The sequence below is a fragment of the Mitsuaria sp. GD03876 genome (assembly GCF_029840635.1).
In the GTDB taxonomy this organism is placed as follows: Bacteria; Pseudomonadota; Gammaproteobacteria; order Burkholderiales; family Burkholderiaceae_C; genus Roseateles.
The window spans coordinates 1-50,138 of sequence record NZ_JAOCCU010000046.1 but is presented as its reverse complement, the minus strand read 5'-3'; the positions used below and the strand labels follow the sequence as shown (position 1 = coordinate 50,138).

General features: G+C 70.0%; 42 protein-coding genes. 26 read left to right on the top strand and 16 right to left on the bottom strand.

All coding sequences use genetic code 11. From position 1 onward, the window contains the following. The 3 genes from N5D62_RS23030 to N5D62_RS23020 all read right to left on the bottom strand — a co-directional run. Nucleotides 1–1,348: sialidase family protein (locus N5D62_RS23030; protein ID WP_279760278.1), on the bottom strand; the 1,348-nt coding region annotated here is incomplete at its 3' end. A 14-nt stretch (nucleotides 1,349–1,362) separates the two neighbouring features. Continuing rightward, a complete protein-coding gene (locus N5D62_RS23025) occupies nucleotides 1,363–2,523 on the bottom strand; it encodes a glycoside hydrolase family 43 protein (RefSeq protein WP_279760277.1) in 1,161 nt (386 codons plus the stop codon). A gap of 165 nt (nucleotides 2,524–2,688) precedes the next feature. After that, nucleotides 2,689–3,696, bottom strand: coding sequence for a helix-turn-helix domain-containing protein (locus tag N5D62_RS23020; protein WP_279760276.1), 1,008 nt, complete (start codon nucleotides 3,694–3,696; stop codon nucleotides 2,689–2,691). Between the two features lie 116 nt (nucleotides 3,697–3,812). On the opposite strand from N5D62_RS23020, the gene N5D62_RS23015 reads away from it, so the two are divergent. The 20 genes from N5D62_RS23015 to N5D62_RS22920 all read left to right on the top strand — a co-directional run bounded on the left by N5D62_RS23015 (nucleotide 3,813) and on the right by N5D62_RS22920 (nucleotide 30,849). After that, the gene (locus N5D62_RS23015; protein WP_279760274.1) at nucleotides 3,813–4,943 is read left to right on the top strand and encodes a UDP-glucose--hexose-1-phosphate uridylyltransferase; all 1,131 of its coding nucleotides are present in this window, start codon (nucleotides 3,813–3,815) and stop codon (nucleotides 4,941–4,943) included. Beyond that, nucleotides 4,940–6,136, top strand: a complete 1,197-nt coding sequence (gene galK, locus N5D62_RS23010; RefSeq protein WP_279760273.1) for a galactokinase — start codon at nucleotides 4,940–4,942, stop codon at nucleotides 6,134–6,136. Before N5D62_RS23015 ends, galK begins: the two co-directional genes overlap by 4 nt. After that, nucleotides 6,133–7,266 carry a galactose mutarotase gene (locus N5D62_RS23005; protein WP_279760272.1) on the top strand — a complete coding sequence of 378 codons (1,134 nt, stop codon included), beginning with the start codon at nucleotides 6,133–6,135 and terminating at the stop codon, nucleotides 7,264–7,266. The genes galK and N5D62_RS23005 overlap by 4 nt, the downstream gene beginning before the upstream one ends. 16 nt (nucleotides 7,267–7,282) lie before the next feature. Next, nucleotides 7,283–8,368 (top strand): hypothetical protein, encoded by a 1,086-nt coding sequence (locus N5D62_RS23000; RefSeq protein WP_279760271.1) that lies wholly within the window; start codon nucleotides 7,283–7,285, stop codon nucleotides 8,366–8,368. Nucleotides 8,369–8,437: 69 nt separating this feature from the next. Next, the gene (gene ugpC / locus N5D62_RS22995; protein ID WP_279760270.1) at nucleotides 8,438–9,571 is read left to right on the top strand and encodes a sn-glycerol-3-phosphate ABC transporter ATP-binding protein UgpC; all 1,134 of its coding nucleotides are present in this window, start codon (nucleotides 8,438–8,440) and stop codon (nucleotides 9,569–9,571) included. After that, nucleotides 9,568–10,467 (top strand): sugar ABC transporter permease, encoded by a 900-nt coding sequence (locus N5D62_RS22990; protein WP_279760269.1) that lies wholly within the window; start codon nucleotides 9,568–9,570, stop codon nucleotides 10,465–10,467. Before ugpC ends, N5D62_RS22990 begins: the two co-directional genes overlap by 4 nt. Next, nucleotides 10,464–11,303, top strand: coding sequence for a carbohydrate ABC transporter permease (locus N5D62_RS22985; protein WP_279760268.1), 840 nt, complete (start codon nucleotides 10,464–10,466; stop codon nucleotides 11,301–11,303). Before N5D62_RS22990 ends, N5D62_RS22985 begins: the two co-directional genes overlap by 4 nt. Further along, on the top strand, nucleotides 11,300–12,829 hold the full coding sequence (locus tag N5D62_RS22980; protein WP_279760266.1) for an extracellular solute-binding protein: 1,530 nt from the start codon (nucleotides 11,300–11,302) through the stop codon (nucleotides 12,827–12,829). Before N5D62_RS22985 ends, N5D62_RS22980 begins: the two co-directional genes overlap by 4 nt. 293 nt (nucleotides 12,830–13,122) lie before the next feature. Then, complete coding sequence (locus N5D62_RS22975; RefSeq protein ID WP_279760265.1) at nucleotides 13,123–15,897, top strand: TonB-dependent receptor; 2,775 nt, start codon at nucleotides 13,123–13,125, stop codon at nucleotides 15,895–15,897. A 160-nt stretch (nucleotides 15,898–16,057) separates the two neighbouring features. Continuing rightward, the gene (locus tag N5D62_RS22970; RefSeq protein ID WP_279760263.1) at nucleotides 16,058–17,059 is read left to right on the top strand and encodes an ABC transporter substrate-binding protein; all 1,002 of its coding nucleotides are present in this window, start codon (nucleotides 16,058–16,060) and stop codon (nucleotides 17,057–17,059) included. Then, a complete protein-coding gene (locus N5D62_RS22965) occupies nucleotides 17,059–18,798 on the top strand; it encodes a sugar ABC transporter ATP-binding protein (RefSeq protein ID WP_279760262.1) in 1,740 nt (579 codons plus the stop codon). Before N5D62_RS22970 ends, N5D62_RS22965 begins: the two co-directional genes overlap by 1 nt. Beyond that, nucleotides 18,795–19,913 carry an ABC transporter permease gene (locus N5D62_RS22960; protein ID WP_279760261.1) on the top strand — a complete coding sequence of 373 codons (1,119 nt, stop codon included), beginning with the start codon at nucleotides 18,795–18,797 and terminating at the stop codon, nucleotides 19,911–19,913. Before N5D62_RS22965 ends, N5D62_RS22960 begins: the two co-directional genes overlap by 4 nt. Beyond that, nucleotides 19,910–20,920, top strand: a complete 1,011-nt coding sequence (yjfF, locus tag N5D62_RS22955; protein ID WP_279760260.1) for a galactofuranose ABC transporter, permease protein YjfF — start codon at nucleotides 19,910–19,912, stop codon at nucleotides 20,918–20,920. Before N5D62_RS22960 ends, yjfF begins: the two co-directional genes overlap by 4 nt. A 77-nt stretch (nucleotides 20,921–20,997) precedes the next feature. Next, the gene (locus N5D62_RS22950) at nucleotides 20,998–22,929 is read left to right on the top strand and encodes a sugar-binding domain-containing protein (protein ID WP_279760258.1); all 1,932 of its coding nucleotides are present in this window, start codon (nucleotides 20,998–21,000) and stop codon (nucleotides 22,927–22,929) included. Between the two features lie 121 nt (nucleotides 22,930–23,050). Then, nucleotides 23,051–25,039 carry an RICIN domain-containing protein gene (locus tag N5D62_RS22945; RefSeq protein ID WP_279760256.1) on the top strand — a complete coding sequence of 663 codons (1,989 nt, stop codon included), beginning with the start codon at nucleotides 23,051–23,053 and terminating at the stop codon, nucleotides 25,037–25,039. Nucleotides 25,040–25,092: 53 nt separating this feature from the next. Continuing rightward, nucleotides 25,093–26,157 (top strand): hypothetical protein, encoded by a 1,065-nt coding sequence (locus N5D62_RS22940; RefSeq protein WP_279760255.1) that lies wholly within the window; start codon nucleotides 25,093–25,095, stop codon nucleotides 26,155–26,157. A 120-nt stretch (nucleotides 26,158–26,277) separates the two neighbouring features. After that, nucleotides 26,278–27,681 (top strand): glycoside hydrolase family 30 protein, encoded by a 1,404-nt coding sequence (locus tag N5D62_RS22935; RefSeq protein ID WP_279760253.1) that lies wholly within the window; start codon nucleotides 26,278–26,280, stop codon nucleotides 27,679–27,681. 17 nt (nucleotides 27,682–27,698) lie between these two features. Next, the gene (locus N5D62_RS22930) at nucleotides 27,699–28,685 is read left to right on the top strand and encodes an MOSC N-terminal beta barrel domain-containing protein (protein WP_279760252.1); all 987 of its coding nucleotides are present in this window, start codon (nucleotides 27,699–27,701) and stop codon (nucleotides 28,683–28,685) included. After that, the gene (locus N5D62_RS22925) at nucleotides 28,682–29,965 is read left to right on the top strand and encodes an extracellular solute-binding protein (RefSeq protein ID WP_279760251.1); all 1,284 of its coding nucleotides are present in this window, start codon (nucleotides 28,682–28,684) and stop codon (nucleotides 29,963–29,965) included. Before N5D62_RS22930 ends, N5D62_RS22925 begins: the two co-directional genes overlap by 4 nt. Before the next feature lie 20 nt (nucleotides 29,966–29,985). Further along, nucleotides 29,986–30,849 (top strand): glycoside hydrolase family 16 protein, encoded by an 864-nt coding sequence (locus N5D62_RS22920; RefSeq protein ID WP_279760250.1) that lies wholly within the window; start codon nucleotides 29,986–29,988, stop codon nucleotides 30,847–30,849. 44 nt (nucleotides 30,850–30,893) lie between these two features. Here N5D62_RS22920 and N5D62_RS22915 read toward each other — a convergent pair whose 3' ends face one another. Further along, nucleotides 30,894–31,286: a hypothetical protein gene (locus tag N5D62_RS22915; RefSeq protein WP_279760248.1), complete on the bottom strand. Its 393-nt coding sequence runs from the start codon at nucleotides 31,284–31,286 to the stop codon at nucleotides 30,894–30,896. 171 nt (nucleotides 31,287–31,457) lie between these two features. Beyond that, the gene (locus tag N5D62_RS22910) at nucleotides 31,458–32,273 is read right to left on the bottom strand and encodes an SDR family oxidoreductase (protein ID WP_279760246.1); all 816 of its coding nucleotides are present in this window, start codon (nucleotides 32,271–32,273) and stop codon (nucleotides 31,458–31,460) included. Between the two features lie 96 nt (nucleotides 32,274–32,369). On the opposite strand from N5D62_RS22910, the gene N5D62_RS22905 reads away from it, so the two are divergent. Continuing rightward, nucleotides 32,370–33,299, top strand: coding sequence for an AraC family transcriptional regulator (locus N5D62_RS22905; protein ID WP_279760244.1), 930 nt, complete (start codon nucleotides 32,370–32,372; stop codon nucleotides 33,297–33,299). Beyond that, nucleotides 33,286–34,173, top strand: coding sequence for an aromatic amino acid DMT transporter YddG (yddG, locus tag N5D62_RS22900; RefSeq protein WP_279760243.1), 888 nt, complete (start codon nucleotides 33,286–33,288; stop codon nucleotides 34,171–34,173). The genes N5D62_RS22905 and yddG overlap by 14 nt, the downstream gene beginning before the upstream one ends. A 72-nt stretch (nucleotides 34,174–34,245) precedes the next feature. Here yddG and N5D62_RS22895 read toward each other — a convergent pair whose 3' ends face one another. Continuing rightward, complete coding sequence (locus tag N5D62_RS22895) at nucleotides 34,246–34,548, bottom strand: putative quinol monooxygenase (protein ID WP_279760242.1); 303 nt, start codon at nucleotides 34,546–34,548, stop codon at nucleotides 34,246–34,248. After that, nucleotides 34,545–35,225, bottom strand: coding sequence for a type 1 glutamine amidotransferase domain-containing protein (locus N5D62_RS22890; RefSeq protein ID WP_279760240.1), 681 nt, complete (start codon nucleotides 35,223–35,225; stop codon nucleotides 34,545–34,547). Before N5D62_RS22890 ends, N5D62_RS22895 begins: the two co-directional genes overlap by 4 nt. A 272-nt stretch (nucleotides 35,226–35,497) precedes the next feature. On the opposite strand from N5D62_RS22890, the gene N5D62_RS22885 reads away from it, so the two are divergent. Then, entirely contained in the window at nucleotides 35,498–35,920 is a 423-nt protein-coding gene (locus N5D62_RS22885) for a VOC family protein (protein ID WP_279760239.1), read from the top strand. 51 nt (nucleotides 35,921–35,971) lie between these two features. Next, nucleotides 35,972–36,712, top strand: coding sequence for an AAA family ATPase (locus N5D62_RS22880; RefSeq protein WP_279760238.1), 741 nt, complete (start codon nucleotides 35,972–35,974; stop codon nucleotides 36,710–36,712). 35 nt (nucleotides 36,713–36,747) lie between these two features. Here N5D62_RS22880 and N5D62_RS22875 read toward each other — a convergent pair whose 3' ends face one another. From N5D62_RS22875 to N5D62_RS22860, 4 genes are all read right to left on the bottom strand, one after another. After that, nucleotides 36,748–37,122 (bottom strand): hypothetical protein, encoded by a 375-nt coding sequence (locus N5D62_RS22875; RefSeq protein WP_279760237.1) that lies wholly within the window; start codon nucleotides 37,120–37,122, stop codon nucleotides 36,748–36,750. Nucleotides 37,123–37,393: 271 nt separating this feature from the next. Next, nucleotides 37,394–37,984, bottom strand: a complete 591-nt coding sequence (locus N5D62_RS22870) for a cohesin domain-containing protein (RefSeq protein WP_279760236.1) — start codon at nucleotides 37,982–37,984, stop codon at nucleotides 37,394–37,396. Nucleotides 37,985–37,992: 8 nt separating this feature from the next. Continuing rightward, the gene (locus N5D62_RS22865) at nucleotides 37,993–40,617 is read right to left on the bottom strand and encodes a phospholipase C, phosphocholine-specific (protein WP_279760235.1); all 2,625 of its coding nucleotides are present in this window, start codon (nucleotides 40,615–40,617) and stop codon (nucleotides 37,993–37,995) included. A gap of 303 nt (nucleotides 40,618–40,920) precedes the next feature. Then, on the bottom strand, nucleotides 40,921–41,145 hold the full coding sequence (locus N5D62_RS22860) for a hypothetical protein (protein ID WP_279760233.1): 225 nt from the start codon (nucleotides 41,143–41,145) through the stop codon (nucleotides 40,921–40,923). 449 nt (nucleotides 41,146–41,594) lie between these two features. Here N5D62_RS22860 and N5D62_RS22855 point away from each other — a divergent pair, with 449 nt between their 5' ends. Continuing rightward, the gene (locus N5D62_RS22855) at nucleotides 41,595–41,855 is read left to right on the top strand and encodes a hypothetical protein (RefSeq protein ID WP_279760232.1); all 261 of its coding nucleotides are present in this window, start codon (nucleotides 41,595–41,597) and stop codon (nucleotides 41,853–41,855) included. Between the two features lie 108 nt (nucleotides 41,856–41,963). Here the strand turns inward: N5D62_RS22855 and N5D62_RS22850 are convergent, their stop codons facing one another. Beyond that, nucleotides 41,964–42,665, bottom strand: coding sequence for a DUF2007 domain-containing protein (locus tag N5D62_RS22850; RefSeq protein WP_279760230.1), 702 nt, complete (start codon nucleotides 42,663–42,665; stop codon nucleotides 41,964–41,966). 114 nt (nucleotides 42,666–42,779) lie between these two features. After that, entirely contained in the window at nucleotides 42,780–43,295 is a 516-nt protein-coding gene (locus tag N5D62_RS22845) for a DUF417 family protein (protein ID WP_279760228.1), read from the bottom strand. Between the two features lie 108 nt (nucleotides 43,296–43,403). Between N5D62_RS22845 and N5D62_RS22840 the strand changes: the two genes are divergently transcribed. Beyond that, entirely contained in the window at nucleotides 43,404–44,237 is an 834-nt protein-coding gene (locus N5D62_RS22840) for an AraC family transcriptional regulator (protein WP_279760227.1), read from the top strand. Nucleotides 44,238–44,313: 76 nt separating this feature from the next. On the opposite strand, the gene N5D62_RS22835 is transcribed toward N5D62_RS22840, so the two are convergent. The 3 genes from N5D62_RS22835 to N5D62_RS22825 are packed head-to-tail and all read right to left on the bottom strand — an operon-like array spanning nucleotide 44,314 to nucleotide 49,964. After that, entirely contained in the window at nucleotides 44,314–45,846 is a 1,533-nt protein-coding gene (locus tag N5D62_RS22835; protein ID WP_279760225.1) for a tryptophan 7-halogenase, read from the bottom strand. A 31-nt stretch (nucleotides 45,847–45,877) separates the two neighbouring features. Next, on the bottom strand, nucleotides 45,878–46,918 hold the full coding sequence (locus tag N5D62_RS22830) for a cupin-like domain-containing protein (protein ID WP_279760223.1): 1,041 nt from the start codon (nucleotides 46,916–46,918) through the stop codon (nucleotides 45,878–45,880). Between the two features lie 22 nt (nucleotides 46,919–46,940). Next, the gene (locus N5D62_RS22825) at nucleotides 46,941–49,964 is read right to left on the bottom strand and encodes a TonB-dependent receptor (RefSeq protein ID WP_279760222.1); all 3,024 of its coding nucleotides are present in this window, start codon (nucleotides 49,962–49,964) and stop codon (nucleotides 46,941–46,943) included. Nucleotides 49,965–50,138: the final 174 nt, after the last annotated feature.

The following is a 50,138-nucleotide window of genomic DNA, read 5'->3' as shown; positions in this document are numbered from 1 at the left end:
CCACGCTCCCGAACCGCGTGCGGCACACCTGTTGCCCGCTCGCGTTGGTCTCGAAGTCGCTGGCCAGCATGATCAGCCGCTTCTCATCGGCGCTCGGCTGCAGCGGCGACGAATAGTTCTGGCACCAGTTCGACTGCGCCGGCGCGTTCGTCTTCACCGGCGCCTCCAGCGTCGTCCAGGTCCCGCTGCCATCGGCCGTGCTGCTCAGGAACACCGTCTTCCCGTTCCCCGCCACGTCGATCTGCCCGGCCCCGTTGAACAGCAGCTGCCCCACCAGCGCGATCCGCTGCCGCGTGGCCAGCTGCACATGCGTCGGCGTGTGCCGGAAGAAGCGCCCATCGGACGTCTTCGGCTCCGCCCCGCGCACCGCCGGATCGCCCCAGTCCAGGCCGTCCGCCGAGTACTTGATCGCCACCCGGCAATCCAGCCCCGCGGTGCTGCAGTGCTCGTAGGTCAGCAGGTAGCGCCCGTCGGCCAGCCGGCTCGTCACCGCCATGCCGGGCCGGTCGCTCGGCTTCACCGCGTCGACGATCACCTTGGGCGCCGTCCAGGTCGTCCCGTCGGCGGTGCTCATCAGCTTGAGCGTCTGCGACGCGCCCGCCGCGGTGCCATCGGTCTCGTCCGAGTACAGGCAGGCCAGCCGCCCGTCGCGCGCGACCAGGAACTCCGGTTCCCAGATTCCCGTGCCCTCGCCACCGCGCGGCTTGTTGCCGACACCGCATCGCGCCAGGAAATTCCAGGTCTTGCCGCCGTCGTTGCTGCGGTAGATCGGGTGCTCCATCGCCTTGCCCGGCGTGTCCTGGCCGACCGAGGCCGACCACAACAGCGTCCCGGCGGGCAGCACGCCGACCGCCGACGGCAGCTCGAAGACCGAGCCGCAGCACAGCCCCTTGGCCCAGGCCGTGTCGCTCACCGTGCCCTGGAGCTGGAAGCTGGTGCCGTCGTCCTTGCTGACGAAGAGCCGGCCCTGGCCTTTGTCGCCCTCGAAGCTGATCGTGCTGGCGAGCAGCGCGCCGTTCAGCGACGCGTCCGACTGGTGCTTCAGCCGGATCAGCCGCGGGTAGAAGGTCGGCGCGTTGGCGTCGAGCAGCGCGGTGGCGCCCGCGCCCGGGGTGCCCGGCGCGGCCGGCGTCGCGGGCGATCCGGCGGAGCCGCCGCCACCGCCGCAGCCGGCGCAGGCGGCCAGCATCGCGCCGAGCAGCAGCGCGCCGAGCGCCGTCGTGACCGATCGGCAGCCGGCGAGGAGGGCGGAGCGCCAGGCCCGCGCGCCGCCGGGCGCCGACGACTCGTCCATCGAGGACGGGATGTTCATCGCGTGCGTCGTGTCCATCGCATTCATCGTGTTCATCGCGATCTCCCGGTTCAGGCTTCGCCGGAGGGCTTGCGTTGCGCCACGCCGGACGGGATCGCGCGGCCGAAGTCGGGCCGGCCGTCCGCGGTCCAGCCGAAGCGCTGGATCCGCATCGTGCGGCCGTGCGCGTCGTTGCCGTCGCTGTCCTTGGCGTGATAGACCAGCCAGTCCTCGGTGCCGTCCGGCGAGGTGGTGAAGCTGTTGTGCCCCGGCGCGAAGACGCCGGGCGCGCCGCCCGCAGGCTCGGTCGGACCGAAGACCGGCTTCGGATGCTTGGTCCAGCTCCGGGGATCCATCGGGTCCTGGCCGGTCAGCTCCAGCAGGCCGAGGTAGTACACCGCCGCCGTGTGCCCGGCCGAGTACGCGACGAAGGTCCGGCCGCCGCGGTACAGCGGCTGCGGCGCCTCGATCCAGTAGTCGTTGGCCTGCGGCTGCCAGCGGCCGTCGACCTTGTGCCAGCCGCGCTCCCAGTCGTGCTCGCCCTGGACGATGCGCACGCCGGGACCGACGGCCTTGGCCGGGCTGGCCATCGGCGCGATCCACAGGCCCGAGTCGGCATACATCCAGAACAGCCGGCCGTCCGCCAGCTTCAGCACCGAGCCGTCGATCGAGTACCGCTCATGCGCCAGGTGCACGCGGCCCAGGTCGCGGTAGGGCCCCATCGGATGGTCGGCCTCCAGCACGTAGTGCCGGTGGTTGGCGTCGACCTGGTCCGACGCGGTGAAGTACAGGTACCACTTGCCGTTCAGGTGGTGCAGCTCCGGCGCCCAGACCATCGCGCTGCGCGGGCCGCTGGAATCGGTGTTCCAGATCTTCTGGCGCTCGGCCTGGCGCCAGTCGCTCAGCCGCTCGGAGCGGTAGACCCACACGCCGCCGTTCGGATCGAAGGTGGCGGTCAGGTAGTACGCGCCCTCGTGGAAGACGACGAACGGATCGCCGGCCTCGCGGCCCGGCAGCACGGGATTGGTGAAGGTGCCCGACATGGCGGTCCCGGGGTTGGAGGCCGGCTTGGCGGCGGAAGCAGCGGTGGAAGCAGCGGTGGGAGTGGCGGCGGAAGCGGCTGGGGCGCGCGTGGCGCAGCCGGTCGACATCGCGGCGCCCGCGAGTCCCAGGCCGGCGGCCAGCCCGAGCCAACGGCGGCGCGGCAGGTCCGCGTCCGTGTCTGGATGCATGGGGACGGTCTCCTCGTCCCGCCGCATCGGCACGGCCTCATGCCGCGCCCCGGGTGGGATCGGCGCGGATGGTAGACCGGATCCGTCGTTAATAACAAGTATGTTTGTTATTAACGAGGGGGTTGGCGGCTGCGGAAAAGCGAGATCCGCCGGCGGCGGAGCGGTTCAGCGCATCTCGCGCGGTCGCGGCGAGGCGGACGCGTCGGCGCCGACCGCGTCCGGTCCGTGGCCGCGCGGGAAGTCGAACGCGATCCGCATGACGATGTCCTGCGGGTAGTTGCCGAACTTGCGGCCGAACAGGTTGAGGCCGCCGCGGTTGCGGGCGTCTTCCTTGATGCCCAGCCTCACCTTGATGTGGTTGGTCTGGGGCAGGTCCAGGTCGGCGATCTTCACCGTGCCCAGCGCGACGCCGTCGATCATCGAGCCCTTCTCGCCGACGCTCCACTGCTTGAGCAGCCCGTGCGTGGTGCGGTCCACCTGCCACCAGCTCGGCATCAGCAGCGAGGGCTTGCCGCCGTAGTCGCCGGGGCTGGTCCAGGTGCCGATCTCCTTGTCGTTGATCCAGAGCGTGATGTCGGAGGGGAAGTCCTCGTTGAACTGCGGCGCCTCGGAGCAGATCTCCATCGACAGCTCGAGGTGGCTGGGCACCGCGCCGTAGGGCAGGTTGTTGGGGAAGGCGTAGTCCACGTAGCCGGCGCCGCCGAACCACAGCAGCTGCGCGTAGACGTGCTCGGGCTCGAAGAAGGAGCGCGAGTCGTCCAGCATGCCGATGATCTTGGTCTCGCTGACCAGGCCGCAGGTGGGCTTGGCCTCGACATGGCGGTAGCTGCCGATCGGCATGCTGATCGAGATGACGTTGGGCCGCGACTCGATCGCCGCGCCCGGCAGCCGCAGCCGCACCTCGTCGTAGCGCTTGGAGCACAGCTTCTGCTGGCCGCGGGTGCCAGGCTCCACCTCCACCGACACCAGCCCCACCGCCTGCAGCTGGTTGATGTTGAAGCTGACCGTCGAATGCGGCAGGTTCATCGCCGAGGCCAGTTCCGACACGTTCAGCACCTGGTGCGTCAGCAGGCCCAGCATCGCCTGCCGCGTGTCCGAGGCCAGCGCCTTGGCCACCGCCAGTGCCGCGTCCCCCTCCACCATCAAGACCCGGCTGCCCGAGACCTCCACCATCGCGCGCTCCCCTGCCGCAAAAAGATTCGCGAGTTTATGCGGATCGCCCCGTTCCTCTGACGCCCTAGGGTAAAGACGGATCATTAATAACAAATCCATTCGTGATAATGGGTGCCATGAACCCCGCATCCCCTGACGGGCAAGGCGAACGCGCCGACCGTCCCGACCGCGTCCACCGCCGCCGCAATCCGCTGACCGGCCGCCATGTACTGGTGTCCCCGCACCGCACGCAGCGGCCCTGGCAGGGCGCGCAGGAGCAGGTCGACGAGACCGCGCTGCCGGCGCATGACCCGGACTGCTACCTGTGCGCCGGCAATGTCCGCGCGAACGGCCAGCGCAACCCGGCCTACACCGGCACCTTCGTCTTCACCAACGACTTCGCCGCGCTGCAGCCGGCCCACGGCGACGAGGACCGCCTCGCGCCGCCCGACCTCGCCGGCGCGGACCTGATGCAGGCGATGCCGGTCGCCGGCGAGTGCCGGGTGCTCTGCTTCTCGCCGGACCATGCGCGGACGCTGCCGGAGCTGTCGCTGCCGGAGCTTCGCGCGGTCGTGGCCGCGTGGAGCGCGCAGTCCGCCGACATGGGCGCGCGCCACCGGTGGGTGCAGGTCTTCGAGAACAAGGGCGCGGCGATGGGCTGCTCCAACCCGCATCCGCATGGCCAGGTCTGGGGGCTGGACCAGCTGCCCGACGAGGCCGTGCTGGCCGACACGCATCAGCGCGAGTACCTGGCCCGACACGGGGAGCCGCTGCTGGTGCGGTATGTCCGCGACGAGCTGGCCGCGCGCGAGCGGGTGATCGTCGAGACCGGGCACTGGGTCGCCGTCGTGCCGTACTGGGCCTCGTGGCCGTTCGAGACGCTGCTGCTGCCCAAGGCCCACACGCTGCGCCTGGACACGATGACGCCGGCGCAGGCCGATGACCTGGCCGAGGCGGTGCGCCGCCTGACGACGCGCTACGACAACCTGTTCCAGTGCTCGTTCCCCTACTCGATGGGCTGGCACGGCGCGCCGCATGGCGCGGGCGTGCCCGACGACGACGCGAACCGGCACTGGCAGCTGCATGCGCACTTCTATCCGCCGCTGCTGCGTTCGGCGACGGTGCGCAAGTTCATGGTGGGCTTCGAGATGCTCGGCGAGGCGCAGCGCGACCTGACGCCCGAGACCGCCGCGCAGCGGCTGCGCGAGGTCAGCGACGACATTCACTACCGGCAGGCGCGCCGCGCCGCGCAGGCGGAGGGCGCATGAGCCACGACACCCCGACGACGCCGCGCGAACGCGCGGTGCAAGGCTTCGAGCGCGCCTTCGGCGCTTCGCCGGCGCGGCTGAGCCGCGCGCCGGCGCGGGTCAACCTGATCGGCGAGCACACCGACTACAACGAGGGCTTCGCGATGCCCTGCGCGATCGACCGCGACACCGTCGTGGCCGCGTCGCGCCGGGACGACGACGTCGTCGAGGTGCTGGCCTGCGACCTGGGCGGCGACGCGGGCGGCGCCGGTGCCGTCGGCGCCCTCGGCCGCTTCCGCGTCGGCGACGCCGCCAACGTGTCGGCCAGCCCGCAGTGGCTGCGCTACGTGCAGGGCATGGTCGCGGTGCTGCGCGAGCAGGGCCATGCGGTCGGCGGCGCGACGCTGGCCATCGCCGGCAACGTGCCGCAGGGCGCGGGGCTGAGTTCGTCGGCGTCGCTGGAGATGGCGATCGGCCAGGCGCTGTCGGCGCTGGGCGGCTGGACGCTGCCGCCGACGACGATGGCGCTCGCCGGCCAGCGCGCCGAGAACGTCTACGCCGGCTGCCGTTGCGGCGTGCTGGACCAGCTGTCGTCGTCGCTCGGCGTCAAGGGCCATGCGCTGCTGATGGACTGCCGCAGCCTGAAGGTCCAGCCGGTGCCGATGCCCGAGGACATCGCGGTGCTGGTCGTCGACTCCAAGATCCAGCGCGGCCTGGTCGACAGCGAATACAACCTGCGCCGCCAGCAATGCGAGGCCGCCGCGCGCGGCCTGGGCGTGAAGGCGCTGCGCGATGTCGACGACGCGTTGTGGTCGCGGCTGGGCGGCTCGCTGGACCTGGTGGTGCGCCGCCGCGCGCGCCACATCATTTCCGACAGCCGCCGCTGCGCCGGCCTGGCCGAGGCGCTGAGCCGCGGCGACCTGGCCGAGATCGGCCGCCTGATGCGCGAGTCGCACTGGTCGATGCGCGACGACTTCGAGATCACCGTGCCGCCCATCGACGCCCTGGCCGCGCTGATGCAGGACGTCATCGGCGATCACGGCGGCGCGCGGATGACCGGCGGCGGCTTCGGCGGCTGCGTGATCGCGCTGGCGCCGCGCGGCATGGTCGACGAGATCCGCGCCGCGGTCGAACGCGGCTACCGCTCGCCGGACGGCCGCGCCGCCGAGGTGCACGTCTGCGCGGCTTCCGACGGCGCGGGTCTGCTCGCATGAGCGCGCCGCGCGCCTTCACGCTGCGCTCGCCGGCCGGCCTCTCGCTGCGCGTCACCGATGCCGGCGCGGCCTGGATGTCCTGCGTCGTGCCGCTGGACGGCGAGGCCGGCCCGGGGCGCGAGGTGCTGCTCGGCTACGCCACGCCCGCCGACTACCTGGTCCAGCCGGGGTACCTCGGCGCCATCGTCGGCCGCTATGCCAACCGCATCGCCGGCGCGTCCTTCGCGCTGGACGGCCGGACCTTCGCGCTCGACGCGAACGAGGGCCCCAACCAGCTGCACGGGGGCGCGCGCGGCTTCCATCGGCACCTGTGGACCCTGATCCGGCACGACGACGACGTGCTGGAGCTGGGCCTGCGCTCGCCCGACGGCGACCAGGGCTTCCCCGGCCAGGTCGACGTGCGCGTGACCTACCGGATCGAGGCGCCGCTGACGGTCAGCGTCAGCCTGGAGGCGCGCACCGACGCGCCGACGCTGGTCAACCTCAGCAGCCACGCCTACTTCAGCCTCGACGGTCCGGAGCGGGGCATCCTCGACCAGCAGCTGCGGATCAACGCGCCGCGCTACCTGCCGGTGCGCGCGGACCTGATCCCGACCGGCGAGCAGGCCGCGGTCGACGGCACGCCTTTCGACTTCCGCCGCCCGCGCCGCATCGGCGAGGCGCTGGAGGCGCTGCGCCGGCTCGACACGCAGCCGGCGTGCCACGACCACTGCTGGCTGCTGGACGCGCCCGAGGCGCCGGCCGCCGCCGCGGGCGGGGTCTCGCCGGTCGCGGCGGTGCTGCGCTCGGGGGACGGCCGGCTCGGCCTGGCGCTGCACAGCAGCGCGCCGGGGCTGCAGTTCTACGCCGGCGAATTCCTGCCGCAGACACCCGGCCGCGACGGCCGCCCGCATGCGCGGCACGCCGGCCTGGCGCTGGAGCCGCAGGCCCTGCCCGACAGTCCTCATCACCCCGAATGGCCGCAGCCCGGCGCGGTGCTGCGCCCGGGCGAGGTCTACCGCCATCGCCTGACCTACCGCTTCCTCCCCACGTCGGCATCGGAGGAGGCACCGTCGCCGCCGTCCTCGATGTCTCCCTCGACGCCTGCCGCGCCCTCGACGCCGTCGCCGCCGACGGCCGGCCAGGCCTGACCCTCCTCACACGACCATGAGCAATCCGACTTCCGTTCCCGTCCGCTGGACGCCCGAGCAGGCGCATGCCTGGTTCCAGGCGCAACCGCGCGCCCTGGGCGCCAACTTCGTGCCCGCGTCCGCCATCAACCAGTTGGCCATGTGGCAGGCCGAATCCTTCGATCCCGAGCGGGTCGAGCTGGAGCTGGGCTGGGCCGCCGGCCTGGGCATGAACACGATGCGCGTGTTCCTGCACGACCTGCTGTGGGCGCAGGATGCCGCCGGCTTCAAGCGGCGCATCGACCAGTACCTGGACATCGCCGACCGCCACGGCATCAAGACGATGTTCGTGCTGTTCGACTCCTGCTGGGACCCGCATCCGCAGCTGGGCCCGCAGCGCGAGCCGATCCCCGGCGTGCACAACTCCGGCTGGGTGCAGAGCCCGTCGGCGACGCAGCTGGCCGACCGCTCGACCTGGCCCGCGCTGCGCGCCTACGTCGAGGACATCGTCCGCACCTACGGCCAGGATCCGCGCGTCACCTACTGGGACATCTGGAACGAGCCCGACAACCAGGGCGGCGGCATGGGTTACTACCTGCCGCGCGAGGCCAAGGACAAGATCGCGCTGGTGGCCGAGCTGATCCCGCAGGCCTTCGACTGGGCGCGGGCGCAGCGGCCGTCGCAGCCGCTGACCAGCGGCTTGTGGCTGGGCGACGACTGGGGCCCGGACTCGGTGGAGCTCAACGCGGTGCAGCGGGCGCAGCTGGCCTGTTCCGACGTGGTCAGCTTCCACGACTACAACTGGCCCGAGAAATTCGAGGCCCGCATCCGGCAGCTGCAGTCCTACGGCCGCCCGCTGATCTGCACCGAGTACATGGCGCGCAGCCTGGGCTCGACCTTCGACGTGGCGCTGCCGATCGCCTGGCGCGAGGACGTGGGCATGCTGAACTGGGGCTTCGTCGACGGCAAGAGCCAGACCAAGATGCCGTGGGATTCCTGGCAACGGCCGTACACGATCAACCCGCCGCTGGTCTGGTTCCACGACGTGCTGCACACCGACGGCACGCCGTACCGGGCGCGCGAGGCCGAGCTGCTGCGCGAGTTCGGCGCCCGCAAGCGATGAGCGCGCGGGTCGACCGCTGATTCAGAGAGACCAGAGGCGCCGCGACAGCAGGCGCCCAGCAGGAGACGTATGACTGCGAGCATCACCTTCGCGGGCGTGGCCAAGCGCTATGGGGCCGTCGAGATCATTCCCGACTTCTCGCTCGACATCCGGGCCGGCGAGTTCATCGTGCTGCTCGGCCCGTCGGGCTGCGGCAAGTCCACGCTGCTGCGCATGCTGGCCGGTCTGGAGAGCGTCTCCGGCGGCCGCATCCTGCTCGGCGGCACCGACGTGACCGCGCTGCCGCCCGGCCGCCGCGGCCTGGCGATGGTCTTCCAGCAATACGCGCTCTACCCGCACATGAGCGTGTTCGACAACATGGCCTTCGGCCTGCGCAACCTCGGCATCGCCGATGCCGAGGTCCGCCGCCGCGTCGAGGAAGCCGCGCGGATGCTCGAGCTCGACGCGCTGCTGCAGCGCAAGCCCTCGCAGCTGTCCGGCGGCCAGCGCCAGCGCGTCGCGATCGGCCGCGCGGTCGTCAAGGAGCCCAAGGCCTTCCTGTTCGACGAGCCGCTGTCCAACCTCGACGCCAAGCTGCGCAACCGCACCCGCATCGAGCTGGCCCGGCTGCACAAGCGGCTCGGTGCGACGATGGTCTTCGTCACCCACGACCAGGTCGAGGCGATGACGCTGGCCGACCGCATCGTCGTGCTCAACGGCGGGCGCATCGACCAGGCCGGACCGCCGATGGCGATCTACCAACGCCCGCGCACCCGCTTCGTCGCGGGTTTCGTCGGCAGCCCGGCGATGAACTTCCTGCCGGTCGAGCGGCTGAACGACGAGGGCGGCCGCGTCGCGGTCCGCCTGGCCTCCGGCGCGGCGCTGCGCACGCAGGTGCCGGCGACAGGCCCGCATGCGGCGGCCATGACGGGTCGCCTGGAGATCGGCATCCGCCCCGAGGGCCTGCGCCTGGCCGAGGACGGACCGATCGCCGGCTGCGTCGAGCTGCTGGAGCGCCTGGGCGAGCGCAGCCTCGCGCACATCGGCCTGGGCGACGGCGCCGTCGTCGTCGCCGAGGTGCCGGTGAACCGCTCGTTCGCGATGGGCGAGGCGGTGCGCCTGCGGCCCGACCTCGACCAGCTGCATGTCTTCGACGGCAACGGCCTCGCGCACCACGCGGAGCCGGCGCGCATCGACATCGCCGCCGAAGCGGAGGCGCCATGAGCGCCGCGACGCTGGAGCGCCCGGCGATGGCGGGCCCGGCCTGGGTGGGCTGGGCCTTCGTCGCGCCGTTCGCGGTCTGCTACCTGGGCCTGCTCGCGGCGCCGGTGCTGGAGGGCTTCTGGCTGTCCTTCCACGCGGTGGACCTGCTGACCGGCAAGGGCCAGTTCGTCGGCCTGGCCAACTTCCTGGACCTGGCGCGCGACGAGGTGTTCCTGCGCTGCGCGCTGAACACGGTCTTCTTCGCCGCGATGTGCACGCCGGCCTTCGTCGGCCTGGGCCTGGCGCTGGCGCTGGTGCTGAACCGCCCGGGCCGCGCCGGCGCCTGGCTGCGCGGCATCTTCTTCGCGTCCAACGTGCTGTCGGTGACGGTGGTCACGCTGATCTGGCGCCTGGTGCTGCTGCCCGACCGCGGGCTGCTCAGCCAGGGCCTGGCGGCGATGGGCCTGCCCGACCTCGCGCCGCTGAGCAACGAATCGCTCGCGCTGCCCTTCATCGCGCTGGTGACGCTGTGGTGGGGCATCGGGCTGCCGATGATGCTGATCCTGGCGGCGCTGCAGCAGATCCCGCCCGACCTCTACGAGGCCGCCGCGCTGGACAACGCCAGCCGCTGGCGCAGCTTCCGCTTCATCACGCTGCCGGCGCTGCGCCGCACGCTGGTGATGGTGGCCATCATCCAGGTGATCGGCCAGCTGCAGGTCTTCGGCCAGGCGCAGCTGCTGACCAACGGCGGCCCCAACAACAGCACCCGCACGCTGGTGATGTTCATCTACGAGGCGCTCTTCGACCAATGGGCGCTGGGTTACTCGGCCGCGGCGGCGCAGCTGCTGTTCGTGCTGATGGTGCTGGGCGTGTCCGTCCAGCGCTGGGCCGAACGCCGCGAAGGAGCGTCGTCATGAGCGCTCGCGTCTGGCAGAACGGTCCCTGGGACCGCGTGTTGCTCGGCGCCGCGATCGCGCTGGCGCTGCTGTGGATGCTGCCGCTGGCGTGGGTGCTGACGCTGTCGCTGAAGTCGAACGCGGTGCTGATGGAGCGCACCGACGCGATCCTCACGACGCCGTTCACGCTGCGCAACTACGCCGACATCCTGGCCAACCCGGCGGTGTTCCGCTGGGTGCTCAACAGCTGCGTGGTCGCGCTGGCGCAGACGGCGCTGGTCCTCTTCATCTCGTCGCTGGCCGGCTACGGCTTCGCGCGCTGCGAGTTTCCCGGCCGGCGCGTCGCCTTCGCGCTCGCGCTGGCGGGCCTGGCGGTGCCGGAGCCGGCGGTGGTGATCCCGCTGCACCGGATCTTCGCGGAGCTCGGCCTGCACAACAGCTACGCCGGGCTGATCCTGCCGCGGCTGGCCGCGCCGTTCGGCGTGTTCCTGATGACGCAGTTCTTCAAGGCGATCCCGCGCGAGCTGGAGGAGGCGGCGCTGATGGACAACGCCTCGCGCTGGAAGATCTTCTGGCGCGTGATCCTGCCGCTGACGCTGCCGGCGCAGGCGACGCTGGGCATCTTCAGCTTCCTGGCCGCGTGGAACGACTACCTGTGGCCGCTGATCTCCGCGACCCGTCCCGAGATGTACACGCTGACGCTGGGCCTGGCGGCCACGCAGACCAACTTCGCGCAGTCCGAGGGGCTGGGCTTCCTGATGGCGCAGGCGGTGTTCGCGGCGCTGCCGGTGCTGGTGCTCTACGCCTTCTTCCAGCGGCACATCGTCGCCGCCGTCGCGGGAGGGAAACCGGCATGACGGACCGCCAGTCCCATCACGACGTCCACCACGACGTCCGCCACGACGCTCTCCACCACGCCCGCCGCGCCGCGCCACGCGCCGGACTGCGGGTCGCGCTGCGCCGCGTCGCCACCGCCGCAGCCGCGTTCGGCGCGCTCGCGCTGGCGGGCGCCCCCGCCGCCGCGCAAGGGCAGGGCGGCGAGGTCCACATCACGCTGGCCCGCTTCTTCGGCAGCTGCGACGCCGAGTACGGCCAGGTCACCGACCCGTCCCAGGCCAGCAGCGAGTGCGGGATCATCACCGCGCTCACCAACCGCTTCAACGCCCGCGAGGCCGGCCGCATCCGCGTCGACACGCAGGTGGTCGAGCACTCGGCCTACTACCAGCAGCTGGGCGCGCGCATCGTCGGCGGCGACCTGCCGACCGTGTCGATCATGCATGCCTCGGTGCTGGGCGACTTCGCCAAGCGCGACCTGCTGCAGCCGCTCGAGGACGGCTTCGCCCGCGACGGCGTGCCGGTCGCCGACTTCACGCCGCACGCGCGCCATGGCGTGACGCTGGGCGGCCACGTGGTGGCGCTGCCCTACGACAGCCACGCGATGCTGTGGCACATCAACCTCGGGCTGATGAAGCAGGCCGGGCTGGTCGACGCGAAGGGCCAGGCGAAGCTGCCGGGCTCGGCGCGGGAGCTGCTCGAGCAGGCGCGCGCCTTCAAGCGCGCGACCGGCAAGCCCTACTTCGTCTGGCTGACGCTGAACGACCCCAGCTTCTTCGCCCGCTCGGTGCTGGGGCTGGTGGCGCAGCAAGGCGGCTCGCTGTTCCCGCGCGGGGACCAAGCGATCGACCTGACGACGCCGGCGGTGCGCGAGGCCGTGCAGCTGATGCGCACGATCTACGCCGAGGGGCTGTCCACCCGCCACATGGACTACAGCGCCGCGCTGCAGGGCTTCATGGCCGGCGCCGGCGGCGTGATGCCCAACGGCACCTGGCTGCTGGGCGAGCTCAACGCGCGCGCCGCGCGGCCCGGCAATCCGCTGAGCCGCCAGTACGAGGCGCTGCCGGAGCCGACGCTGTTCCGCCAGCCCGGCACCTGGGCCGACAGCCACACCTGGGTGATGCTGCGCAACCCGCGGCAGACGCTGGCGGAGCGCGAGGCGGGCCTGCGCTTCCTGCGCTTCCTCAACGACGAGAGCCTCGCCTGGGCCCGCACCGGGCAACTGCCCGCGCGGCAGTCGGCGGTCGACAGCGCGGCCTTCAAGGCGCTGCCGATGCGCGCCGCGCTCGGCCCGGTCGCGGCGCACGGCACCGGGCTGCCCGCGACGGTGGCGCGGCAGTCGCGCGTGATGGGGCTGCTGGGCGACACGCTGGCCTCGATCGTGGTCTCCGGCGAGCCGATGGACGCGACGCTCGCCAAGGGCCAGACCCGCATCAACCGGCTGCTGGAGCGCGAGTCGCGCTTCATGGGCGCCGCTCCGGGCGGCCCCTCGACCCACGCGGACGTGGCGCCGACGGCACAAGCCGCCGTCTCTCATGGTTTGCGCTAGGTTTATAACGAATTAATTTGTGAATAATCAGAAAAACCGGATGCCAAGGTCCTGAAAGTCCGTCGCGGGTCAGCCCGCCGACGGTGGCATCCGAGGACGGTTATCCACGGCTCACCGTGGAACCGGCCCGGCGGAGAACCCGCCGCGCCGGGGCGGCGGCAGGCACGCGACGGGTGCCGGCGGACGCCGAATCTCGCCGAATATTGCAAGAAAAGTTGTTTGTATTAAAACCCGGCCCGAGCCGGGCGCGGTCCCCCGACCGGTGCCCGGCGACGAGGCCCCTGGAGACAACAATGACTCGACTCCCTCATTCCCTCCGGCTCTCGCCGATCTCGGCCGCGGCGTGCCTGACGCTGTGCCTGGCCGGACAGCAGGTCCTGGCGCAGACCGCGCCGCAGGCGCCCCAGGCGCCGGACACCGCGGCCTCGGGCGCCGCGGGCACCAAGCTGGAACAGGTGGTCATCGTCGGCCAGCGCGCGAGCCGCGCGGCGGCGGTGCAGACCAAGCGCGACGCCGACCAGGTCGTCGAATCGATCGTCGCCGACGACATCGGCAAGTTCCCCGACAACACGGTGGCCGAGGCGCTGCAGCGCGTGCCCGGCATCCAGACCGTCGTCAACTTCAACAACGAGATCGTGAACCCGCTGATCCGCGGCATCGGCGACATCATCACGACCGTCGACGGCCGCGAGATGTTCACCGGCGTGGGCCGCGGCTTCGCGTTCCAGGACCTGCCGGCGGAGGCGATCTCCCGCGCCGACGTCTACAAGTCCGCCGGCGCCAACCTGGTCGAAGGCGGCGTGGCCGGTGCGATCGACCTGAAGCTGCGCAAGCCGCTGGAGTTCGCCAAGGGCCTGACGCTGGTGGTCAACGGCCGCGCGAGCCAGGGCGACTATGCCGACAAGATCAGCTCCAAGCTGGGCGTGCTCGGCTCCTACCGCACCAACACGCCGGCGGGCGAGATGGGCGGCCTGATCGACATCTCCTACGCCGACCACAAGTTCAACCGGCCGATCTCGTTCAACTGCGATCCGCGCTCGGGCACCAACGGCCCGCCGGGAGCGCCCGGCATCGTGCTGCCGACCTGCGTCGGCGGCCTGACCGACACCGGCAACTACCAGCGCCCGCAGGTCAACGCATCCTTCCAGTGGCGTCCGAACCAGGAAAACGAGTTCTACGTCGACGGCCTGTACGCGGGCTATCGCGCGAAGTTCGCGACCTTCTTCATCTTCTCGGACATCTTCGCGGCGCAGAACATCACCAACCCGAAGGCCAGTACCGACTGCTTCGACGCGCACGTCGACGGCGCCGGTTTCCTCGGCCCGTCGGGCCAGCCGATCCAGCGGCTGTGCAACGGCATCTCGGCGACCTTCAACAACGTGCCGGGCCTGACCAGCACGCAGGCCAAGACCAGCGCGACCGACCAGCGCGTGCTCGCCGGCGGCTGGAAGTACAACTCGGGTCCGCTGTCGATGAACCTCGACGTGTCGCGGATGGAGTCGTCCAACAGCAACCGCAACATCATCGTCGACATCGGCAAGCAGATCAGCCAGGTCGACATCGTGATCAACAACGGCGGCTACGGCACGACCAACATGCCGGGCAACCCGCTGGGCCAGGCCACGGACTTCCGCTTCGCCAACTCGCTGTTCCAGGACATCAACCGCGCCAAGTCCAAGCAGGACGCGGTGGCGCTGAGCGGCAACTACGAGCTCAACGGCTTCATCACCTCGGTGGACTTCGGCGCCCGCGTCACCAAGCGCGAATCGCACTGGCGCGCCAACGCGCCCGGCGGCCCGAACGCCCCCGGCGGCAACCGCAACACGCTGGTGAGCTCGGCCACGCAGCTGCCCAGCAACTTCCTGATCCAGGCGCCCAACTGCATCCCGCAGATCAACGGCTGCTCGCCGTGGATGACGCCCAATCCGGACTACCTGCGCGACAACACCGACGTGCTGCGCGCGCTGTACGGCGGCGCGCTCGGCGACCCGGCCTACGACCCGCTCAACAACTACGACTCCGACGAGAAGACCTACGCCGCCTACGTGCAGCCGCACTACGAAACCAAGGTCGGCGGCATGCGCCTGGACGGCGTGATCGGCGGCCGCTTCGTGCGGATGGAACGCGACATCAGCGGCGCGGGCCGGGTCAACGACGTGATCACGCCGCAGAGCGCGTCGTCGTCGACCTCGCGCTTCCTGCCCAACGCCAGCGCCAAGCTGGAGGTCGCGCCCAACCTGCTGGTGCGGGCCACCGCCGGCATGACGATGTCGCGCCCGGCGCTGGGCGACCTGAACCCGTCGCTGACCTACTCGATCCCGACCAACGCCAACATCCGCCCCAGCGGCAGCGGCGGCAACTCGCAGCTGAAGGACCAGACCAGCACGGCCTACGACCTGTCGGTGGAGAAGTACTTCGGCAAGGGCAGCTACCTGCAGGCAGCCGTCTACTACCGCACGCTGAAGAACCGCGTCGTGCGCAGCACCGCGCCGGAGGTGATCGACGGCGTCGAGTACGACATCAGCCGTCCGCGCAACCTGGGCAAGGCCACGCTGAAGGGCCTGGAGCTGAGCGGCCAGTACTTCCTGGACTTCCTGCCGGGCGCGTTCAACGGGCTGGGCGTCTTCGGCAACTACACGCTGGCCGACAGCAAGGTCAACACCAAGACCGACCCGCTGTACAACAAGCCGCTGCTGGGCGTGTCCAAGCACAGCTTCAACGCCGGGCTGCTGTACGAGAAGTACGGCATCACCAGCCGGCTGACCTACACCTGGCGCAGCAAGTTCAACGAAGGCTCGTTCGGCTGCCTGCTGGCCCCGTCGACGGAGAACAACATGCCGGTCGCCGCCTGCGATCCGGGCGTGCCGCCGACCTACAACCGGGTCAAGGACTACGGCCGGCTGGACTTCGCGATCGGCTACGCGTTCAACGAGAAGCTGAGCGTGAGCTTCAACGCCAACAACCTGACCGGGTCCAAGTACTACAGCTACTTCCAGAACGAGAGCTTCCCGCACGACATCCGGTCGGACGACAAGTTCTACGGCCTGAGCTTCAACGCGAAGTACTGACCCCCGGACCGGACCGCCCCGCGACGTGAGCCGCGGGCGCGGCCGGTGACCCGCTCCGTCGCGGCGCCTTCGGGGGCGCCGCGTTCCCAGGCGATCCTTGTCCGCGCGCTCCCCGGAGCGCGCGGCGGGGCGCCCCTTTTTCTTCGTTCAAGGAGTCCCCATGCGTCAGGCTCGTCCGGCTGCACGCCGCCGTCTCGTCCTCGGTGCCCTGTCGACCGCTTCGATCGCCGCGCTCGGCGGCCTGGGCCTCGTGCCCGGCGCGATGGCGGCCGACAAGAAGATCGTCCTCGGCTTCTCCCAGATCGGCGCCGAATCGGAATGGCGCACCGCCAACTCGGCCTCGATCAAGTCCGCGGCCAAGGAGGCCGGCATCGAGCTCAAATTCGCCGACGCGCAGCAGAAGCAGGAGAACCAGATCAAGGCGCTGCGCGCGTTCATCGCGCAGAAGGTCGACGTGATCGCGCTGTCGCCGGTGGTGGAGACCGGCTGGGGCACGGTGCTGCGCGAGGCCAAGGCCGCCGGCATCCCGGTGATCCTGACCGACCGCACGGTGCAGGAAACCGACCAGAGCCTGTGGGTGACCTTCATGGGCTCGGACTTCGTCGAGGAAGGCCGGCGCGCGGCGCGCTGGCTGGTGGACAACGTCAAGTCCCGCCCGGCAGGCAAGGAGATCCGCATCGTCGAGCTGCAGGGCACCGTCGGCGCGGCGCCGGCGCTGGACCGCAAGAAGGGCTTCGAGGAAGGCATCAAGGCCGACGCGCGGCTCAAGATCGTCCGCTCGCAGACCGGCGACTTCAACCGCGCCAAGGGCAAGGAGGTCATGGAGGCCTTCCTGAAGGCCGAGGGCCGCCACATCGACGTGCTGTACGCGCATAACGACGACATGGCGATCGGCGCGATCCAGGCGATCGAGGAGGCCGGGCTCAAGCCGGCCAAGGACATCCTGGTCATCTCCATCGACGGCGTGAAGGGCGCGTTCCAGGCGATGGTCGCGGGCAAGCTCAACGTGACCGTGGAGTGCAGCCCGCTGCTGGGGCCGCAGCTGATGCAGACGGTGAAGGACCTGAAGGCCGGCAAGACCGTGCCGCGGCGCATCGTGACCGAGGAAGGCGTGTTCCCCGCCGAAGTCGCCGCCAGGGAACTGCCCAAGCGGAAATACTGATGGCGGGATCGACCGTCGAGTCCGGCCCGCCGCCCGTGCTGGTGGCGCGCGGCGTCGCGAAGGCCTTCCGCGGCGTGCCCGCGCTGGCCGGCGCGGGGCTGACGATGCGCGCCGGCGAGGTGCAGGTGCTGATGGGGCAGAACGGCGCGGGGAAATCCACGCTGATCAAGATCCTCACCGGCGTGCAGGACCGGGACGCGGGGGAGATCGTGCTCGACGGCACGGCCTTCGCGGCCCGCTCGCCGCTGGAAGCGCAGCGGGCCGGGATCGCGGTCGTGCATCAGGAGGTGCAGCTCTGTCCGAATCTCTCGGTCGCGGAGAACGTCCTCGCCGGAAGATTCCCGCGGCGGTGGGGCGGGGTGGCGATCGACTGGCCGCGCGTGCGGGAAGAAGCCGCCAGGGCGCTCGGCCGGCTCGGCATCGCGGCGGACGTCCGGCGGCCCCTCGGGGACTACCCCGTCGCCGTCCAGCAAATGATCGCCATCGCCCGCGCGCTCCATCAACGCGCCCGGGTGCTCATCCTCGATGAACCGACCTCGTCGCTCGACGAGGCGGAAACGGCACGGCTGCTCGCCATGGTCCGCCAGCTCCGGGGCGAAGGCGTCGCGGTGCTGCTCGTCACCCACTTCCTCGACCAGGCCTACGCGGTCGCGGACCGGTTCACGGTGCTGAGGAACGGCGAACTCGTCGGGGAATACCTCGCCTCCGAATTGCCGCGCATGGCGCTCGTGGGGCTCATGTTGGGGCGGGCTTTCACCGCCACCGCCACCGCTACCGCCACCGCCACCGCTGCCATCGCTTCCGCCACCGAGCGCGAGGCAGAGGGTTCCGGTGGCCCCGCTCAGTCAGGCGTGTCGCAGGCTCCACATTCCTTCGCAAGGCCACCGGAACCCTCCGCCTCCACCACCCACAAGCCCTTCGACGAAAAAGCAGGCGGTGCGGTGAGTACCTCGTTGCTCGAGGCTCGTCACCTCGGCCGTCGCGGCGCCGTCGACGACATCTCGCTGCACGTTCGGGCCGGCGAAGTCCTCGGACTCGCCGGATTGCTCGGCGCCGGACGCACCGAGACCGCTCGTCTCTTGTTCGGCGCCGATCGCGCCGATGCCGGCGAGATCCGCGTCGACGGCACCAGCGTCCGCCTGCGCGGTCCGCGCGACGCCGTGCGCGCCGGCATGGCCTTCTGTCCCGAGGAACGCAAGGTCGACGGCATCGTGGCCGAACTGTCCGTCCGCGAGAACATCGTCCTCGCCCTGCAGGCGCGGCGCGGCATCCTCCGCACCCTCTCGGCCACCGCCCAACGCGCACTGGCCGATCGCTTCATCACCCAACTCGGCATCAAGACCGCCGACGCGGAAACCCCCATCGGACTGCTCTCCGGCGGCAATCAGCAAAAGGCCATCCTCGCCCGCTGGCTCGCCACCGAGCCGCGCCTGCTGATCCTCGACGAACCCACCCGCGGCATCGACATCGCCGCCAAGCAAGACCTGATGGACCAGGTGCTGACGCTGTGCCGCCAGGGTATGGCCTTGATCTTCATTTCCTCCGAACTCCCCGAGGTGCTGCGCGCCAGCGACCGCGTCACCGTGCTGCGCGAGCGCCGCCAGGTCGCCGACCTCGAGGCCCGCGGCCTGGACGAGCACCGCCTGCTCCACGTGATGGCCGGCGCGCAGCCCGCCGCCGGCCCGAACGACGCGGCCGGCGCGCCGGTTACTTCCCGCTTGCCGGAGACCCTGCCATGAGCGCCGCGCGCATCCCCCGCGCCACCGCCGGCGACAAGTCCGCGCGAGCGGTCCGCCGTCGCGCCGACCACCATGCCGGCGCGCGGCATGCGGCCTACGTGCTGCTCGCGCTGTGGGCGCTGAACGCCATCCTGAATCCGCAGTTCCTCAGCCTGCGCTGGCAGGACGGCCACGCCTACGGTCCGCTGATCGACATCCTGAACCGCGCCGCGCCGCTGATGGTCGTCGCGATGGGCATGACGCTGGTGATCGCGGTGCGCGGCATCGACATCTCCGTCGGCGCGGTCGTCGCGATCGCGGCGGCCGTCGCGGCGTCGCTGGTGACGCGCGAGGGCGCGTCGATGCCGATGACGACCGCCATCCTCGGCGCGCTCGGCGCCGCGGCGGTGTGCGGCCTGTTCAACGGCCTGCTGGTCGTCGCCGGCGGCATCCAGCCGATCATCGCCACGCTGATCCTGATGGTCGCCGGCCGCGGCATCGCGCAGCTGATCACCGACGGCCAGATCATCACGATCTACCACGACCCCTACTTCTTCCTTGGCAGCGGCTTCCTGCTGGGCCTGCCGTTTGCGCCCTGGCTGGCCTTCGGCGTCGCGGCGCTGTTCGGGCTGCTGAAGCACCGGACCGCGCTCGGCCTGTTCGTGCAGGCCAGCGGCGCGAATCCCGCCGCCGCGCGCCTGGCCGGCGTGCAGGCCGCGGGGCTGCTGCTGGCGCTGTACATCGCCTGCGGCCTGTGCGCCGGCGTGGCCGGGCTGATGATCAGCGCCAACATCAAGAGCGCCGACGCCAACAACGCCGGCCTGCTGCTGGAGCTCGACGCGATCCTGGCGGTGGCGCTCGGCGGCACGTCGCTGCTGGGCGGCCGCTTCAGCCTGCGCGGCAGCCTGCTGGGCGCGCTGATCATCCAGACGCTCACCACCAGCATCTACGCGCTGGGCATCGCGCCCGAGGTGACGCTGGTGGTGAAGGCCGCCGTCGTCTTCGCGGTGTCGATCAGCCAGGCGCCGGTGTGGCGCGGATGGCGCGAGCGCTGGCAGCGCCGACGCGCCGTGTCGACCTCGACATCGACCCTCGCCGACTCGAAGCCGGCCCCCTCCGAAGGAGGCCCGCGATGAGCGCGCGTCCCGTCCCCGCCTTCTCGTGGTCGACGCTGGTGCATGCGCGCGACCTGCCCAGCTGGGCCTCGGTGCTGCTGCTGGTGGTCGCGGCGCTCGGCGGCGCGGCCGCCTATCCGGGCCTGCTGTCCAGCCAGGTGCTGCTGAACCTGCTGATCGACAACGCCTTCCTGCTGGTGGTCGCCGTCGGCATGAGCTTCGTGATCCTGTCCGGCGGCATCGACCTGTCCGTAGGGTCGGTCGTCGCGCTGACGACGATGCTGCTGGCGCTGGGCGTCGAGCGCGCCCACCTGTCGCCGCTGGTGCTGATCCCGCTGCTGCTGCTCGGCGGCGCCGCCTTCGGCGCGCTGATGGGCGCGGTGATCCATGTCTTCGCGATCCCGCCGTTCATCGTGACGCTGGCCGGCCTGTTCCTGGCGCGCGGCCTGTGCTACCTGCTGAGCCTGGACTCGATCCCGATCGCCGACCCCACGCTGACCGCGTGGTCGCAAGCCCGCTGGTCGCTGGGCCCGCTCGGCGAGATCACGCCGGGCGCCGTCTGCGCGCTGGCCGTGCTGGCGCTCGCGGTGGCGGTGTCGCGGTCGACGCCGTTCGGTCGCGCGGTCTTCGCGCTCGGCGGCCAGGAGACCTCCGCGCGGCTGATGGGCCTGCCGGTGGCCGCGACCCGCATCGGCGTCTACGCCGTCAGCGGCGGCTGCGCCGCCCTGGGCGGCGTGCTGTTCGGCATCTACACGCTGTCCGGCTACGGGCTGCATGCGCAAGGGCTGGAGCTGGATGCGATCGCCGCCGTCGTCATCGGCGGCGCGCTGCTCAGCGGCGGCACCGGCCACGTGCTGGGCGCGCTGACCGGCGTGCTGATGCTGGGCCTGATCCAGACGCTGATCCTGTTCGACGGCACCTTGAGCTCGTGGTGGACCCGCATCGTCATCGGCGCGCTGCTGGGCCTGTTCTGCGGCCTGCAGCGCGTGATGGTGCTGTGGCACGGTCGCCCGTCGCGACGACCCTGACCCGGGCGCCCGGCCGCGGCCCGTCGCCGCCGCGGCCATCGCCCGTCCCTTCATCGGAACAACGAGGAACCCGATCGATGTCATCGAAGTTTTCCGCCCTGAACGCCGCGGCCTGCGTCGCGGCCGCCGCGCTGTCGGCCCTGATCGCGCCGGCCTCGGCGCAGCCCGCGCAGGACGCGCAAGCAGTCGTCGCGCCGCAGCCCCACGCGCGGCTGACCACGCCCTGGTTCGACGAGGCGATGAAGGCGCCCGTGCCCCTGCCCGAGTACCCACGCCCGCAACTGGTCCGCGCCGACTGGCTCAACCTGAACGGCCAGTGGGACTACTGGGGCGGCAAGTCCGCGCCGGATGCCCGCGTGCCGCCGGCCTCGGCGCCGCGCTTCCCCGCGACGCCCGAGCGCGTGCGCGTCCCCTATCCGGTGGAATCGGCGTTGTCCGGCATCGAGCGGCTCGGCGAACTGAACCTCTGGTATCGCCGGAGCTTCGACCTGCCCGCCGCCTGGGCCGGCCGCCGCGTGCGGATCAACTTCGGCGCGGTCGACCGCCTCGCGACGGTCTACGTCAACGGCACGCGCGTCGGCCAGCACGAGGGCGGCTACACGTCCTTCAGCTTCGACATCACGCCGATGCTCAAGGCCGGACGCAACGAGGTGGTCGTCGCCGCCTTCGACCCCAGCACCAACGACGGCACGCTCGGCAAGCAGTCGCTGAAGCCGGGCGGCATCTTCTACACGCCGAGTTCCGGCATCTGGCAGACGGTCTGGCTGGAGCCGGTCGGCCCCGCGCATGTCGCCCGGCTGGACGCGACGCCGGTCGTCGGCGAGCAGCGGCTGGCGCTGACGGTCCGCACCGGCGCGGCCGGCAAGGGCGCGCCGTCCGCGAAGGGAGAGAAGGGCGAGACCGGCGGGAAGGGCCTGCAAGTCGAAGCCGTCGCGCTGAAGGACGGCCAGGTGGTGGGCCGCGTCACCGGCGCCGCCGATCGCGCGCTGTCGCTGCCGGTGCCCCAGCCGCGGCTGTGGTCGCCGGACGACCCCTTCCTGTACGACCTGAAGGTCACGCTGCGCCGCGACGGCAAGGTCGTGGACCGCGTCGACAGCTACTTCGGCATGCGCAGCATCGAGGTGGGCATGGTCGACGGCGTGCCGCGCCCGATGCTCAACGGCAAGTTCGTGTTCCAGTTCGGCCCGCTGGACCAGGGCTTCTGGCCCGACGGCCTCTACACCGCGCCGACCGACGCGGCCTTGCGCTTCGACCTGGAGGAGACCAAGAAGCTGGGCTTCAACATGGTCCGCAAGCACATCAAGGTGGAGCCGGCGCGCTGGTTCCACTACGCGGACAAGCTGGGCCTGCTGGTGTGGCAGGACATGCCGCAGGCCTGGGACGCCGAGACCGACAAGGCGGTGCGCGCGAAGACCGAGGTCGAGTGGCGCGAGATCGTCGACCAGCTGCGCTCGACGACGTCGATCGTGACCTGGGTGATCTTCAACGAGTCGTGGGGCGACTTCGAACACCGCCGCATGGCCGCGCAGTTCCGAGCGATGGACCCGACGCGGCTGATCAACGCGCACTCCGGCATCAACTTCGCGCCGCACGACGAGGGCGGCGGCGACCTGATCGACCTGCACGACTACCCCGGCCCCGCGGTGCCCAAGTACCAGCCGTGGCGCATCGCCGTGCTGGGCGAGTACGGCGGCAACAGCCTGAAGGTGCCCGGCCACATGTACCGGCCGGAGTCCAAGTGCTGCTACCACCTGTACGAGACCCCGCAGGCGATCAATGACGCCTACGTGGCGCAGGTCGACAAGCTGCGCGGCTTCCGCATCGACAAGGGGCTGAGCGCCGCGATCTACACCGAGACGACGGACGTGGAGGAGGAGCTCAACGGCTTCTTCACCTACGACCGCCGCGTGCGCAAGCTCGACTTCGAGCGCGTGGCCAAGGCCAACAAGGCGCTGGTGGACGGCGTGCCGCCGCCGCCCGCGCCGCCGGCCCCCGCGGCCTCCCGCTGAGCGGGAACGACCCGACCCGGAGGCGGACGCAGAGCCGCCCCATTCCCTGACCGGCGCCGCTTGCCAACGCCGATCGACGACGACAGCACGCGGCCCCGTGGGCCGCCCTTAGGAGACACGCATGAGCAAGTTCGCTTGGAGTGGGTGGCGCTGGCTGCTCGCGATGATGGTGGCGGCGACGGCCTGGATGGGCCTGTCGGCGCACGCCGCGGAGACGGTCCTGGGCAACCAGGACAGCTTCTATCCGCGGATGATCCGGCTGGCCGCCAGCGGCGGCGCCAACGGACGCCTGCTGGCGTCCTACGACCTCGGCGGCAGCCAGTCGCTGATCTACGAGAGCACCAACCAGGGCGCGACCTGGGCGCAGGTGGGCAGCGTCACCGTGCCGGAGCCCTGGCACTGCTGCAGCGCGCTGTGGGAGGTGCCGCAGCAACTCGGCTCGACCGCGCCCGGCACGCTGTTCTGGGCGACGACGACGCGCAACGGCAGCGCGTACCAGATCCGCATCTACCGCAGCACCGACGTGGGCCGCAGCTGGACCTCGCACGCGATCGCGGTGACCGGCGGCACCGGCACCTGGGAACCGGAGTTCTCGGTGGATAGCGCCGGTCGGCTGCTGATGTTCTATTCGAGCGAGGAGTACAAGTCGGGCGGCTTCAACCAGCTGATCGCGCACCGGGTCTCGACCGACGGCGGCGTGAGCTGGAGCGGCGACACGATCGACGTGGGCATCAGCGACAACGGCGACCTGCGCCCCGGCATGCCGATCGTGCGCAAGCTGCCCAACGGCAGCTACGTGATGAGCTACGAGATCTGCGGCTCGCGCAGCTGCGACGTGTACATCCGCGGCTCGTCCAACGGCAGCGGCTGGGGCACCGCGAGCAACATGGGCACGCGCGTCGAGTCGACGGCCGGCAACCACTTCTCGCACGCGCCGACGGTGTCGTGGATGAATGACGGCAGCCCGCAGGGCCGGCTGCTGCTGATCGGCCAGATCGTGGGCCGCAACGCCGGCAACGCGATCAACGACGACGTCAACGGCCGCATCTACATGGTCAACACCAACGGCGGCACCGGCGCCTGGACCGAGGCCGCGGCCCCGCTGGTGACGCCGAACTTCGGCACCGATCCCTGCTCCAACTACAGCAGCCAGCTGCTGCCGTCGGCGGACGGGACCCGCGTGCTGCAGATGGCCAACATCGCCTGCCGCGTGCAGTTCGCCAGCGCGCCGCTGAACCACCCAGTCGCCGACGGCGTGTACCGCCTCGTGGCCAAGCACAGCGGCCAGGTGCTGGACGTGAGCGGCTGTTCGACGGCCGTGGGCACGCAGATCGAGCAGTGGAGCTGGATCGGCGGCGACTGCCAGCGCTGGCGCGTGACCAACACCGGCAACGGCGACTACACGCTGACGGCGCAGCACAGCGGGCAGGGGCTGGACGTGGACGGCTGCTCCACCGCCACCGGCGGCAAGGTGCAGACCTGGACGGTGGCCGACAACAACTGCCAGAAGTGGCGGATCGAGCCGGTCGGCGACGGCTACTACCGCGTCATCAACAAGAACAGCAACCTGGTGCTGGACGTGGACGGCTGCTCGACGACGGCCGGGACCAAGGTGCAGCAGTGGACCTGGCTGGGCGGCGACTGCCAGCGCTGGAAGTTCGAGCGCGTCAGCCCCAACACCGTCGCCAACGGCACCTACAAGGTGATCGCCAAGCACAGCGCGCAGGCGCTCGACGTGGCGGGCTGCTCGACCGCCGCCGGCGCCCTGGTGCAGCAGTGGCCGTACAGCGGCGCCAACTGCCAGCGCTGGAACGTCACGGCGACGTCCGACGGCTTCTTCGAGCTGACCTCGGTCAACAGCGGCCTGAAGCTGGAGGTGCAGGACGCCTCGCTGGCGATGGGCGCGCAGGTGCGGCAGTGGACCTCGAACAACGCGGGCACGCAGCGCTGGGGCATCGAGAACGTCGGCGCCGGCTACTGGCGCTTCGTCAACAAGAACAGCGGCCGCGTGCTCGACGTGGACGCGTGCGCGACGACCAACGGCGCCAAGGTCCAGCAATGGGAATGGCTGGGGGGCGACTGCCAGCGGTGGGCGATCTCGGCGCCCTGAGCGGTCGCTGAGCGGTCGGGATCGATTCAGCAGCGCATTCAAGGAGACCAACGATGAGAAGCATCCGGGCGCTCGCGGGCGCGATCCTGACCCTGGCGGCGATGGCCGCTTCCGGCAACGCCGCCGCGCAGGCCGCGCCCGCGGCCAATCCGGCGCACCCGGCCGGGCCGCCCAGCGCGGCCGCGCTCGCCCGGACCGGCCCCGAGGCCTACCTCTTCGCCCACATGACCGACGCGCGCTACGGCGTGCTGCACTACGCGGTCAGCCTGGACGGGCTGCACTGGACGAAGCTCAACGGCGGCAAGGCGGTGAACGAGGAGTACCACGGCCATCCGTCGATCGCGCAGGGGCCGGACGGCCGCTTCTACCTGGTCGGCAACAAGAGCGACGACGATCCGGACATCCGCTTCTGGGTCTCCGACGACCTGGTCCGCTGGCAGGCCTTCGGCACCTACCGGCCCGACCTGTCCCAGGTCGCCGGGCTGCCCAACGCGATGCAGCGCATCGGCGCGCCCAAGCTCTACTTCGACAAGCCGTCGAACCAGTTCATCGTGCTGTGGCATACCGCCACGGTGCCTGGCGTGCCGGAGGACCCGGAGCGCTACTGGTCGAGCCAGCGCACGCTCTACGCGCTGTCGCCGGACCTGCGGCGCTTCGACGCGCCGCCCAAGCGGCTGTTCCCGTGGGAGATCGCGACGATCGACACCTTCCTGATCGCGAATCCGGAAGGCGGCTACTGCGCCGTCATCAAGGACGAGCGCTATCCGTCGTACATCTGGACCACCGGCAAGACGATCCGCATGAGCTGCGCAAAGGAGCTGCTCGGCCCCTATCCGGAGCCCGGCCCCGCGCTGAGCCCGGCCTTCCGCGAGGCACCGACGCTGGTGCGGGCGCCCAATGGCATCGACTGGTACCTGTACTACGAGCAGTACGCGGGCACGAGCTATGGCTTGTCGATGGCGCCGCGGCTCGAAGGGCCGTGGGTCGAGGTCTGGGGCAACTCGCGCCGCAAGGAATGGGACCGCTTCGAGATGCCGGCCCAGCTGCGGCACGGGTCGATGATGCCGATCACGAAGGCGCAGTACGACGTGCTGCGCAAGGCTTTCCCCGAGAAGTGACCGGCGACGGGCCCTCACCGGGCCCGCCTCCGGACCATCCCTGAATTGACCGTCTCCCGCTCTGCCTCTATGCTCGAGTCTTGAAAGCGCTTTCAAGCGCCGTAACGACAAGGGCATTCCATGACGGAGACAACTCGGGCGGACGCGGGCGCGTCCTTGCGATGGACGCTGTCCGCGAAGGGCGCGGACCTGGCCACGTCGACGCGGCTGGCCGCGCAGCCGGACCTGGCGCTGCGGCCGGTCGCGCAACTGATGGCCGATGCCGCCATCGCCGGCATGCCCAAGCTGGTGGTCAACAGCGCCCGGCGCTTCCAGCGCATCGAGGGCTTTGGTGGCGCCTTCACCGAAGCCGCCGCGACCACCTGGCAGAAGCTCCCGCCCGCCGAGGCCAACGCGCTGCTGCACGCCTACTTCGACGTGACCGCGGGCCACGGCTACACCTTCAACCGCGTGCACATGAACAGCTGCGACTTCTCGCTGGGCAACTACGCCCACGCGGAAGTCCCTGGCGACGAGGCGCTCCAGCACTTCAACATCGACCGCGACCGCCGCGCGCTGCTGCCGATGATCAAGGCGGCGATGAAAGTCGCGCCGGGGCCGATGAAGCTGCTGGTCTCCCCGTGGAGTCCGCCCGCGTGGATGAAGTCCAACGGCGAGATGAACAACGGCGGCAAGCTGTTGCCGCAGTACGCCAAGGCCTGGGCGCAGTGCTTCGTGAAGTTCATCCAGGCCTACGAGGCCGAGGGCGTGCCCATCTGGGGCGTGTCCGTGCAGAACGAGCCGGACGCGGTGCAGCGCTGGGACTCCTGCGTCTACAGCGCCGAGGAGGAACGCGACTTCGTCCGCGACCATCTCGGTCCCGCGCTGCACGCGGCCGGGCTGCAGCGCATCAAGGTCGTGGTCTGGGACCACAACCGCGACCAGATGGTCCAGCGCGCGGACGTCGTGTACTCCGATCCCGAGGCGTCGAAGTACGTCTGGGGCTGCGGCTTCCACTGGTATGTCGAGGACCACTTCGACCACGTCGGCCTGCTGCATGACGCCTATCCGGACAAGCAGCTGCTGTTCACCGAGGGCTGCCAGGAGGGCGGACCGCACATCGGCTCGTGGAACACCGGCGAGCGCTACGCGCGCAGCATCATCAACGACCTGAACCGCTGGACGGTGGGCTGGATCGACTGGAACCTGCTGCTCGACGAGACCGGCGGACCGAACCACGTCGGCAACCTGTGCAGCGCGCCGATGCTGGCGGACCGCGAGCACAACCGGCTGATGCCGCAGAGCTCCTACGACTACCTCGGTCACTTCAGCCGCTTCATCAAGCCCGGCGCGCACCGCGTGCTGTGCTCGGCGAGCAGCCAGGACCTCGAGTGCACCGCGGCGGTCAACGAGGACGGCGGCATCGCCGTCGTCGTGATGAACCGCGGCGAGCGCGAGCACCGTTTCACGCTGCGCATCGACGGCCAGGCCGGCGTGGCGTCGCTGCCGGCGCGCGCGATCGCGACCTTCGTGTTGCCGCGCTGAGGCGCAGGAGGATCGGCATGAGCGCCGCTGGCCTGATCTCGCTCGCCGCCGCGCGCCCGGTCGGCGAGGTGCGCGTCGACATCGACCTCGACGCCGACAAGGCGCCGGTCGTCGCCGTGGACATCCGGGTCGACTTCGAGGACACGCAGGGCGGGCCGATGCCCGGATCGACGACGGCGTCCGCCGAGGTGGAGGCGCTGTTCCTCTATCCGGTGAAGTCCTGCGCCGGCGTGCGCGTGAGCGAACTCCGGTTCGACGCCGACGGCCGCATCGAGGGCGACCGCGAGTGGATCGTGGTCGACGCGCGCGGCGAGCTCTGCTGGCTCGGTTCACATCCGAAGCTGGCGTTGCTTCAACCGAAGCTGCTGCCGGATGCGCTGCTGCTGCGCGGCGGCGACCTGCAACCGCTGTGCCTGGCGCGGGAAGCGGCAGGCGAGGCGACGCGGGCATCGATCTGGGATCCGGAGACGCGCCGGATGGTGGCCCATGGCGCGAGGGACGCCGGCGCGATGGCGGCGCAGTTCCTGCGTGAACTGACCGGCGAGGAGCTGCGGCTGGTGAAGCTCGATCGCGAGGCCTTGCTGGCCACCGCGCCGAACCCACTGCATGCGGTGTCGAGCGCGTCGGTCGAGGAACTCAACGCGCACCTGGTGGCGCAAGGGCACGCGCGGGTCGATGCACGCCGGTTGCGGCCCAACCTCGTGCTGGGCGGCGGCCGGGAGCCGATGGCGCCGTTCCTGGAGGAGTACCTGCTGCAACTCGTCTGGCCCGACGCGGCAGGCACCTGGCGTCGACTGGTGCGTCGCGCCGCGTGCGAGCGCTGCGTCGTGCCCAACGTCGATCCGGACAGCGGCGAGGTGCAACCGGGCATCGACGCGGCGATCGCCGAGCTGAGCGCGCAACGCTGGCCCGGGCAGGCGTCGCGTTTCGGCATCTACCTGCAGCCGCCCCAGGGCGGCACCCTCGGCGAAGGCACGGCCATGACGATGGAGCTCGACTTTTGACAGCGCGCGCGGGGCTCACCCGTCGCGGCATGCTGGCGGCGATGACGGCGCCGGCCTGGTCCGGCGTGATGGTCGTGCCGGCGCTCGCGCAGACGCGCGAGGTGCTGACCATCGCCGCTTTCCCTCTGATGGACAAGATCGCCGAGGCGGCGATCCCGGCCTGGCAGGCGATGCATCCCGATGTCGAGCTGCGCATCCTGATGCGGCAGTACACCGACCACCACACCGCGATGACGACGGCGCTGTCGACGGCGGTGGGACTGCCGGACGTGATGGCGCTGGAGTCGAGCTTCGTCGGCCGCTTCGCGCAGGGCGGCGGCCTGGAGGACCTGCGTCAGCCGCCGTTCGGCGTCGAGGCCTATCGCCCCCGGCTGGTGCCGTATGCGTATGACCAGGCGATCGCGCGCAATGGCGCGGTGGTCGCGGTGCCGGCGGACATCGGGCCGGGGACGATGCTGTACCGCAAGGACATCCTCGACCGCGCGGGCGTGCCGCCCGAGGAACTGACGCGCAGCTGGGACAGCTACGTGGCGGCGGGCGAGCGCATCAAGGCGGGCAGCGGCGCGTACCTGATCGCCAACGTCCAGGAGATCAAGGACATCCTGATCGCCGACGGCCTGAAGCCGGGCGAGGGCATCTACTTCGACACCGAATCGCGGGTGCTGGTGAACTCGCCGCGGTTCGAGCGCGCCTTCGAGGTCGCGCTGCGCGCGCGGCAGAAGGGGCTGGACGCGAAGGTGCAGGCCTGGTCCAACGACTGGGGCGCCGGCTTCAAGAACGGGCGGCTGGCGACCGAGCTCTCGGGCGCGTGGCTGGTCGGCCAGCTGAATGCCTTCGTCGCGCCGGAGACCAAGGGCCTGTGGCGGGCGGCGTCGCTGCCGGGCGGGGCGCATGCGCCGTATGGCGGGACCTTCTACGCGATCGCGCGCAAGTCGGCGCCGTCGCGCAAGGTGCTGGCGTGGCGCTTCATCCAGCTGATGACGCTGGACCCGAAGCGGCAGCTGCAGGCGTTCAAGAGCTACGACGCGTTTCCCGCGCTGCGGGACGTGCACGAGGACCCGTTCTTCAGCGAGCCGGTGGACTTCCTCGGCGGCCAGCAGGCGCGGCTGCTGTGGCGGGACGACGCGCTGAAGATCGCGGCGCTGCCGGTGCACAAGCAGGCCAAGTTCGCGGAGGAGGTCGTGCAGACCGAGCTCGACAAGGTGCTGCGCGGGCACAAGACGATCAAGGCGGCGCTGGCGGATGCCGAGCAGCTGCTGGAGCGCCGCGCGAAGCGGTGAACAACCGGAGACAGGGGTTCATGAAGCAACGAATGACGCGGCACTGGGCCGCCGTGCCGCTGCTGGCGGCATTGACGATCGACGGCGGGGCGGCGCTGGCGCAGACCGCGACGGGCAAGGGCGGGGCGGCCTCGGGGCCGCTGGCGATGCCGGCCGGCTACACGCTGGTGTGGGCGGACGAGTTCGACCAGGGCGGCCTGCCGGACGCGTCGAAGTGGGCCAACGACACCGGCATGAACAAGCAGGGCTGGCACAACCGGGAGAAGCAGTACTACGCCGGGCCGCGCGCGGAGAACGCGGCGGTGAAGGATGGCCGGCTGGTGATCACCGCGCGCAAGGAGTCGCTGTCGACGGCGCCGGACTGGGGCGGCCAGCAGTACACGTCGACGCGGCTGATCACGAAGGGCAAGGCCGAGTGGACCTACGGCTACTTCGAGATCCGCGCGAAGCTGCCGTGCGGCAAGGGGACGTGGCCGGCGATCTGGATGCTCGGCAGCCAGGGCGACTGGCCCGAGTCGGGCGAGCTGGACATCCTCGAGCACATGGGACAGAAGCCGGACTGGGTGTTCAGCACGGTGCACACGACATCGGGCCACGGCGGGCACGGCGTGGGCGATGGCCGCAAGCTGGCGACGGCGTGCGATGCGTTCCATACCTACCAGATGCTGTGGACGCCGAAGGAGATCCGCTTCGGCATCGATGGCCAGGCGCATGCGGCGTATCCGAACCTGGGGAAGGGCACGGCGCAATGGCCGTTCGACAAGCCGCAGTTCCTGATCCTCAACCTCGCGATCGGCGGGGACCTCGGCGGGGAGATCGACGACACGATCTTCCCGATCGGGTATGAGGTGGAGTTCGTGCGGGTGTATCAGGCCAAGCGCTGAAGGCGCGCAGTGCACCGGCTCCGGTGCCACTGCGCCTCGGACCGCTACGACGTCACGGTCTCCGTCGCCTTCTCCTCGGTCTTCTCGGCCTCCTTGAACGTGCCTGCCGTGCGGGCCGCGCCTTCCCACTTGCTGCAGGCCGACTTGAGCAGCGGCGAGAAATGGGCTTCACCCTTGGGCACCTTGAGGGTCATTTCCTCGGCATCCTGCATCCGCTTGAACCAGCAACTGCCCCAATTGCGGTCGGTGTGCAGATTCAAGCCGAACGTGTACTTGTAGGCCCCGATCTGCACCTCGAACCAGCGAAACCGGACCGCCTTGCTGAGCGGAGCGTCCGACACCATGCCGGGTTCCGTGCTGCCGATCAGGGTCTTCGCGGCCTGGGACGGGATCCATGCGAGCAAGGTGTCCTTCTCCGCGCCGGTGATCATGCCCATGTTGTCCTCCTTGAATGGAATGGCCCACCGACGCCGGACCAGTGAACCCGGTCGGCGACGATGGGAACGGAGGATCTTCTGGCCAAGCGCCTCGTCGAGGAAGACGCCGGCCGGTCGCGCGTCCTCAAACGGTATGAGGGGCCCGCGCGACGCGACCGATGACCCCCGGTGTCACTCGCTCGCCAGCGCCACCGCGTCCGCTCCGGCGGGAATCCGCATCGGCGCCTGCGGATCGGTGACCGCGCGCCACACCGCCTCGGCGACGTCCTGGGCATGGGTCACCGGCGTCGACGCGTCGCGCACCGCGGCGAAGACGCGATCGCGGAACTCGGTGTAGGCCTCGGGCACGTCGAGCGGCATCAGCTTGCGCGCGTTGTCGCCGAAGCTCGTGCCCGGCGAGCGGCCCGGCAGCACGAGCCGCACGCGGACATCGAACGGCGCCAGCTCCAGCGCCAGCGACTCGGTGAACGCGTTCACCGCCGCCTTGCTGCCCGTGTAGACCGACAGCAGCGGCAACGGCCGCAAGGTCACGCTCGACGTGACGTTCACGATCACGCCCGAGCGCTGAGCCCGGAACCGCGGCAGCACCGCCTGCGTCATGGCGATCGTGCCGAGCACGTTGGTCTCGTACAGCGCGCGGGCATTGGCCATGTCGACGCCCTCCAGCGGCGCCAGCAGGCCGACGCCGGCGTTGTTGACCAGCGCATCGATCGGGCCCACGGCCTCGATGCAGTGGCGGATGCTCTCGGCATCGGTCACGTCGAGCGCCAGCACGCGCAGCCGGTCGGAGCGCGGCAGCAGGTCCTCGCGCGGCGTGCGCATCGTCGCGATGACGCGCCATCCCTTGTCGAGGAAGAAGCGCGCCGTCTCGAGGCCGAAGCCCGACGAGCAGCCGGTGATCAGCACCGTCGAGGCGCCCGGAACCGCGGTGGCGACGGTGGCCGCGGACGCGTTGGAAACGTTGGGAGAGCGGGAAGCGCTGGACATCGATGAACTCCATCGGTTGGGGATGCCCTGCACGATAGGGAGCGAGAACAGGACTGACTACACTGCGAAGTCCATTCCTTTATCGAGATCGTCCAGATGGTCGACCCGTTGGCCGAAGTCGTGTCCTTGCTGCGTCCGCAGGCGCCGTTCTCGAAACTCGTCATCGCTTCGGCGCCGTGGGCGGTGCGTCGCAGCGAGACCGGGCGCCCGTTCTACTTCGCGGTGCTCGAAGGCGCTTGTCGCCTGACGGTCGACGGCATGGACAACAGCGAGACGATGACCCTGCAGGCCGGGGACTTCGTCCTGATCCCGGCGGCGCGCGGCTTCGCGACGTCGAGCCTCGATCGCCAGCCGCCGCGCGACGGAGACCGCGTCACGACGCCGATCGTGCCGATGCCCGGCGGCGCGCGCGTCGGCGATCCAGCGGGGCCGGTCGACCTGCGCATGCTGGTCGGCAACTGCGTGCTCGGCTCGCCGGACGCGGCGCTGCTGGTGTCGCTGCTGCCGCGATGGGTGCATGTGCGCGGCGAGAGCCGCCTGTCCACGCTGGTCCAGCTCGTCGGCGACGAGTCGCGCGCCGACCGCCCCGCGCGGGACATCGTGATGTCGCGCCTGCTCGAGGTCCTGCTGATCGAGGCCTTCCGCGCGACGGCGAGCACCGCCGCCACGCCCGGCCTGGTGCAGGGCCTGGCCGACGCGAAGCTGGCGATCGCGCTGCGCGGCATGCATGCCTTGCCGGCGCATCCGTGGACGGTGGCCGAGCTCGCGAAGGCGGCGACACTGTCGCGCTCCGCGTTCTTCGACCGCTTCAGCCGTGCGGTCGGCGTCGCGCCGATGGCGTATCTGCTCGCGTGGCGCATGGCGCTCGCGAAACAATGGCTGCGGCAGCGCGAGCTGTCGATCGCGGAGATCGCCGAGCGCGTGGGCTACAGCGCGGTCGGTCCGTTCGGGGTGGCGTTCACGCGGCATGTGGGCATGCCGCCGGGAAGATTTGCGAAGAGCGAGCAACTGGATGTCGAAGTCTGAAATCTCGAAGGGCGCCACGCTGCTGGGGCTCGTGGCCATCCTGTTCTGGAGCACCTCCGTCGGCGTCAACCGCAGCACGATCGAGTTCCTCGGCCGGACCGGTGCGCCGGCCGTGCTGTTCACCGCCGCGGCGCTGCTCCTGCTGCCCACGCGCACGTCCCTGCGCGAGCTGCCGCGCCGCTACCTGTGGATCGGCGCCGCGCTGTTCGTCGCCTACGAGCTGTGCTTCGTGCTCGCCCTCGGCCTGGCGCGCACGCGCCATGAGGCGATCGAGGTCGGCATGGTGAATTACCTGTGGCCCAGCCTGACGGTGCTGTGCTCCGCGATCGCGGGCCGCAAGCGGCTGAACGCGCTGATGCTCGGCGGACTGGCACTCGCGCTGGCGGGCGTGGTGACGGCGTCCTCGCCGCCCGAGGGCCTGTCGCTGAGCCGCTTCTTCCAGAACGCCGCGGCGAATCCGATGGCCTATGGCCTCGCGTTCATCGGCGCGATCGTGTGGGCGCTCTACAGCACCTGCACCAAGTTCATGGCGCAGGGCAAGAACGGCCTGTGGTTCTTCATGGCGCTGAGCGCGGTCGCGTTCTGGATCTGCCATGCGTTCAACGGGGAGCGGCCGCCGATGGCCTGGTCGATGCATGTCGGGATCCAGGTCGCGCTGGCGAGCGCGGCGGTGACGCTGGCCTACACGCTGTGGAACATCGGCGTGCTGCGGGGGAACATCCACCTGCTCGGCCTCGCGGCCAACGCGACGCCGCTGCTGTCGGCGCTGTTTGCCTCGGTGCTGCTGAGCGCGCCGCTGCCGCCGATCTTCTGGGTCGGCGCGGCGATGGTGGCGGTGGGGTCGTTGGTGGCGGGGGTTGGGTCAAGACGTTGATCGTCGAGCAGCGGAAGAGGGGACCGCATCGCGGTCCCCTTCGTTCATCGACTGCCTGGCGCGCGGGCCCGATCAGGCCTCCTCGCGCAGCAACTGCACCTGTCGCTCGGCCAGCAGCGGCAGGATCCGCTTCACGACGAGTTCCTGGTAGTGCGCCGAAGCCCGATGAGCCTCGATGGCCGCGCGGTCGGCGTAGCGCTCGAGCAGCAGCAACTCTCCGGGAACACCGACGCTCTGGAACGCGTCGTAGCCTTGGCAGCCGGACTCGGCCAGCGACTGCTCGCGCAACTGCGTCACCAGCGCCAGCACGTCAGCCACAACCTCCGGCGCCATGCGCCAGCGAGCCACGACGACGATGGGACCGGCGGCGCTCATGCGGCCTCCTTGTTCAGCGCGGCGACGATCTCCTTGGCCAGCGGCGCTCCCGACGCCGGGTTCTGGCCCGTCATCAAGCGGCCGTCGACGACGACCTTCGGTTGCCACAGGTCCGCCTTCTCGTAGATCGCGCCGTCGTCGCGCAGCGCCGTCTCGAGCAGGAACGGCACGTCCGCCTTGGCGTAGCCGTCTTCCTCGGCGTTGGAGAACGAGGTCACGCGACGGCCCTTCAGCAAGGGCGTGCCGTCGTCGAGCTTCACGCCGGCGAAGGCCACCGGGCCGTGGCAGACAGCGGAGACGATCTTGCCGCCGTTCCAGGCGCGCAGCACCGCCTGCTTGACGTCGGGATCGGTGGCGATGTCCGCCATCGGGCCCAGGCCGCCGGGGAAGAAGATCGCGTCGTAGGCGAGCACGTCGACCTCCGACAACTTGCGGCTGCGCGACATGCGACGGAAGGCGCTGCTCTCGCGGAAGGCGCGTTGCGCCGGATCGGTCTCGTCGTAGGCATCGGCCGGCGGCTCGCCGCCGAGCGGGGAGGCGAACTCGACGGCGATCCCGGCTGCATCGAAGACCTCCCAGGGATGGGCGACCTCCGCGAAGAAGTAGCCGGTCGGGCGCTGGTTGGGGCCGATCCTGGCCGTATTGGTCAGGACGAAGAGGACATGCTTGACAGTCATGGGGAGCTCCTTGGCGGTGCCCGCGTCGCGGGAGGTGGGTGAGGCGTCGGGCCCCTCGGCATCGAGGAATCACGACATCGCCAGGGAATGATGGGCGCTTGAATTCAATTCATGAAATTTATTCGTTGGATATCAGTCATTGCCAGAAGGAATGACTGATTGGCACCTACATGGAGCGCCTGCCGGGTCTTGTCAGCAGACCTTCCTGACAGTCCGCTGCGAGGTCGATTTCTACATTGCGTGCATCCCGACCACTGCATGAAGGAATCCCGATGGCACTGACCGTCACTCCCCACCTCAACTTCCGCGCCCAGGCCCGCGAGGCGCTCGCGTTCTATCACCGCGTCTTCGGCGGCGAGCTGATGGCGGTGACCTACGCGCAGGCGCACGCGGCGCGCAACGAGGCCGACGCGGACCTCGTCATGTTCGGCCAGGTCGAAGCGCCGAGCGGCTTCCGCGTGATGGCTTACGACGTGCCGACCGACCTGAGCTGGGATCGCGGCGATCGCGCCTTCTTCGTGTCGATCCAGAGCGCCGAGGCGCAGGAGATCTCGATGCACTGGCAGCGCCTGGCCGAGGGCGCCACGATCCAGCAGGACCTCGCGCCGTCGGGCTGGTCGCCGCTGTACGGGATGCTCACCGACCGCTTCGGCGTGACGTGGGTGATGAGCGTGGTGCCGCAGATGCCGGCCTGAGCCACGAGGCGCGCCCGCGGGGCGTCACTCCCCGGCGCTAGGATCCGCCGCATGCCCCGCCGCCTCAAGCCCCACATCCTCAGCACGGTCCTGCGCACCGACACGGACCTCGACCTGGACGTCCATCCGTTCAACATCCCCGCGGTCCGCGAGATGGATCGCATCGAGTACCACCCGAACGTCACCTTCTTCGTCGGCGAGAACGGCTCGGGCAAGTCGACGGTGCTCGAAGGACTGGCGCTGGCGATGGGCTTCGGCCCGGAGGGCGGGACGAAGAACATTCGGGTCTCCACGACGGATTCCGTCTCCGGCCTTCACGACCACATGCGCGTCGCCCGCGGCGTTCCCGCGCCGCGCGACGGATTCTTCCTGCGCGCGGAAAGCCTGTTCAACATCGCGACCTACGTCGATGGCGTGGACGCGTCGGGCAGCTACGGGGGCAAGTCGCTGCATCGCCAATCACATGGCGAGGCTTTCCTGGCCGTCATGCTCAACCGTTTCGGCGGGCGCGGGCTCTACCTGCTCGACGAGCCGGAGGCGGCCCTGTCGCCAGCGCGGCAACTCGCCGCGCTTCGCCTCATCCACGACCTGGTGGAGGACGGTTCGCAGTTCATCATCGCGACGCACTCGCCGATCCTGCTGGCCTATCCGCATGCGCGCATCTACCGCTTCGGCTCCGAAGGCATCGAGGCCATCGCCTACGAAGACACCGAGCACTTCACCATCACCCGCGACTTCCTCAACCACCATGAAAAGCGGATCGAGCAGCTGTTGAACGACAGCGACGCCTGAGCGCCGTGTCGAGCACCGCGTCGGTGTGGTCGAGACTACGTCGAGGCCGCGTGCGGCCCCTCGCTCTGCTCCAGCGCTCTTGCCCGCCTGTCTCTCCACACGCGGCGGATCGCCAGGAAGATGCAAGTGATCAAGGTCCCGCCGATCAGGAACGGAGACAGGATGACCAGGATGAGCAAGAGTTCCATTCCGGGCCCACGCATCCCGAGGGTCGCGCCCCACCAGATCGGCCCGACCACGGCAGCGCAGACGCCCAAAGAGATCCAGAAGTACTTCGCCGTGAGCTTCCTGGTGGCGCCGTTCGCGAGCAGCAGCAACAGGCCGACGAACGGGACGACGATCAACACGAAACAGAGGGCGAGGAAATCCTTGACGATGCCGTTGCCCATGCTGGCGGTGCCTTGGGCCATGGCTGAGGCACTCATGGACGCGAGGAGCGGAAAGGCGACAACACGCCGGAACGTTTGCATGACGGGGTCCTCCCTGTGGCCATGCCCATCAGCGTCACTGTCGTGGACCCGGGCCAAGCCAATCTTTGTTTGACCGGCATTGAACCACCTTTGTCCGCCACTCGGCTGTTGAACGAAGACAACACCTGACCCCGGGTTTGTCGCGATGCCCCTTTCATCGCATCCATCGTGCGGCCCCAAGGAACCCGCGTTCGCGGGTTCCTTCTCTTCGTCAGCGCGAGGCCGGGGTCGCGGCTGACGTCGAAGCCGCGCGACGGCGCGTCGTCAGCCCGAGGACGCCCAGGCCCAGCGCCGCCAGCAGCGCCGATGCCGGTTCCGGCACCGCCGACACCGCCAGGTTCAACGACGCGTTGAGCGGCTGCGCGCCGCTCCACAGGAAGTTGAGTCCGTGGTTCAGGTTGCCCGCGTCGGTGATCAGGCTGATCTGCGCCAGGCCGTCCTGCAACGCGTTGAAGTGCAGCGTGCCCAGCAGCAGCGAGCCCTGGCCGCCGTTGGCCACGCCCGGGAAGGCCGAGCCGCCGAACTGCCCGGCGCCCAGCCAGCCGCTGTCGTCGTCCCAGCCGGCCGCGGCGGTGAAGCTGCCGAAGGACAGCTGGGTCGTGTCGTAGCTCAGCCGGAAGCCGAAGGACAGCAGTTCCTCGTCGAGCGCCAGGCCCGCGAAGGGATCGGTCACGCGGATCAGCAGGTCGACGCCTTCTCCGACCTTCGCCGGAGCGACGGGCGTCAGCGACACGGTGGCGGCCTGCGCGGCCAGCGAAGAGAGCGCCAGCGCGGCGGCGGCGATCAGGGGCTTGAGGTTCATGGTCGTTCTCATTGGGTGCTGAAGAGCTGGTACCAGACGCGGTAGTCCGCTTGCGTGATGCACTTGTCGCCGTCCATGTCGGCCAGCGGCTCGAAGCGCGCGTCGCCGGCGCAACTGCCGATCGCGTTGCGCAGCGTGTCGCGGTCCGCCGCGGTGACGGCGCCGTCGGCGTTCACGTCGCCGTTCTTGCGGACCTTCACCGGCAGGCGCGGCGCGGCCTCGCCGTAGCCGTCGTTCAGGAACAGGCCGAGGAAGTAGTCGCCTTCCGGCTGGCCGGCGAGCGAGAACACCTGCGTGCCGCCCGGGCTCGCGACGTAGTTCCACTTCAGCGAGCCCGGGCCGCCGGGCGTCATGCCGACGCGGTACAGGCCGATCCAGTGCGTGTTGCCGGCCGGCAGGCCGCTCCAGGCCAGCGACACCCCGCCGCCCAGGCGCACGCGGTCGACATCGGCCTTGAAGGTGACCTGCGGCGTCGTCGGCGGCAGCACCGGCGGCGCGTTCCAGGTGACCTGAGCCAGGCCGTTGAGCACCGGGTCGGTGTAGTCGAGGCCCGCGCCTTCGACGTGGCCGGCCAGCCGGCGCCAGAACGCGTTGTCGCCGTCGACGGTGACGACCAGGTCGTACCAGCCGTAGCTCGCGGTGACCGCGCGGACATGGTCGCGGCTCGAGCCCGCGGGCACGTCGATCGTCACGACGGTCTTGTCGCCGTAGGCGTTGTCGACGACGCGGAAGCGCATAGGCTGCGTGCTCGCGTTGCGCAGCGTCAGCGTCACGCTCGCGCTGGCGGGCTGCTCCTTCAGGCTGGCCGCGGCCAGGCGGCCGGTGCCGTCGAAGCTCATGCGGAACTCGCGCAGGAAGCCGTTGTCCCCGTGCACCGCCAGCTGCATGCCGGCGCTGCCCCAGTTCCAGACCTCCTGGTCGATGCGCTTGCCCGGCTCGACCGTGTAATGCCACGGGCCGTCGGTGCGCAGCGACGAGTACACGATGAACGCGGCCGTCGCGCTGCCTTCGTTGGCGAAGCTCAGCGCGAACTGGCGTGCGTTGGTCGCGGCGATGCCGTCGACGCTCGAGCGGTAGGGCAGCGGCATCGCGCGGCGCGGCACGCCGCTGGCGGCCTTCTCCTGGCGCGGCAGGCTCTGCGTGGCCGGCGGCAGCGCGTCCTTCGTGCCCCAGCCCTTGAAGTACACGGCGTTGGCGGGAACGCTGGACGGGAACTCGGCGCCGCCGGACTTGAAGTCGAAGGCGGTGGTCATGTCGCCGCAGACCGCGCGGCGCCACGGCGAGATGCCGGCGCACTGCACGCTCGCGCGCGGGTAGCCCTTGCCGTTGACCAGCCATTCCTCGGTGAAGCGGATCAGCGAGGTGTGGTCGAACAGCTGCGAGCAGACGCGGCCGCCCTTGCTCCACGGCGAGATCACCATCGTCGGCACGCGCGGGCCCAGGCCGATCGGCTGGCCGCCGGCGACCTCGCCCTGCGTGGCGTTGGTCATCGTCGTGCGGCCGCGGTCGGCGTTCAGCGGCGCCATCACCGAGGGCATGTGGTCGAAGAAGCCGTCGTTCTCGTCGTAGGTCAGGATCAGCGCGGTCTTGGACCAGACCTCGGGCGACTGCACCAGCGCCTGCAGCAGCCGCGCGGTGAAGTTCTCGCCGGCGTTGGGCGTGTCGTCGGGGTGCTCGCAGTACTCGGTCGGCGCGCAGATGTAGGACACGCGCGGCAGCTGGCCGCTGCGCACGTCGGCGGCGAACTGGTCGATCAGCCACTGGCCGGAGGTGCCCGGCGCGTTGGCCTGCGTCGAGCCGGCGGCCATCGCGCGGCCGCGGCGGTACAGCGACGAGGCGCTGGTGAGCTTCTGGCCGTTGGCGTCGACGCGGAAGTTCTTGAAGTACTGGAGGTAGTTGTCGCCGTAGTTGTCCCACTCCTGGTAGACCTTCCAGCTCACGCCGGCAGCCTCCAGGATCTCGGCGTAGGTCACCCACTCGTTGCCCTTGGCGGCGGGGTTGTCGTTGGCGATGTCGGCGTTGTAGGTGCCGTTGGTGACGTTGTAGAGCTTGGAATCGGCGATGCCGGTCATCACCGCATTGCTGTGGCCGGAGAGGGCGTAGAAGCGGTTCGGGTCGGTGGGGCCGAAGATCGAGCAGTGGTAGGCGTCGCAGACGGTGAACGCGTCGGCCAGCGCGTAGTAGAAGGGCAGGTCGCTGCGGTCGAAGTAGCCCATCGTGCGGGGCGACTTCTTGGAGATCCAGACGTTCCAGTCCTTCCAGGCGGCTTCGGTGCCCTTCCAGCTGTGGTCCAGGCCGACGCGCAGCGCATTGGTGTTGCGGATGTCGAAGTGGTAGGGCAGGACCTGCGAGCCGGCGGTGTTGCCGGGCTGCATCCAGACCGGCTGGCCGCTGGGCAGCGCGATGGGACGGGGGTCGCTGTAGCCGCGCACGCCGGACAACGTGCCGAAGTAATGGTCGAACGAGCGGTTCTCCTGCATCAGGATGACCACGTGCTCGATGTCGGCGAGGGTGCCGGTGGCGTTGTTGGCGGGTGTGGCGAGGGCGCGGCGGATGGTCTGCGCGAACGAATGGCTGCTGGCCATGCCGGCGACCGCGGCGGTCAGGAAGGACCGGCGGGATGTCGTGCTCATGAAGCTTCACCTGGGGAGGTCGTGAAGCGCGTGATTTTTTTGGCGAAGGAAGTCAGGAGCGTGAAGCGACGGTGTCGCACCGCCGATCCCCCCGCGCTCAGGTGTCACCAGGCGTGACGGCAGGTGGGCAAGCGCACGCGGGCGCTTGAATCCGGCGGGGAGGCGGGCGCTTGGCGCGCGGTGTCGTCGTCGATGTCCCCGCGATGCGGTCGGACGCCGCGCTGCCGGCGGCGCCCAGGCCCATGCCCGCGCCGAGGCCGACATCCGCCGTTTCCTATTTTTCGGCTTGATGTCGTGTGACGCTCAGCGCACGTCGTCTCCGACGAAGCCACCCTTTCCGTCTGAGCGTGCCCACCGCATGTTTTCCTTGTTGCAAGAAACGAGGCGGCCGCACGCAGGGCAGGAAATCTTGTTGCCGAACACAGTGGCCGACATGGCCGTTTCCTCGTCTCCAAACTGGAAAGGCGCCATCGCCCAGGTCTTGCACTCGGTGCACTGGAACTGCTGCAATTTCAGTGGAGTGTTCATGGGGAGGCTCTCCTTGGGTTCGTATGTTGGGCGATCACCAGCGTAACTTGGGGAGGGAACCTTCCCATCCTCAATCTGGAGGATGACGCCCATTTGCATCCGTCGGACCAGCGGTCAACTCGGGCGCCGACTCTGAGGAGCTGGCGGACGATCAGCTCCTTGAGCGGCGTATCTAACTATGGGATCGCCCCCAGTTGGAGCGGGTTGTTTGCATCGGCAGATGTCGAGGGCGATGTGCCGGGCGCGCGAGCGCACTCCGGCGTAGGGCGACATAAACAGGTCGGTGCATCCGTGCCGGGAATGGACGCAATGACTTGACTTCAGTGAATCGCTTTCCGTCCTTGAAGGCAGAACCGGGTCATGGCCGCTGACGGGTGTCCTCGCTGGAATGCCATCACGTTGTCGACCGACAGCGGGTCATCCCAGCTTTCTCCTTTCGAGGACACGACATGACGGCCATGCCTGTCGTTCTCCGTTCGCGCCATCGTTGGCGTTGGATCCGCCGCACCGTGGCGCGACTCGTCGCCGTGGGCGTGTTCACGATGCTCGCGTTCTGGCTGCAGGCCCGAAGCGGCGCGTGGTCCTACGCGGCGCTCGCCTTGGCGATCGTGATTGCACTGCTGGTCGCCATCGCGGTCTTCTGGATGGTCGACGCGCTGCTCGCGCGCGGCGCCGCGTGGTTTGAGCGGCGTCGGTATCTAGGCCAGTAGCAAGAAGGGGCAGTGCCCAAAAGCACTGCCCCTTCCGTGTCATGCCCTGATGGCAGCGACGCCGTGCGCCAACGCCCGCCCATGGCCGGCCGACGCAGCGATCGCGCCTCAGCCCAGCGCGCTCAACACCCACCCGAAAGCCAGCGCGCCGATCGCCGTCGCGATGGCCGGCACGAGCAGGCGCTTCGTCTCGTACTGGCTGCCGTACTTCGCGATCAACGCGCGGCTCTGTCGCTGCCCGCCGAGCACGTACCAGAGGATGTTGACCGCCGACAGCAGCAGGCTGGCCTCGAAGACGAGGAACGCGCCCGTGTTGCTGTCACGAAGCATGAGGACACCAGCCAGCGACGCCGCCGCCAGCAGGAGGAACGAGATCCACGCGCCCGCGCGGCTCGCCTCGGGCGCCACGGTCCGCGCGTTGGCGAGCTGGATCGCCGCGCCGAAAGCCGGCGTCAGCACGAAGCCGAGCATCGCCGCGCGGTCCGGATGGAAGACCGGCGCGGAGAGCTTTCCGATGGGCGGCGCCGGCGCTTCCTCTCCTTCGAGCAGCAGGTTCCCCGCCTCGTAGTCGGCGATCGCCCGTCGCGCGGCCGCCGCTTCCGATCCCGGCACCAGCACGCGCACGCCGCCCAGCGCCGGTGTGATCAGCGAGTAGAACTGGACGATGTGCTCGTCGGCCACATGCGGCGTCAGTCCCGCCGACTGCAGGACACCCTTGATCAGGTGGGCCTCGGTGGCGGTCGGCCGTTGGGCCACGCAGACAAAGTCGTCGCTGTTGTCGCTGCTATCGGAATGGGCGGTCTGGGTCATCGCGGGGCGTTCACAGGCGGAGGGAACGGAGCTTAATCCGTCCCATCGGGACCGCGCGATCGAGACCGGCTGCGCGTCACGAGCCAAGCTGCGCGATACAGGCGCCCCGGACGCTCAAGGGCGCGCGCGCCGCTGCAGACCTTCGCCCAGCACGACCAGGCTCACGCCGAGCAACGCGATGTCCTTGATCAGGAAACCGCCGAGCTCGTTGAGCCACGGGAAGCCCCCGGCGCGCGGGTCCCACATCGGCAGCGCGAACATGATCGACGTCGTCACCAGGAAGGTCAGCGACGCGAGCGCGCCACCGGCGATCGCGGCGCGCGCGGACCACGGCGACGCCAGCAGCAGTGCCGCCGTCAGCAGCTCGACGACGCCCAGGAAGTAACTCGCCCCCGCCTCGCCGAACAGCGGATAGAGGAACGAGAGCCACGGCGTGTTGGCGATCAACGGCTTCAGGGCCTCGACCTCGACGGCGGTGAACTTCAGCGCGCCGATCAGCAGCAACGGCAGCACTGCACCGGCGAAGGCGACCAGCCGCCCCGCCGCCAGCACGCGCCGCGCGACCGCGTGGCCGGGATTGGAAACAGGACCGTCGAACAAGGTCGCGGCGGCAGGGGATCGTGGGGACATGGGTGGCTCCTGGAAGGCCGGCGACATGCCGGCGATGACGAGCACTGTGCCGCGCCACCTTGAACCGGATCGCGCGTAGAGTTCGCGAAACTTTCCCGGGAGTTCAGCTTGAGCGATCGACTCGCCGCATTGATGTCGCGTTTCTCCATCCACGCGAACACGGTGCACTCGGGCCGGATCTGCGGCGCGCACCCGATCGAGACCGCGCCCGGCACCGGCCAGTTGCACCTGATGACCGCCGGCACGATGACCGTCCGCCACGTCGACGGCGAGAGCCTGACGTTGGTCGAACCCAGCGTGTTGCTGTCGCCGCGTCCGGTCGCCGGCTCGTTCGTCGCGGACGAGACGGCCGGCGCGACGCTCGTGTGCGCGGAGCTGAGCTTCGGCGGCGGCTCCGTCCATCCCGTGATCGCGGCGCTGCCGAGCCTGGTCAGCCTGCCCCTGTCGAAGGTGCCCGACGCCGCGCCAATCTTCCGCCTCATCGGCGAGGAGGCTGCGGGCGATCACTGCGGGCGAAAGGCCGTCCTGGACAGCCTGTGCCACGTCGCCGTCGTCCACCTGCTGCGCGAGCTGATGGACCAGCGGCTCATCGAGGCCGGCCTGCTGGCAGGCCTGGGGCATCCGCGGCTCAGCCGCGCGATCGTCGCGATGCACGACCGGCCGGCCACCGCATGGACCCTCGAGGCGATGGCCGAGGTGGCGGGCATGTCCCGCACCGCGTTCGCCTGCGAGTTCCGCGACGTGGTGGGCGCCACGCCCTTCGCCTACCTCCAGGCCTGGCGCATCGGCCTCGCCCAGGCGGGCATCCGCGACGGCCGGCCCTTGAAACTCGTGGCGCTTGATGTCGGCTACGCGGGCGAGGCCGCGCTGTCGCGCGCGTTCCGCGCGCAGACGGGCCAATCTCCCCGCGAGTGGAAGAAGGCGCAGCCGCCCCGTCCGTGAAGGCGTCGTCCGCCGGCGCCCGCCGGAGCGCATGCCCCGCCGCATCCGCCATGGCGGCCACGGTGGCCGCGCGCGATCACGCCGCCACGGCCGCCTTCTCCCCGCCCGCCGGCGCGTAGCGCGTCACGTACTGCTGGTGCGTGGGCATCTCCCGCACCGTCTGCTCGATCTGCGTCTTGATCCCGCCGAGGAACCCGGCCAGCTCGCGGTCGCCCATCAGGTCCGCCGACGGATGGTGCTGCTCCGGCATCACCCCCTGGCCAAGCATCACCTGCGCCCAGGAGTTCTCGGTGAACAGTTCGTTGGGCACGCGGAACACGCGCCCCGCCTCGCGGAACAGGTCCAGCCGGTGCCGCAGCGACGGCGGCACCGCCATGTCCCGCATGTCTCGCCACATCGGCGAATCCGTCCGTTCCGTGGCCTTGTAGTGCAGCACGATGAAATCGCGGATGTGCTCCAGCTCGTACTTCATCTGCGCGTTGTATTCGTCGATGTCGGCCTGCCGGATCCCGTCCTTCGGGAACATCTGCATCAGCCGGATCGCGCTGCGTTGGATCAGGTGGATGCTGGTCGACTCCAGCGGCTCCAGGAAGCCGCTGGACAGCCCCGCCGCCACGCAGTTGCGCTTCCACACGACGTCGCGCTGGCCCGGCTGGAAGCGGATCACGCGATGCGGCGTCAGCACCTCGCCTTCGATGTTGCCCAGCAAGGCCGCGCGCGCCGTCTCGTCGTCGACGTAGCGGCTGCTGAACACCACGCCGTTGCCCACGCGGTGCTGCAGCGGGATCTGCCACTGCCAGCCCCAAGGATGCGCGATCGCGCGCGTGTACGGCACCGCGTCCCGCACCGAGGCCGTCTGCAGCGCGATCGCGCTGTCGCAGGGCAGCCAGTGCGACCAGTCCTGGTAACCCACGCCCAGCGCCTGCCCCAGCAGCAGCGACCGCATGCCGGTGCAATCGACGAAGAGATCGCCCTCCAGCTCCGAGCCGTCCTGCAGCTTGAGCGCGCGGATGTCGCCGTCGGGCCGCATCAGCACCTCGGCGATCTTGCCTTCCACGCGCTTGACGCCGTAGCCCTCGCTGAAGCGGCGCAGGAAGGCACCGTACAACGTGGCATCGAGATGGAACGCGTAGTTCAGCCGGCCGCCGGGCAGGTGCGCGAACTTGCCCTCCCGCGCCGCGCGGTGCTCCAGGCAGTAGTCGCCGTAGTCGGACGCCAGGCCGCGTTCGCGGCCCTTGCGCCAGAAGTGCTGGAACCCGGCCGTCCAGTGGTCGACGCCGGTCGTGCCGAACGCATGGATGTAGGTGTCGCTGCCCGCGCGCCAGCCCTCGAACTGGATGCCCAGCTTGATCGTCGCCTGCGTCGCCGCCATGAAGGCGCGTTCGTCGATGCCCAGCAGCTCGTGGAAGGTCAGCATCGTCGGGATCGTCGCCTCGCCGACGCCCACCGTGCCGATCTCGTCGGACTCCACCAGCCGGATGTCGAGCTGGCGGCCCAGGTGCTTCGAGATGCACGCGGCCATCATCCAGCCGGCCGTGCCGCCGCCGGCGATGACGACGCGGCGCACCGGCCGGCGGCCGGTGGCGGTGGAATCGGAAGTCGGGGTCATGGCGTCTCCTCCATGTCGTTGAATGCGAGGCTCAGCGTTGCCGCAGCCGCTGGATCAGGTGGTCGCGCAGGTGCGCCGCGCCTTCCGCCGTCAGCGGCGCCAGCGCGTGCCGCGCGTGCTCGGGAATGTGGGCCGCCGTCTCGGGCCCGGCGTTGAACACGTAGTGATCGAAGATCCCACGCCAGGCCCGGCGTTGCGGCTCGGGCAGGTCGCGCATCGACAGCAGCGCCTGCATCAGCGCGAGGACCGGCGGGTCCATGTGCGCCGGCGACTGCCGCCACCAGTAGTTGACGAGGACGTTGAACGGGTCCAGCGCCTCGACCTGGTGCCACCACATGCTCGGGATGTAGAGCGCGTCGCCGGGACCGAGCTCGGCCACCTGCGCGTGCGCCAGCGCTTCCTGGAAGCGCGGGAAGCGATCGAGGTCCGGATGCTTCAGGTCGACCAGGCTGACCGGCTGCCCGGCCGGCGTGAAGTCGATCGGGCCGACGTAGAGGTTGGGCAGCTGCTCCGGCGGGAACAGCGTGAAGCGCCGATGTCCGGCCGCGACGCAGGCGATGTTGTCGGGCAGGTCGTAATGCGGCGCGATGCGGCTGCGATTGCCCAGCCACACGCTGGCCAGCGCGTCGGGTGCCACCTGGTTGCCGGCACCGTCCCGGCCGCCGAGCGGCGACAGGTCCAGGTCGTTCTCGGCGCGGAAGCCGGGGAGGCAGGTGTCCACCGTCGTGGAGCCGACGTAGTAGCAGGGTGGCCGCCCGACCTCTGCGATCCGGAGCAGCTCGTCCATCAGCGCCGGCAGCGGCGCGTCGGCACGACGGAAGTTCATGCCGGTGAAGTCGTCGTTGTAGAAGATGCGGCCGTCGATCTCCGGCGGCCCGGTCATGATGGCCACCGGCGCGCCGCGCCAGCAGCCGTGCAGGTAGTCGACCGCCGCGCGGTCCGAGCGCCGCGCCTCCCGCACCATCGGCCAATGCGACACGAGGCCGCGCAACACCACCGGTTGCGCGGCCTCGAGCAGCTTGGAAGGAAGCCGACCCGGGCTCAGGTCGCTGATGTCGCGGATCGGCTTCATGCGGGCAGGGCCCCTGGCGGGGTCAGAACTTGTAGCGGAGTCCCAGCATATAGCGGCGTCCCGTCTGGGTGACCGAGTACACCTCCTCCGACGTCCGTCCGTGCTGGCGCAGGATCGAATCGCCCAGGTTGATGATCTCCGCCTGCATGCTCAGCTTCTCGCTGAAGTTGTAGCCCAGGCTCACGTCCACCTGCGAGTACGGCTCGGTGAAGATCGGCGCCGAGCGGCCCAGCTGGTTGCCGTCGTTGACCGCGGCCAGGAACTTGTCGCGCCAGTTGTAGGCCACGCGCACGCTGAACCGCGCGTCCTCGTAGAAGCCCACCAGGTTGGCGGAATCGCTCAGGCCCACCAGCGCGTACTGCTGCGCGAAGCTCATGTTGTCGTACTTCAGGCCCGACTTCACCTTCGTGTAGTTGGCCGCGACGCCGAAGCCCGAGTTCCCGAACGCGTGCTGCACGTTCAGCTCGAAGCCCTTGAGGCTGTTGGACTGCGTGTTGGCCGGCACCGTGATCTGGAAGTTGGCCACCGGATCGCCGGGCTGCCCCACGATCGTGCCCAGCGCATGGCCGTTGCTGTCGCCGGTCTTGGTCACGCCCGGCTGGCCGTTGTAGCGGTTCAGGATGTAGTCGCGGATGCAGGTGATGTCGCTGCCGCAGCCGCCGGTGGTCGAGGCCTCGTTGTAGTACTTGCCCCCGATCGGCGTGTGCAGGTTGAACGGCGTGGCCTGCTCCAGCGTCGAGCCGATGTAGTTGGAGATGATCTTGCGGAACACCCCCGCGGCCACGTAGCTCGAGCGCGCGTAGTAGTACTCGACCGAGAAGTCGATGTTCTTGGACTTCAGCGGCTTGAGGCCCGGATTGCCCTGCGAGCCGGTGCCGCCGCTCAGCCGCGCCAGGTCGTTGAGCGTCTGCCCGCCCTGGATCGCGTCCCAGCCCGGGCGGCCGATCGAGGTGCCGTAGCTGGCGCGGAACTTGAGCTTGTCGGTCAGGTCGGCCTGGAAGTCGACGTTGGGCAGCCAGTAGGTGTACTTGCCGTCCAGCGTGGTGAAGCCCGGATCGCCCTTGAGCACCGTCAGCTCGTTGTTGGAACCCCAGGTGATGCCGGTGGCGATCGGCACCAGCGCGCTGGAGGTGACCTTGGTCTTCTCGTAGCGCATGCCCACCGTCGCGCTCATCGGCACGCCCAGTTCCCAGTCGCGGGTGTACTCGGCGTAGGCGCTGGTGGACTTCTCCGTCGTGCGCCGGTCGGTCGAGAACACGTTGGAGGCCAGGTACTTCGACGGGTCGCTCCAGGACTTGGCCGCCAGGTCGCGCACCGTGCCGAAGTCGAAGGTGTAGAACTGCGTGAACAGCCGCGGATCGCCGATGCCGCCGACCTTGCCGAAGAAGTCGCGCAGGTTCTGCGGGATCCAGACGTTGTCCGGGTAGTTGCCCGGGCCGCCCTCGACGCCGCCCCAGTTGTCCAGCTGGACGTTGGAATAGGCCGAGCGGTTCTTCGCCTTGGTCAGCCCGACGCCGAAGTCCAGCTTGGAGTCCTCGCTCAGGTCCCAGCTGCCGCGGACCTGCTGCTGGTCGACCTCGGCCTTCATGTAGCTGTTGCGGAAGGACGAGCCCGTGACCTGCTGCAGCGACGCGTCGCGCTGCGTCGTGGGCATGATCAGGATCGGCAGTTCCTGGCTGAAGTCGACGCCGGTCTGGCCGCGGTTGAAGCTGGCCGTGCCGATCACGTTGTTGGTGCCCCAGGGGCTGTCCGCGCCCGACTTGGCGGTGGACTTGTGCGCGTCGAACTCGAAGCGCAGCTTGTCCGTGGCCTTCCAGTCGAGGTTGAAGCCCAGCGACTTGTTGTCGTTCTTGGTGGCGAAGTCCGCGCCGCCCATCGACAGGTCGGCCTTGCCGTCGGCGATCAGCTCGGTGTAGTTCAGCGGCGCCGAGACCGGGCCCTTGGTCCACGAGCTGGTCGACGGGCCGAAGCTGAACCACGCCGACAGGTCGTTGCGCCGTGTGTGCACCTTGTTCTGCGACGCGGTGTAGTCCAGCGTCGCCGTCAGCGCCTTGCTCGGCGCGAACTGGAAGGTCACCTGGCCGTTGGTCCGCTCGCGGCGGAAGCCGTTCATGTTGTAGTTGATGTTCTGCGGCAGCGAGTACACGTCCGTCGGCCCCGGACGGTTGGTGATGCCGCCCGAGCCGGGCGCGCCCGGCAGCGGGATCGCGCCGTTGCCGGTCTCGTCCCCCTTGAACGGCAGCCAGCCGTTGGGCACGCCGGCGCTGTTGTAGCCGCCGTCGCGCTTCTGGTAGCTGCCCGAGACGGACAGGCCGAACTTGCCGTCGCCGAAGACCGTGCTGTAGATGCCCGAGACCTCGGGCGTGACGCTGTCGCCCTTGATGTTGTCGGGCAGGCGCGAGTTGCCGACGTCATGCACCGCCTTCACGCCGATGCTGGCGATCGTCTTCTTGGTGTCCAGCGGACGCGCGGTCTTGATGTTGATCGTCGCGCCGATGCCGCCGGTCGGGGCGCTGGCGCGGCTGGTCTTGTAGACCTCCAGCGCGGCGATCGACTCGGTGGCCAGGTTGGCGAAGTCGAAGGCGCGGGAGTTGGACGGGCCGGTGTCGGCCAGCGTCGAGGCCGGCATCTGGCGGCCGTTGAGCAGCACCAGGTTGAAGTCGGGACCGACGCCCCGGACCGTGATCTTGGAGCCTTCGCCCATCGAGCGGTCGATCGACACGCCCGAGATGCGCTGCATCGATTCCGCGAGGTTGGTGTCGGGGAACTTGCCGATGTCCTCGGCCACGATGCCGTCGACCACGCCGCGCTGCTGGCGCTTGAGGTTCAGCGAGGTGTCCAGCGACTGCCGGATGCCGGTGACGACGACGGTGTCGATCTGCGCGTCGGCCTTGCGCTGCGCCGCGGAGGCGGCGGACTCCGGCGCGGCCGGCGCCTGCTGGGCGTTCGCGGCGGCGGCGAAGAACAGCAGCGCGCAGGCCGCCGCGACCGGCTGGCGCTGCATGGGGCGGACCTGCCGCTGTCGGGTGGGGTGGACGTGCTTCATCTTGTCTCCTTGTTATCTCTCAGTCTTGACCATGACCCCCGTTCGTCGGCGGGCCCGATTGTCTGCAGGGCAAGCTGGATCCGAGTGTTCGGCGGATATCTTGAAAGCGCTTTCAGAATTTATCTGCTTCAGCCCGGGGACCTCTACTGACTTTCCCTAGCGAGGGATCCGCGC

Coding starts and splice junctions, on each gene's coding strand:
- N5D62_RS23025 (WP_279760277.1), bottom strand. CDS start 2,523: ATGCATCCAGACACGGACGCGGACCTGCCGCGCCGCCGTTGGCTCGGG.
- N5D62_RS23020 (WP_279760276.1), bottom strand. CDS start 3,696: ATGGTGGAGGTCTCGGGCAGCCGGGTCTTGATGGTGGAGGGGGACGCG.
- N5D62_RS23015 (WP_279760274.1), top strand. CDS start 3,813: ATGAACCCCGCATCCCCTGACGGGCAAGGCGAACGCGCCGACCGTCCC.
- galK (WP_279760273.1), top strand. CDS start 4,940: ATGAGCCACGACACCCCGACGACGCCGCGCGAACGCGCGGTGCAAGGC.
- N5D62_RS23005 (WP_279760272.1), top strand. CDS start 6,133: ATGAGCGCGCCGCGCGCCTTCACGCTGCGCTCGCCGGCCGGCCTCTCG.
- N5D62_RS23000 (WP_279760271.1), top strand. CDS start 7,283: ATGAGCAATCCGACTTCCGTTCCCGTCCGCTGGACGCCCGAGCAGGCG.
- ugpC (WP_279760270.1), top strand. CDS start 8,438: ATGACTGCGAGCATCACCTTCGCGGGCGTGGCCAAGCGCTATGGGGCC.
- N5D62_RS22990 (WP_279760269.1), top strand. CDS start 9,568: ATGAGCGCCGCGACGCTGGAGCGCCCGGCGATGGCGGGCCCGGCCTGG.
- N5D62_RS22985 (WP_279760268.1), top strand. CDS start 10,464: ATGAGCGCTCGCGTCTGGCAGAACGGTCCCTGGGACCGCGTGTTGCTC.
- N5D62_RS22980 (WP_279760266.1), top strand. CDS start 11,300: ATGACGGACCGCCAGTCCCATCACGACGTCCACCACGACGTCCGCCAC.
- N5D62_RS22975 (WP_279760265.1), top strand. CDS start 13,123: ATGACTCGACTCCCTCATTCCCTCCGGCTCTCGCCGATCTCGGCCGCG.
- N5D62_RS22970 (WP_279760263.1), top strand. CDS start 16,058: ATGCGTCAGGCTCGTCCGGCTGCACGCCGCCGTCTCGTCCTCGGTGCC.
- N5D62_RS22965 (WP_279760262.1), top strand. CDS start 17,059: ATGGCGGGATCGACCGTCGAGTCCGGCCCGCCGCCCGTGCTGGTGGCG.
- N5D62_RS22960 (WP_279760261.1), top strand. CDS start 18,795: ATGAGCGCCGCGCGCATCCCCCGCGCCACCGCCGGCGACAAGTCCGCG.
- yjfF (WP_279760260.1), top strand. CDS start 19,910: ATGAGCGCGCGTCCCGTCCCCGCCTTCTCGTGGTCGACGCTGGTGCAT.
- N5D62_RS22950 (WP_279760258.1), top strand. CDS start 20,998: ATGTCATCGAAGTTTTCCGCCCTGAACGCCGCGGCCTGCGTCGCGGCC.
- N5D62_RS22945 (WP_279760256.1), top strand. CDS start 23,051: ATGAGCAAGTTCGCTTGGAGTGGGTGGCGCTGGCTGCTCGCGATGATG.
- N5D62_RS22940 (WP_279760255.1), top strand. CDS start 25,093: ATGAGAAGCATCCGGGCGCTCGCGGGCGCGATCCTGACCCTGGCGGCG.
- N5D62_RS22935 (WP_279760253.1), top strand. CDS start 26,278: ATGACGGAGACAACTCGGGCGGACGCGGGCGCGTCCTTGCGATGGACG.
- N5D62_RS22930 (WP_279760252.1), top strand. CDS start 27,699: ATGAGCGCCGCTGGCCTGATCTCGCTCGCCGCCGCGCGCCCGGTCGGC.
- N5D62_RS22920 (WP_279760250.1), top strand. CDS start 29,986: ATGAAGCAACGAATGACGCGGCACTGGGCCGCCGTGCCGCTGCTGGCG.
- N5D62_RS22915 (WP_279760248.1), bottom strand. CDS start 31,286: ATGGGCATGATCACCGGCGCGGAGAAGGACACCTTGCTCGCATGGATC.
- N5D62_RS22910 (WP_279760246.1), bottom strand. CDS start 32,273: ATGTCCAGCGCTTCCCGCTCTCCCAACGTTTCCAACGCGTCCGCGGCC.
- N5D62_RS22905 (WP_279760244.1), top strand. CDS start 32,370: ATGGTCGACCCGTTGGCCGAAGTCGTGTCCTTGCTGCGTCCGCAGGCG.
- yddG (WP_279760243.1), top strand. CDS start 33,286: ATGTCGAAGTCTGAAATCTCGAAGGGCGCCACGCTGCTGGGGCTCGTG.
- N5D62_RS22895 (WP_279760242.1), bottom strand. CDS start 34,548: ATGAGCGCCGCCGGTCCCATCGTCGTCGTGGCTCGCTGGCGCATGGCG.
- N5D62_RS22890 (WP_279760240.1), bottom strand. CDS start 35,225: ATGACTGTCAAGCATGTCCTCTTCGTCCTGACCAATACGGCCAGGATC.
- N5D62_RS22885 (WP_279760239.1), top strand. CDS start 35,498: ATGGCACTGACCGTCACTCCCCACCTCAACTTCCGCGCCCAGGCCCGC.
- N5D62_RS22880 (WP_279760238.1), top strand. CDS start 35,972: ATGCCCCGCCGCCTCAAGCCCCACATCCTCAGCACGGTCCTGCGCACC.
- N5D62_RS22875 (WP_279760237.1), bottom strand. CDS start 37,122: ATGGCCCAAGGCACCGCCAGCATGGGCAACGGCATCGTCAAGGATTTC.
- N5D62_RS22870 (WP_279760236.1), bottom strand. CDS start 37,984: ATGAACCTCAAGCCCCTGATCGCCGCCGCCGCGCTGGCGCTCTCTTCG.
- N5D62_RS22865 (WP_279760235.1), bottom strand. CDS start 40,617: ATGAGCACGACATCCCGCCGGTCCTTCCTGACCGCCGCGGTCGCCGGC.
- N5D62_RS22860 (WP_279760233.1), bottom strand. CDS start 41,145: ATGAACACTCCACTGAAATTGCAGCAGTTCCAGTGCACCGAGTGCAAG.
- N5D62_RS22855 (WP_279760232.1), top strand. CDS start 41,595: ATGACGGCCATGCCTGTCGTTCTCCGTTCGCGCCATCGTTGGCGTTGG.
- N5D62_RS22850 (WP_279760230.1), bottom strand. CDS start 42,665: ATGACCCAGACCGCCCATTCCGATAGCAGCGACAACAGCGACGACTTT.
- N5D62_RS22845 (WP_279760228.1), bottom strand. CDS start 43,295: ATGTCCCCACGATCCCCTGCCGCCGCGACCTTGTTCGACGGTCCTGTT.
- N5D62_RS22835 (WP_279760225.1), bottom strand. CDS start 45,846: ATGACCCCGACTTCCGATTCCACCGCCACCGGCCGCCGGCCGGTGCGC.
- N5D62_RS22830 (WP_279760223.1), bottom strand. CDS start 46,918: ATGAAGCCGATCCGCGACATCAGCGACCTGAGCCCGGGTCGGCTTCCT.
- N5D62_RS22825 (WP_279760222.1), bottom strand. CDS start 49,964: ATGAAGCACGTCCACCCCACCCGACAGCGGCAGGTCCGCCCCATGCAG.